The 57,671-nt window shown below is 38.5% G+C and carries 47 protein-coding genes, 2 tRNA genes and 1 riboswitch (2 of these 50 only partly in view); of the genes, 19 read left to right on the top strand and 30 right to left on the bottom strand.

The window, feature by feature from the left end; translation table 11 throughout:
- The 3 genes from gyrA to PALPR_RS15885 all read left to right on the top strand — a co-directional run.
- A protein-coding gene (gene gyrA / locus PALPR_RS04050; RefSeq protein ID WP_013444344.1) for a DNA gyrase subunit A crosses the window boundary here: on the top strand, positions 1-1,256 show its final stretch. Its footprint begins 1,363 nt before the window's first position; 1,256 of the gene's 2,619 nt are visible here — the last part of the coding sequence; its start codon lies off the left edge, out of view; the stop codon is at positions 1,254-1,256.
- Positions 1,257-1,329: 73 nt separating this feature from the next.
- Positions 1,330-2,550, top strand: coding sequence for a tetratricopeptide repeat protein (locus PALPR_RS04045; RefSeq protein ID WP_013444343.1), 1,221 nt, complete (start codon positions 1,330-1,332; stop codon positions 2,548-2,550).
- 355 nt (positions 2,551-2,905) lie between these two features.
- Entirely contained in the window at positions 2,906-3,052 is a 147-nt protein-coding gene (locus tag PALPR_RS15885) for a hypothetical protein (protein WP_013444341.1), read from the top strand.
- Positions 3,053-3,133: 81 nt separating this feature from the next.
- On the opposite strand, the gene PALPR_RS04040 is transcribed toward PALPR_RS15885, so the two are convergent.
- Both PALPR_RS04040 and PALPR_RS04035 read right to left on the bottom strand, forming a co-directional pair.
- Positions 3,134-6,370, bottom strand: a complete 3,237-nt coding sequence (locus PALPR_RS04040; protein WP_013444340.1) for a TonB-dependent receptor — start codon at positions 6,368-6,370, stop codon at positions 3,134-3,136.
- Positions 6,371-6,719: 349 nt separating this feature from the next.
- On the bottom strand, positions 6,720-10,010 hold the full coding sequence (locus PALPR_RS04035) for a TonB-dependent receptor (protein WP_013444339.1): 3,291 nt from the start codon (positions 10,008-10,010) through the stop codon (positions 6,720-6,722).
- A gap of 523 nt (positions 10,011-10,533) precedes the next feature.
- Between PALPR_RS04035 and PALPR_RS04030 the strand changes: the two genes are divergently transcribed.
- The 6 genes from PALPR_RS04030 to PALPR_RS04005 all read left to right on the top strand — a co-directional run bounded on the left by PALPR_RS04030 (position 10,534) and on the right by PALPR_RS04005 (position 16,482).
- A complete protein-coding gene (locus tag PALPR_RS04030) occupies positions 10,534-11,004 on the top strand; it encodes a nucleoside deaminase (protein WP_013444338.1) in 471 nt (156 codons plus the stop codon).
- 169 nt (positions 11,005-11,173) lie between these two features.
- Positions 11,174-14,515: a transcription-repair coupling factor gene (mfd, locus tag PALPR_RS04025; RefSeq protein WP_013444337.1), complete on the top strand. Its 3,342-nt coding sequence runs from the start codon at positions 11,174-11,176 to the stop codon at positions 14,513-14,515.
- Positions 14,516-14,971: 456 nt separating this feature from the next.
- The gene (locus tag PALPR_RS04020; protein WP_013444336.1) at positions 14,972-15,649 is read left to right on the top strand and encodes a tetratricopeptide repeat protein; all 678 of its coding nucleotides are present in this window, start codon (positions 14,972-14,974) and stop codon (positions 15,647-15,649) included.
- A gap of 82 nt (positions 15,650-15,731) precedes the next feature.
- Positions 15,732-16,256, top strand: coding sequence for a 6,7-dimethyl-8-ribityllumazine synthase (gene ribH, locus PALPR_RS04015; RefSeq protein ID WP_013444335.1), 525 nt, complete (start codon positions 15,732-15,734; stop codon positions 16,254-16,256).
- Positions 16,257-16,301: 45 nt separating this feature from the next.
- A tRNA-Tyr gene (locus PALPR_RS04010) sits at positions 16,302-16,384 on the top strand.
- 25 nt (positions 16,385-16,409) lie between these two features.
- Positions 16,410-16,482 (top strand) — tRNA-Gly (locus PALPR_RS04005).
- Between the two features lie 49 nt (positions 16,483-16,531).
- On the opposite strand, the gene corA is transcribed toward PALPR_RS04005, so the two are convergent.
- From corA to PALPR_RS03970, 7 genes are all read right to left on the bottom strand, one after another.
- The gene (corA, locus tag PALPR_RS04000; RefSeq protein ID WP_013444334.1) at positions 16,532-17,479 is read right to left on the bottom strand and encodes a magnesium/cobalt transporter CorA; all 948 of its coding nucleotides are present in this window, start codon (positions 17,477-17,479) and stop codon (positions 16,532-16,534) included.
- Positions 17,480-17,558: 79 nt separating this feature from the next.
- The gene (locus PALPR_RS03995) at positions 17,559-18,821 is read right to left on the bottom strand and encodes an Nramp family divalent metal transporter (RefSeq protein ID WP_013444333.1); all 1,263 of its coding nucleotides are present in this window, start codon (positions 18,819-18,821) and stop codon (positions 17,559-17,561) included.
- Positions 18,812-20,107, bottom strand: a complete 1,296-nt coding sequence (locus tag PALPR_RS03990) for a magnesium transporter MgtE N-terminal domain-containing protein (RefSeq protein ID WP_013444332.1) — start codon at positions 20,105-20,107, stop codon at positions 18,812-18,814. Before PALPR_RS03990 ends, PALPR_RS03995 begins: the two co-directional genes overlap by 10 nt.
- 248 nt (positions 20,108-20,355) lie before the next feature.
- The gene (locus tag PALPR_RS03985) at positions 20,356-20,727 is read right to left on the bottom strand and encodes a thioesterase family protein (protein ID WP_013444331.1); all 372 of its coding nucleotides are present in this window, start codon (positions 20,725-20,727) and stop codon (positions 20,356-20,358) included.
- 60 nt (positions 20,728-20,787) lie between these two features.
- Entirely contained in the window at positions 20,788-22,068 is a 1,281-nt protein-coding gene (locus PALPR_RS03980; RefSeq protein ID WP_013444330.1) for an oligosaccharide flippase family protein, read from the bottom strand.
- On the bottom strand, positions 22,065-23,237 hold the full coding sequence (locus tag PALPR_RS03975) for a glycosyltransferase family 4 protein (protein ID WP_013444329.1): 1,173 nt from the start codon (positions 23,235-23,237) through the stop codon (positions 22,065-22,067). Before PALPR_RS03975 ends, PALPR_RS03980 begins: the two co-directional genes overlap by 4 nt.
- Positions 23,234-24,112: a GNAT family N-acetyltransferase gene (locus PALPR_RS03970; protein ID WP_013444328.1), complete on the bottom strand. Its 879-nt coding sequence runs from the start codon at positions 24,110-24,112 to the stop codon at positions 23,234-23,236. The genes PALPR_RS03975 and PALPR_RS03970 overlap by 4 nt, the downstream gene beginning before the upstream one ends.
- 182 nt (positions 24,113-24,294) lie before the next feature.
- Here PALPR_RS03970 and PALPR_RS03965 point away from each other — a divergent pair, with 182 nt between their 5' ends.
- The 6 genes from PALPR_RS03965 to PALPR_RS03940 all read left to right on the top strand — a co-directional run bounded on the left by PALPR_RS03965 (position 24,295) and on the right by PALPR_RS03940 (position 31,511).
- A complete protein-coding gene (locus tag PALPR_RS03965) occupies positions 24,295-24,681 on the top strand; it encodes a bactofilin family protein (protein WP_245544424.1) in 387 nt (128 codons plus the stop codon).
- 122 nt (positions 24,682-24,803) lie between these two features.
- Positions 24,804-25,799: a YhdH/YhfP family quinone oxidoreductase gene (locus PALPR_RS03960; RefSeq protein WP_013444326.1), complete on the top strand. Its 996-nt coding sequence runs from the start codon at positions 24,804-24,806 to the stop codon at positions 25,797-25,799.
- A 200-nt stretch (positions 25,800-25,999) separates the two neighbouring features.
- A complete protein-coding gene (locus PALPR_RS03955; RefSeq protein WP_013444324.1) occupies positions 26,000-27,226 on the top strand; it encodes an LL-diaminopimelate aminotransferase in 1,227 nt (408 codons plus the stop codon).
- 91 nt (positions 27,227-27,317) lie between these two features.
- On the top strand, positions 27,318-29,159 hold the full coding sequence (gene glmS / locus PALPR_RS03950) for a glutamine--fructose-6-phosphate transaminase (isomerizing) (RefSeq protein ID WP_013444323.1): 1,842 nt from the start codon (positions 27,318-27,320) through the stop codon (positions 29,157-29,159).
- Positions 29,160-29,361: 202 nt separating this feature from the next.
- Complete coding sequence (locus PALPR_RS03945; RefSeq protein ID WP_013444322.1) at positions 29,362-31,161, top strand: amidophosphoribosyltransferase; 1,800 nt, start codon at positions 29,362-29,364, stop codon at positions 31,159-31,161.
- Positions 31,162-31,175: 14 nt separating this feature from the next.
- A complete protein-coding gene (locus PALPR_RS03940) occupies positions 31,176-31,511 on the top strand; it encodes a cupin domain-containing protein (RefSeq protein WP_013444321.1) in 336 nt (111 codons plus the stop codon).
- A gap of 58 nt (positions 31,512-31,569) precedes the next feature.
- Here the strand turns inward: PALPR_RS03940 and cobC are convergent, their stop codons facing one another.
- The 12 genes from cobC to PALPR_RS03875 form a co-directional block, all read right to left on the bottom strand.
- Positions 31,570-32,097, bottom strand: coding sequence for an alpha-ribazole phosphatase (gene cobC, locus PALPR_RS03935; protein WP_013444320.1), 528 nt, complete (start codon positions 32,095-32,097; stop codon positions 31,570-31,572).
- 9 nt (positions 32,098-32,106) lie between these two features.
- Positions 32,107-32,877: an adenosylcobinamide-GDP ribazoletransferase gene (locus PALPR_RS03930; RefSeq protein ID WP_013444319.1), complete on the bottom strand. Its 771-nt coding sequence runs from the start codon at positions 32,875-32,877 to the stop codon at positions 32,107-32,109.
- A gap of 112 nt (positions 32,878-32,989) precedes the next feature.
- Positions 32,990-34,033, bottom strand: coding sequence for a nicotinate-nucleotide--dimethylbenzimidazole phosphoribosyltransferase (gene cobT / locus PALPR_RS03925; protein ID WP_013444318.1), 1,044 nt, complete (start codon positions 34,031-34,033; stop codon positions 32,990-32,992).
- Between the two features lie 176 nt (positions 34,034-34,209).
- The gene (locus PALPR_RS03920) at positions 34,210-34,725 is read right to left on the bottom strand and encodes a bifunctional adenosylcobinamide kinase/adenosylcobinamide-phosphate guanylyltransferase (RefSeq protein ID WP_013444317.1); all 516 of its coding nucleotides are present in this window, start codon (positions 34,723-34,725) and stop codon (positions 34,210-34,212) included.
- A gap of 9 nt (positions 34,726-34,734) precedes the next feature.
- A complete protein-coding gene (locus PALPR_RS03915) occupies positions 34,735-35,874 on the bottom strand; it encodes an ABC transporter substrate-binding protein (protein WP_013444316.1) in 1,140 nt (379 codons plus the stop codon).
- Positions 35,871-36,815 carry an adenosylcobinamide-phosphate synthase CbiB gene (gene cbiB / locus PALPR_RS03910; RefSeq protein WP_013444315.1) on the bottom strand — a complete coding sequence of 315 codons (945 nt, stop codon included), beginning with the start codon at positions 36,813-36,815 and terminating at the stop codon, positions 35,871-35,873. The genes PALPR_RS03915 and cbiB overlap by 4 nt, the downstream gene beginning before the upstream one ends.
- Positions 36,791-37,810: a pyridoxal phosphate-dependent aminotransferase gene (locus PALPR_RS03905; protein ID WP_013444314.1), complete on the bottom strand. Its 1,020-nt coding sequence runs from the start codon at positions 37,808-37,810 to the stop codon at positions 36,791-36,793. Before PALPR_RS03905 ends, cbiB begins: the two co-directional genes overlap by 25 nt.
- Before the next feature lie 13 nt (positions 37,811-37,823).
- Positions 37,824-39,299, bottom strand: coding sequence for a cobyric acid synthase (locus tag PALPR_RS03900; RefSeq protein ID WP_013444313.1), 1,476 nt, complete (start codon positions 39,297-39,299; stop codon positions 37,824-37,826).
- Between the two features lie 99 nt (positions 39,300-39,398).
- On the bottom strand, positions 39,399-39,935 hold the full coding sequence (cobO, locus tag PALPR_RS03895; RefSeq protein WP_272867151.1) for a cob(I)yrinic acid a,c-diamide adenosyltransferase: 537 nt from the start codon (positions 39,933-39,935) through the stop codon (positions 39,399-39,401).
- Between the two features lie 138 nt (positions 39,936-40,073).
- Positions 40,074-41,159: a YncE family protein gene (locus tag PALPR_RS15285; protein WP_013444311.1), complete on the bottom strand. Its 1,086-nt coding sequence runs from the start codon at positions 41,157-41,159 to the stop codon at positions 40,074-40,076.
- Positions 41,160-41,187: 28 nt separating this feature from the next.
- Positions 41,188-43,209 carry a TonB-dependent receptor plug domain-containing protein gene (locus tag PALPR_RS03885; RefSeq protein WP_013444310.1) on the bottom strand — a complete coding sequence of 674 codons (2,022 nt, stop codon included), beginning with the start codon at positions 43,207-43,209 and terminating at the stop codon, positions 41,188-41,190.
- 119 nt (positions 43,210-43,328) lie between these two features.
- Positions 43,329-43,601: riboswitch (cobalamin riboswitch) on the bottom strand.
- 150 nt (positions 43,602-43,751) lie between these two features.
- Positions 43,752-44,420, bottom strand: a complete 669-nt coding sequence (locus PALPR_RS03875; RefSeq protein ID WP_013444309.1) for a Crp/Fnr family transcriptional regulator — start codon at positions 44,418-44,420, stop codon at positions 43,752-43,754.
- Between the two features lie 150 nt (positions 44,421-44,570).
- Between PALPR_RS03875 and PALPR_RS03870 the strand changes: the two genes are divergently transcribed.
- From PALPR_RS03870 to hcp, 3 genes are all read left to right on the top strand, one after another.
- On the top strand, positions 44,571-44,897 hold the full coding sequence (locus PALPR_RS03870) for a cupin domain-containing protein (RefSeq protein ID WP_013444308.1): 327 nt from the start codon (positions 44,571-44,573) through the stop codon (positions 44,895-44,897).
- Between the two features lie 111 nt (positions 44,898-45,008).
- Positions 45,009-45,899, top strand: coding sequence for an ATP-binding protein (locus PALPR_RS03865; protein WP_013444307.1), 891 nt, complete (start codon positions 45,009-45,011; stop codon positions 45,897-45,899).
- Between the two features lie 113 nt (positions 45,900-46,012).
- On the top strand, positions 46,013-47,674 hold the full coding sequence (hcp, locus tag PALPR_RS03860; RefSeq protein WP_013444306.1) for a hydroxylamine reductase: 1,662 nt from the start codon (positions 46,013-46,015) through the stop codon (positions 47,672-47,674).
- A 394-nt stretch (positions 47,675-48,068) separates the two neighbouring features.
- On the opposite strand, the gene PALPR_RS03855 is transcribed toward hcp, so the two are convergent.
- Both PALPR_RS03855 and PALPR_RS03850 read right to left on the bottom strand, forming a co-directional pair.
- A complete protein-coding gene (locus PALPR_RS03855; protein WP_013444305.1) occupies positions 48,069-49,493 on the bottom strand; it encodes a glycoside hydrolase family 125 protein in 1,425 nt (474 codons plus the stop codon).
- Between the two features lie 85 nt (positions 49,494-49,578).
- Positions 49,579-49,977, bottom strand: a complete 399-nt coding sequence (locus PALPR_RS03850; protein WP_013444304.1) for an HU family DNA-binding protein — start codon at positions 49,975-49,977, stop codon at positions 49,579-49,581.
- A gap of 381 nt (positions 49,978-50,358) precedes the next feature.
- Between PALPR_RS03850 and PALPR_RS03845 the strand changes: the two genes are divergently transcribed.
- Complete coding sequence (locus tag PALPR_RS03845; protein ID WP_013444303.1) at positions 50,359-50,793, top strand: peptidylprolyl isomerase; 435 nt, start codon at positions 50,359-50,361, stop codon at positions 50,791-50,793.
- 100 nt (positions 50,794-50,893) lie between these two features.
- On the opposite strand, the gene PALPR_RS03840 is transcribed toward PALPR_RS03845, so the two are convergent.
- From PALPR_RS03840 to PALPR_RS03810, 7 genes are all read right to left on the bottom strand, one after another.
- On the bottom strand, positions 50,894-51,349 hold the full coding sequence (locus PALPR_RS03840) for a cupin domain-containing protein (RefSeq protein ID WP_013444302.1): 456 nt from the start codon (positions 51,347-51,349) through the stop codon (positions 50,894-50,896).
- 18 nt (positions 51,350-51,367) lie between these two features.
- Positions 51,368-52,054: a dihydrodipicolinate reductase C-terminal domain-containing protein gene (locus tag PALPR_RS03835; protein ID WP_013444301.1), complete on the bottom strand. Its 687-nt coding sequence runs from the start codon at positions 52,052-52,054 to the stop codon at positions 51,368-51,370.
- Between the two features lie 102 nt (positions 52,055-52,156).
- A complete protein-coding gene (gene pyrF, locus PALPR_RS03830; protein WP_013444300.1) occupies positions 52,157-52,996 on the bottom strand; it encodes an orotidine-5'-phosphate decarboxylase in 840 nt (279 codons plus the stop codon).
- A gap of 141 nt (positions 52,997-53,137) precedes the next feature.
- On the bottom strand, positions 53,138-54,223 hold the full coding sequence (prfA, locus tag PALPR_RS03825) for a peptide chain release factor 1 (protein ID WP_013444299.1): 1,086 nt from the start codon (positions 54,221-54,223) through the stop codon (positions 53,138-53,140).
- A gap of 78 nt (positions 54,224-54,301) precedes the next feature.
- A complete protein-coding gene (locus PALPR_RS03820) occupies positions 54,302-54,967 on the bottom strand; it encodes a hypothetical protein (RefSeq protein ID WP_013444298.1) in 666 nt (221 codons plus the stop codon).
- Positions 54,968-54,985: 18 nt separating this feature from the next.
- Positions 54,986-55,654: a hypothetical protein gene (locus PALPR_RS03815; RefSeq protein ID WP_013444297.1), complete on the bottom strand. Its 669-nt coding sequence runs from the start codon at positions 55,652-55,654 to the stop codon at positions 54,986-54,988.
- A gap of 252 nt (positions 55,655-55,906) precedes the next feature.
- Positions 55,907-57,671, bottom strand: partial view of a hypothetical protein gene (locus tag PALPR_RS03810; RefSeq protein ID WP_013444296.1) — the 3' portion only. 89 nt of this gene lie beyond the right edge of the window; 1,765 of the gene's 1,854 nt are visible here — the last part of the coding sequence; its start codon lies off the right edge, out of view; it ends in the stop codon at positions 55,907-55,909.

Genomic DNA, 57,671 nt, shown 5'->3' with positions numbered 1-57,671 from the left:
TTCTTGAAAAGATAGAACTTCGTATGCAAATCATTAAAGATGAATTGTTGGAAGTGAAAGCAAAATATGGCGACGCTCGTCGTACACAAATTGTATATTCTTCCGAAGAATTTAATCCTGAAGATTTCTATGCCGATGATGAAATGATTATCACTATCTCTCATCTTGGCTACATCAAACGTACTGCATTGAGCGAATTCAGGGCTCAGGGTCGGGGAGGAGTTGGTTCGAAAGGAAGCGATTCGCGCGACGAGGACTTTATTGAGTACATATATCCAGCTTCGATGCACAACACGATGTTATTCTTTACATCGAAAGGTAAATGCTATTGGTTGAAAGTATACGATATTCCTGAAGGAAGCAAAAATTCAAAAGGACGTGCCATTCAGAATATGCTTAACATTGATAACGATGATAAAGTGAACGCATTTATTCGTGTCAAAGGGCTGAATGACCCTGAATATACCAAATCGCACTATCTGATTTTTGCAACTAAAAACGGTGTAATCAAGAAAACTTCGCTCGAAGCTTATTCTCGTCCACGCCAGAATGGTGTAAATGCAATCACTATCAGAGAAGATGATCAGGTGATACAAGTTCGCCTGACGGATGGAAACTCGGAAGTATTGATGGCTAACCGCAATGGTCGTGCAATCCGTTTCCATGAGTCTAAAGTACGTGAAATGGGTCGTACAGCTACCGGAGTACGTGGTATGACGCTTGACGAAGATGGAGAGGACGAATTGGTAGGCATGATTTGTGTAAACAAAGAAGATAATGAAAACATTATGGTTGTTTCGCAACAAGGCTACGGAAAGCGTACACTGCTTGATGAAGTGGATGACGAAGGTAATCTTATGCTTGACGAAAATGGTGAAACTATTCCGGTATACCGTGTTACCAATCGTGGAGGAAAAGGTGTGAAAACCATGAACATTACCGATAAAACAGGAAAACTGGTTACAATCAAAAACGTTACAGACGAAAACGACCTGATGATTATCAATAAATCAGGTATCACTATTCGACTTAAAGTAGCTGATTTCAGGGTTATGGGACGTGCCACTCAAGGAGTTCGGTTGATAAATCTGGAAAAACGAAACGATGAAATAGCATCAGTATGTAAGGTGCTTTCTGAAAACGAAGAAGAAGTAGTTGAAGAAACTGAAGTATCGGCAGTTCCGGTAACAGATGCTGTAGTAGGTGAAACCGAGACTGATGTTCAGACCGAAACAGAAGAACAAGTGGAAGAATAATAAACAACTTACACCGTTATACAAATTGTGTAACGGTGTAAAATATAATAGCTAATAAAAAACTCAAGTCATCATGAAAAAACTTATTTTATCGTTATTTTTGGTAATAAGCTTTACATTCTCCTATGCCCAAAAAGCAAATGTTTCTAAGGCAAAGAATAAAGCTTTAATGGAAAATCCGGACTTTGCCGGAGCACGTGAGGCCATAAAACTGGCATTGCAGGATTCTACAACAAAAAATCTGGCAGAGACATGGTATGTAGCCGGATTGATTGGCTATTCACAAAGCGATGCTGCTTATAAAAAAGCAATTTTGAGACAGCCTATCGATACAGTGGCTAAAGGAAAAGCAATGTTGGAGTCATACGACTATTTTGTACAGGCAGATAAACTGGATCAACAACCTGATGCTAAAGGTAAAGTTAAGCCTAAATTTACAAAAGATATCAAAGCGAAATTGACAGACTATTACAGAACTCAACAACACCTTATCTCTTACGGAGCTTATCAGTTTGAGAAGAAGGATTTTGCCGGAGCTTATAACACATTCAATGTGTTTTTAGAAATTCCAAAACTTCCTCTTATGAATAATGAGATTAAGATGGATTCAACTTATGACATGATTTCTTATTATGCCGGAATATCGGCTATTAATGCGAAAATGACTGATAAAGCAATCAGCGTATTTGAAAGCTTGAAAACTAAGAAATATGAAACTAAGGCAGTTTATCAATCGCTTTATGAGCAATATATGAATAAAAAAGATTCGACTAGCGCTGTAAATACTTTGAAAGAAGCTGTTAATAAGTTCCCGTCTGATATGTGGTTCATGCAAAATCTGATAAATTACTACATCTACTCTAAAAAGATTAATGATGCATTAGTTTACCTGAATGCAGCTATCGAAAAAGAACCTACCATGGGTCAATATTATTATGTAAAGGGTAACCTGGAAGAAGCCAATAATAACTTTGACGGAGCATTGGCGGCTATAGATAAATCAATACAACTGGATCCAACAATGGCTGATGCTTATGCTGCTAAAGGACGTTTGTATTACAATAAAGCCGTGAGAATGGCTGAAGAAGCTAATAAAATTAAAGACGTAAAGGCTTATAATGCTGAAATGAAAAAGGTTGATGGTGTGTTTAAAGAATCAGTTCCTTTCTTCAAAAAAGCTTCAGAAATGAATCCGAAAGAAGTTGATTACAAAAAGACACTTAAGACTTTGTACTATCGTCTGAAAATGGATGCAGAATTCGAAGCCATTAATAAAGAAATTAATGCAATGTAATTTCTCATTTTCTCTTATTTTAAAAGGCTGTTCGGGAAACCGGATAGCCTTTTTTGTTGCTTTGAAAACGTATTTGATAATTGTTGACTTTGGATCAAATAAGTCTGATAGTTGCGAAAACACTGTTATTCTTGGATGATTGACTGTTTTAGATGTTGATAACCAAGCTTTATTGTAGTAGGAGAAATTGTAATGAGAATTTGATTATAAGTTCTAAATAGTCTTATATCTCCAATAGAATTGTTTCATGTCAACAGTATTTAAATTGAACCTAATGAACTGGCTGCTTATATGAAAATAAGATAGTGATATGAATCATTGGACTTAAAATAACGGCACTTATAATGATTATGGGATGATTCTCATTACCGACAGGGGAAAAGCGCTTTATCGCGGTGTGGATGCCACGAAAGTGGACGATTATACCATTACTTCCATCCTTCAGCGCATAGGAACTTCTAAAGGAGGAAAAACAAATTCTGCTAAGACTGGGAAAGCATAAGGTCAATTGATATAATAAAAATCCCCTCAAAGCTTTCTTTGAGGGGATTTATTCGTGAGTAGAAAAATTAATTTTCGATTTTTAATTGAATAGATATCTAACACCAATTTGGATTTGGAAACGCGAACCTAAACCAATATCATTTTTAAATGGTTTCGAATAAGGAGTCTTATTTGCGGCATCTAAGTATGGAAATGAGAAAATTGGTGTTTTTCCATCCGTATCCATCTTGACAAATGTTAGTGGAGCTGTGGTCGTTGGTAACTGATTTACACCCCAATTACTATTCAATAAGTTCGTTAAATTGAATATGTCGGCTGTGAGTTTCAACGTGTGCTTATTATTGTTAACTTTGAAATTAATGTCTTGAGTAAAGTTTAAATCTACTCGATTAGTCCATGGCAGCACCATTGCATTTCTTTCTACAATTTCACCTCGGTGCTTAGAAAAATATGGACTATTGTTGATGAAGTTATCTAACTGTGTCCATATTTCAGCAGTAGTTCTCGTATCTCCTCCATTGGCTTGCGTTAATTTGATATCCGAACTATTTTTTGGAACATACATTAAATCGTTGTTGAAACCATCATTGTTTAAATCGCCGCTGTAAATAACTGATGTAGCATAATTTGGAGCAGCTTCATACAATAACCCAACACTAGTTGTAAGCATCTTTGACCATTCTTTTTTGTAGTTTATGTTGGCAATAATTCTATGAGGGATATAATTATTTGAATTACCAATATTAAAATCATTTGAGTTTCCTGAAGTCATTTTTGAACCCCACATGGTTGAAGCTGTTGAACCGCTTACAGCAGCATCCTTAGCAGTCATTCTGGTATATGCGACACTTACATATAAGTCTTTAAATTGTCTTTGAATTTGCAACGTACCATACATAGTATAACCTGCATTAGCATTGGTCATATAAATTGCATTACCAATGCTTGGATTAGAAGCACTTGTAGGTTTTCCTGCGATTGGATAAGCTGATTTGTAAGGAAAACGAACCCTGCCATCGGATAAAGTAATTAAACCTGTAGAAGGCAAAGCAATGTTTTGGAATACAGAAGCGTTGATATTGCTAATGTAGGTACCTTCGACAGTTACCGTCCATCCAAATAATTTTTTATCAACTGCTAAAGTCGATTTCCAAACTTGTGGAAATTTGAAATTCGGATCAGTAACATTAATGCTATAAGATGAGCTTAATGTTCCGGAAGAGGTTGGTCTGTATGCATTTATATCCGGTGAAAATTTATATCCTGTTCCATTCGATATTGATCCAAATAATGCCATTCCACTGTTTGATGCTTGATTTGAAATCCATACAAAAGGTGGTGGTCCTTGAAATAAACCGGTTCCTCCACGAACTTGTAAAGTTCTATCTTTTAAAACATCCCAGTTAAATCCTAAACGGGGTGAAACTTGAATTGCTGCATAAGGAGCTAAACCAGTATTTGCATGAATTCCATTGTAAAAATTAGACAGAGTATCAACTACCGGATTATATAAGAATGTATCATAGAATTTTGTGTAATCAAAACGAACTCCATACGTCAATGTGAAGTTGTCTTTGATTTTCCATTTATCTTGAGCAAAAGCACTTAATTCTAAGTCCTTTGGACCAACTAATGGAAAATCACCACCACCTAACGTATAAGATAAATCATATCTTGCAGCTGCTTTTGTTCCATTGGTAGAGGCATAAAAGTCTGCCAAACTATTAAAACGATAGACACCTTCGTACGACGGTGAAAATCCATTTGAATAAACTTTATATGAATTCTGAGTTCCTAAAGTAATTTCGTGTGAACCGACATAAATATTTAAAACATCGTTAAATTGAATAACATCAGTGTTTAATTTATTTCCATAAGTATATTGTTCATATCCAAATGATGTAAAAGGTTGTCCGTTACCGTCTAATATATCAACTAAAGGAAAATCTTGCGATGATAAAGATTTACGGAAATCTCTTAACTTAGTATATCCAACCTGAACTTTATTATTTATTGTATTTGAAAATCTTGAATTTAACTCTGCGATAAAAATATCAGCATTGTTGTTGATTTGGTAGCCAGCCCCGTAAAACGGCATGGCATATTGTCCGGGAGTTCTACCATAACTAGTATTGGATGAACCACTATCGGAAGGTTTTATTTGATTTGATGACCTTAATAAATTGTATTTAAATGAAAAAGTATTTTTTTCATTGATATTCCAATCTATTTTTACTGTTAATCTCTTTGATTCAGCAGTATAAGAGTATCCTTGATAATTACCCGGATCATAGCCATATTTGGATTTCAAAAAGTTGGCTAATGAATCTAATTTATTTGCATTTGCATTTGAATAATTCACTCCATTTGGAGTATTTGTGGAATTACTTGCTTGCCACGAAGTTCCCGGAGACACTTTTTTCTCGGTTTCTCCGTTTATAAAGAAAAACAATTTGTTTTTAATAATAGCGCCACCTGCAGTAAACCCAAAAAGATTATAGTTGAAATCTTGTTTAGCTAACGAAACATCTCCCACTTTATAACTTTGTAGATCTTTACTTTTTACGTAATCGTAAACAGAGCCAAATACCTGATTTTTACCACTTCTGGTAACAGTATTAATCCCAGCACCATTAAAACCACCATATTTAACATCGTAAGGAGAAACATTCACCTGAATTTGTTCAATAGCATCTAAAGAAATAGGTTGTGCACCGGTTTGACCGCCAATGGCATCTGATAATCCAAATGAATTATTAAAGTTCGCGCCATCAATGGTCAGATTATTTAATTGAGAGCTTATACCACCAAAAGATGAGTTGTTTTGCGCCGGTACTAATTTTATCATGTCTTTCCAGGATCTGGAAATAGTCGGCAACTGTTCAATTGTAGACCTTGAAATAATTTCCTGAGAACCTGTTCTACTTGAATTAAAAACCTTACTTTTAGTTGCTTTTACCGTTACCTCGCTTAATTTTGTGTTGTCTGACTCAACTAATTTAAAGTTTTGCTCGAAAGTTTGGCCTAAATTTAACATGATATCAGATTGTCTATTGGAATTATATCCAACAAAACTTGCTGTTACAGTATAAGGCCCTCCTACTTTTAGGTTCGGTAAATTATAACGACCATCTTTACGTGTTGTCGTAAAATACTTAGTCCCGGTTGGAACATGGATTGCAGTAATGTTTACGCCTGGCAGAGATGAATTAGCATCCAAAACAATTCCCGAAATCTCAGAAGTTGTTTCTTGTGCAATGCTAGCTAATGATAATGATAATAATAACATTATCATTATTCCTTTCATTTTTTTCATACTTTTCTTTTTAAATTTGAATTTTTGAATTTTCTTTTTTTATTTTTTGCAAATGTAAGGTTTTATGATTTTAAAGATGTGACATTGATATGAATATTTATCAGTAATTGTTACAAAAAACCAGCAACTTTCAGCTTAAACAATTTGTACTTAGTGTTACGGTTCCAGAATGAAATAAATTCCTGATGAGGTGGACGATTATACCTTTACTTTCATCCTTAAGCGGATTGGAACTTCCAAAGGTGGAAAAACAAATTCCGCTGAGATGCCGAAGGCATAAGGTAAAATGAAATAAAAAATGGCTATCTCAAACCTGAGATAGCCATTTTTATTGAAATAGTTTTGCTGTTTAATTAAATATATATTTAAGTCCTATTTGTAAACTCCATGTTTGAGAATAAGAATAAACAGTACTAAAAGATTGAGTAGGATATACCATATTACCAGCCGGATCTTTAATTTTTACGACTGAATAAGTTGGTACATTATTAGCATCCTTACTTTCGTATTTTAAGATTTGACCATTGTTAGATGAAGACATGTTCTGGGCTATACCCCATTTGCTATTTAATAAATTGCCAAAATTCAACACATCAAAACTAAGTTGAAGAGTATTTGTATTTTCACCTACTCTAAATTTGAAGTCTTGAGTTAATCTCAAATCTACATTGTTAACCCAGGGTGCTCTGGCGGCATTTGCTTCAGCATATTTACCTTTATGTGAACTTAGGTATTTGTCTTGAGCCATATATGCAAAAAATGCATCTTCATCAGCCGGAGTTAAGAACTTAACGTCGCCTCTTCGCGCCGGGATATATATCAAGTCTGTTTTCCAACCATCTCCATTCATATCAGTTGAATATGTGTAGCTATAACCTCCAGTTGAGTAGCCTGAATAGAACAAATTAAGCGATGTAGCCATGCTATTATTTGCATAAGGCAACTTATACGATAAAGATGCAATAATTTTATTTGGTGTTACATATTGAGAGCGTTGAAGAGTTGGTAACTGAGGTCCATCTACCGAAGAAAGTCCACCATATGCTGATGAGGCATTGCTACCTGGCATACCGGTAATTTCCTTAGATTCGGTGTGAGTGTAGGCTGCCATTAAATTTAAGTTCTTAATCGGAGTAGCATTGATTGTAATATTTCCGATTGCTCCCCAACCCTTATCTGTATTTGTTAATACATATGCATTTGGATTAGTTGTAGAATATTTGTAATTGGCAGGATAAATATATCTATTGTCAGGACCACTAAATCTTGTCCAAGTTGCATCAGGATCTTTCAAATTGTAATTTGTTAGCATTACCGCATTCAATGTTTTGGTGTAAATACCTTCAACAGTAACAGATAATGGGAATGAAGCAGGTATTTGATAATCTAATGCGATTGATGATTTCCAAACCTGAGGCATTTTAAAGTTTGGATCTACACCTGCTATTTCAGAAGGTAGCGCTCCAGTTTCAGGAGTAATGGTTTTAGGGAGTCCTAATTTTTCGATTAATTTATCAACATCGGTAATCATACCTCCTGCTAAAGTTGCTAATGCAGGACTTGTTGTTTTGATTGAACCGTTAGTATTATATGTTGTAGTTGCCTTATAGCTTCCTTGCACCATACCAGCATTTGTAGGCATATTAGTGAAAAATACTAAAGGAAGTCTTCCCGTAAATATACCTGTACCTCCACGCACTTTGAAAGATTTGTCATTAAATACATCCCAAGTAAATCCTAGGCGAGGTGAGAATAAGGTTTTCGCAGAAGGCCATGTACCAGTATCAATTTTTCGACCTCCAAAATCAAGATTGTAAATTGCATTATTTCTAATGATATTGTCAACAAATTTGAGCTCGTCGGCACGAATACCGTAGGTTATTTTTAAATTATCTTTAATGTTCCATTCGTCTTGAATGTATGCACCATATTGATTAAATGATACTTGTGCGTTAGGATTGCTTTCACCGTCGTAACCATATGTAAGAGCAAAATCAATAGGAGCAGCTTTGTTGATAAAATCGCTTAAGCTAGCATATCTGTAGTAAGCAGTTCCATTACGCATATATGCGTTGTTTGCCATTTGGTGCTCATAACTTAAGCCTGCAGTTATTTTGTGTTTATCTAAATAATATGTGAAGTTGTCAGTAAAAGTCAGATTTTTATTGTGAACTCCATTGTTCCAAGTAAATAGTTCGTAACCTGCAGAAATGTATGGCTCAATAATTGGATTCCCGTTTGGAGCACGTCCGGCTAATATATCTACAAAAGGGAATTTATCAGAGTTAGACCCACGAACATCATCTATCTTAGTATAAGTTGTCAAAAATTGATTTGACATCTTTTCATTTAGTCGAGTGTTTAATTCTGCAGATAGCGATTTTACAATATTGTTCATAGAGTATAGAGAATTTGAAAATGCCATACCGTACTGAGAAATACGATCCATGTTTTGGTTTCTCGATCCAGCATCTGTTGAGTTTCCGTTAGTTGGATTCCATGCTATGTTCTTAGTATAGTTATAACGAACATTCAATTTGTTTTTCTCATTGATATTCCAGTCTATTCTGGCCAAGAATTTCTTATTGTTTTCATCACCCGGGTAATCGGTATAAGATCCTGCATCATAGCCATAATTATCAAGTAAAAACTTGTGAACAGCATCCATGTCGGCAATACTTGCACGAGAAAGAGTTTTTCCATCACTGATTCCATTTGCAGACGGTCTCCATGTAACTACTTGTCCAGGTTTCTTTTCTGTTTCAGCATTTACAAAAAAGAATAATTTATTCTTAATAATTGGGCCACCTAACGTTAGACCATATACTTTTTTGGATGAAGCTTTACGTGAACCAAAATCATAATCTCCAATTTTATTACCACGCAAATTCTGATTTGTGAAGAAAGTGTAAGCAGATCCCTTAAAAGTATTTGTTCCTGATTTGGTAATTGCATTTATACCACCACCGATAAAGTTCGTTTGACGAACATCATAAGGGGTTACTACAACTTGAATTTCTTCAATAGCATCTAAAGAAATAGGATTTCCACCGCCTGGTAAACTTGATGAAAGACCAAAGTTATTATTAAAGTTTGCACCATCAACAGTAAAGTTAGTCGACCGTCCATCGCTACCGGCGAAACTCATTCCCGAAGCATATGGAGAAAGACGTGCGATATCAGATACGCTTCTGCTTATAGTTGGCATCGAAGCTATATTTTCTGAAGATATGTTTGTGCTTGCTCCAGTTTTCTCTGTTAAGAATTTTGTTCTTTGTTTTGTGACAACAACTTCACTTAATTCTTTAGAACCTTCTTTTAATTGAATGCTAAGCGGATATATTTCTCCGAGCTGTAATTGAATTCCGGAAATAGTCTCTTTTGAATAACCAATAAAAGAAACTTTTACTGTATATGGACCTCCAACACGCATACCCGTGATATCATAACGTCCATCAATGTTTGTTATTGATCTGTAGGTAGTCCCTGATGGAGTGTGTGTCGCAATTATTGATACTCCAAAAATTGGTTCTCCATTTGATGTTACTTTTCCGCTTATTCCGGAAGTGGTTACTTGTGCGTTCATAGTTGCCGAGAAAAGCAATAATGATAGCACTAAGAATTTTAATTGTTTAATCATAAAGATAGTTTTTTTTGTTATTACTAAATTCCTAATTCAAATATTTATTTTGTCCTTTGTATTATCTTAAACTAATAGTATTGTCGTTGAATTAATTAAACGTAGTTTTAGTTTTTTTAGCGATTTCTGCAAATATAAGACTTTCTGTGTTAATAACTGTTTGATCAATATGAATATTTATCAACAATTTATTACAAAAAATCGGAGAGTTTATGTTTTAGCAATTCGTATTAGTTGAAAAAGTTACAAATTGAAATGAATACCAAATAAAATGGTACGAAGTATGTGCTTATAACGCAATTTTACTTGTTATTTGATATTTGCTAGAAGTGTTGAAATATATAGTTAATCTTTCGTCTGTCTTACTTAAATTCTGAATTTCCGAAATAATGCTAGCTTTATGCAATCATTATTGTGAAAATAATAACAATCAATGGAAATAGCTATTTTATCTGAAAGTTCAGTTTCAATTTAAAAAATACTATCTTTGTAATTCGATTTTTAAAGGTTTTGTTAACGATATATGGATAGTAATAAAAAGTTTATGCGCAAAGCCATAGCTTTGTCTTTGAAAAATATTGAAAATGGAGGAGGCCCATTTGCTGCAGTGATTGTAAAAGAGGGGAAAATAATAGCTACCGGGGCGAACCGGGTTACGGCTAATACAGATCCAACAGCTCACGCGGAAGTAAATGCTATTCGCAAAGCGGCTAAAAAGTTAGGAACATTTGATTTGTCCGGTTGTGAGATATATACATCGTGCGAACCTTGCCCTATGTGTTTAGGGGCGGTATATTGGGCGCATTTGGATAAAATGTACTATGGAAACACCAAAGCAGACGCTAAAAACATAGGTTTTGATGATTCGTTTATTTATGATGAAATTGAATTGAAACCTGAGAACCGACGTTTACAAAGTGTACAGTTGTTGCCCGATGAAGCTATTAAAGCTTTTGAAAGTTGGGTAAATACTACGGATAAGATAGACTATTGAATTGGTTGATTAGTTGATTAGTTGATTGGGGTGTTCGCTTGTTGTATTGTTAAGTCATTCGCTGATTTAGCTGTTAGGGTGAAATTGATCAACATGTAGAATGATTTAGTTCAAACTAACCAATCAACTAATCAACTAATCAACCAATTAACCAATATATAATCAACCATTGACTCTTTCTGATTTTCAACAACTTTATGCTCAACATCCACAGGTAAAAGAACTTGTAAGTTGGGCTTCTTCATCCGAACAGAATATAAAAATTTCTGGTTTGAGCGGATCATCGTGCGCTTTAGTGGCCGCATCGCTTTTCAAAGCTCATAGTAATACACAGATTTTGGTGATGAACGATGCTGACGATGCCGCATATCTTTACAATGATTTGAAGCAAATTCTTTCAACCGAAGAAGTGTTTTTCTTTCCGTCTTCCTATAAGCGAGCAATTAAGCTCTCTCAACTGGATGCAGCAAATGAAATTCTTCGAACTGAAGTTTTGAATCGGCTTGCGAATACCTCCTCACCAATTGTGGTTGTTACCTATCCCGAATCGTTGATGCAAAAGGTGGTATCGGCCGGGAGTATGCAGACCCGTATGTTGCGAATGCACACAGGCGAAGGTCTCAGCCTGAATTTCGTAGTGGAAATGCTGATTGAATACGGATTTGAGCGGGTTGATTTTGTTTATGAACCGGGTCAGTTTTCCGTTCGGGGTAGTATTGTTGATATTTTCTCGTATGCCAACGAATTGCCTTACCGCTGTGATTTCTTCGGAGACGAAATTGAGACCATTCGGGTTTTTGATATAGAAACTCAGCTATCGCAAGAGAAGAAATCAGAGATAATAATAATTCCTGATTTACAAAGTGATACGGAGTCTCCACACGTATCTTTTTTTGAATTTGTTCCTAAACTAACCTGGTTTAGTTTTGCGAATGCGGCCTTTGTTCGGGAAAGGATTAACCTGTTGTATAACGAAGCGTTGGTTAAAGCTAATGAAACAGGGCAAAAAACTTCAAATTTATTGCAGATTCAGATTACCGGCGAACAATTTGTAGAACAGGTTCAGGATTTTAGAATTATAGAGTGGAACGATAAAGCATATTTCCAGCATAAATCAGTAATCGGGTTTAATACTTCACCACAACCTATTTTTCATAAGAACTTTGATTTAGTCTCTGATAATTTAAAACAAAAACTAAACGAAGGGTACAAGCTTTACATTCTTAGCGATAGTGTTAAACAAACTGATCGTATAGCTGCCATTTTTGCGGACAGAGGAGATGTAATACCATTTCAACCGATAAAAAATACCTTGCACGAAGGATTCGTCGATCATGATTTATCCTTATTGTGTTATACAGATCATCAGATTTTTGACCGCTTCCATAAGTTCCAGCTCAAAACGGATAAAACTAGACTTGGAAAAGTTGTTATGACTCTTAAGGAGTTGAATCAGTTTCAAATTGGTGATTACATGGTGCACGTTGACCATGGTGTAGGTACATTCGGAGGATTGATAAAGACTAACGTGAATGGGAAAATGCAGGAAATGGTAAAACTCGTTTACAAGGACGATGATATTATTTTTGTAAGTATCCATGCGCTTCACCGTATCTCGAAATACAAGGGAAAAGAAGGTGAATCGCCACGCATCAATAAACTTGGTTCAGGAGCCTGGGAGCGCCTGAAAGAGCGCACCAAGTCGAAAGTAAAAGATATAGCGCGTGAGCTTATTAAGTTGTATGCCAAACGAAAAGCGGAGCAGGGATTTCAGTTTTCGCCGGACAGTTACTTGCAGCAAGAGCTGGAAGCTTCTTTTATATATGAAGATACGCCAGATCAGATAAAATCTACCGCAGATGTAAAAAAAGACATGGAATCGACATTACCCATGGACAGACTTGTTTGCGGCGATGTGGGCTTTGGCAAAACCGAAGTGGCCATTCGGGCAGCTTTTAAGGCTGTTACAGACAGCAAGCAGGTTGCAGTACTTGTTCCTACCACTGTGCTCGCTTTGCAGCATTACAATACGTTTAAAGATCGTCTGAAAGATTTTCCGTGTTCTATAGAGTATCTCAGTCGGGCCCGTACAGCAAAACAAACCAAGGAAGTGTTGGACAGATTGGAAAAAGGCGACGTTGATATCGTTATTGGTACACATAAGTTGGTAGGCAAAAGTGTAAAATTCAATGATCTGGGTCTTTTGATAATAGATGAGGAACAAAAGTTTGGTGTGTCTGTAAAGGAAAAACTAAAAGAAATGAAAGTAAATGTGGATACACTTACCATGACAGCTACTCCTATTCCCCGTACGCTACAATTTTCATTGATGGGAGCACGCGATTTATCCATTATAAATACTCCTCCTCCTAATCGTTATCCTGTGCAAACAGAAGTACATGTGTTTGACGAGGATGTCATACGTGAAGCTATTCAGTTGGAGATGAACAGGAATGGACAGGTATTTTTTGTCAATAATCGTATTCAGAATATTTATAATATCGAGGCGATGATCCGTAGGCTGGTGCCGGGCTGTCGTGTGGCGGTTGGTCATGGGCAAATGCCTGCCGACAAGCTGGAAGAAATAATTGTTGATTTTATAGATTATGAGTACGATGTGCTGGTTGCAACTACCATTATTGAATCTGGAATTGATATTTCAAATGCCAATACCATTATTATAAACAGTGCACACAACTTCGGGTTGAGCGATCTGCATCAGTTGCGGGGCAGGGTAGGGAGAAGCAACCGAAAAGCTTTCTGCTATCTGTTGGCTCCGGAATTAAGCTTGTTGACTCCGGAAGCAAGACGACGTCTACAGGCTTTGGAAACTTTTGCAGAACTTGGAAGCGGGTTCAATATAGCTATGCAGGATTTAGACATTCGCGGAGCGGGAAATATGCTGGGAGCCGAACAAAGTGGATTTATAGCTGATTTGGGTTATGAGACCTATCAGAAAATTCTGAACGAAGCAGTTCATGAATTGAAAGATGAAGAATTTGCCGATTTGTATGCTGATGAACGTAAGGAGAATGCAAGCTCTACAGCTTTTGTTAATGATTGTCAGATCGATTCCGATTTGGAGGTGATGTTTTCAGGTGAGTATATTGAGAATGTTTCTGAACGTATAAGTTTATACCGGGAGCTGGATAATATCGATAGTGAAGATGAGCTACTTGAGTTTGAAAAGCGTTTGGTTGACCGATTTGGGAAAATACCGACTGAAGGACAGAGTCTTATCCTGGTCGTTCGATTGCGTTGGTTGGCTATGCGCTTAGGGATAGAGAAACTGGTGTTGAAAAATGAACGAATGACTGCTTTCCTTGTCTCAAATCCTCAATCGGTTTATTATCAATCCGAACCATTTGGACGTTTATTGCAGTATATGACATCGCATCCTCGGAAATGTCAGCTCAGAGAGCAGAATCAGAGACGCTCGGTTGTGTTTTCAGAGGTGAAAACGGTAGAAAAGGCATTTGAGGTTTTGTCGGAGATTGTACCTTTCTCTTGATGGTCAGAGATGTTTGAGGAAAGTAGGAGTTGTTCAACGAGGTAGATGAAAAAAGCCGCATTGCCATTAGTTGAGAAAACTCCTATAAATAGGATTTGAGATGTTAGTTTTCGTTGTAATCTGCCGTCCACATGGGATACCCGAAGGCGCAGCCCGCCATTAAAAACCGAACATTACTCGTTAAATTTTTTAACGTTGAGTTTTCCAATCTCAGAACAATGCGGTTGTTTTTTTACCTGATACAAAGATAAGGCATTATTTATTGAATTAATCCATGAGCAAGTGTTTTTATAGTTAAATGTGATTGTTTCCCGTTGTTTTTATCATTAGAAATTGCATTTGTCTCACCCAATAAAAAAACTCAAGCTAAAATTTCGTTATCTAAAAGAAAATATCTACTTTTGCAACTCTGAATAAAAAATTCAATTAACAAAAAGCAATTAATATCATAATCTTATGTCGAAGAAAGAGGAAAAAAAGCACGACGAACTAGTAAATGTTGAACATGCATTAAATTCTACCGAAGCGTTTATTGAAAAATATCAAAAGCAGATTTTGATGGGAGTTGGTGCTATCGTGTTGGTTGTGTTAGTGATTTTGGCGTTCCGCAACTTTTATTTGCAACCTCGTGAAGTTACAGCAGAAAATGAGATGTATAAGTCACAAAACTTTTTTGCTAAAGATTCTTTCCGTTTGGCAGTCGAAGGTAATGGTGTAGAATCGATTGGGTTTAAAGAAATTTCTTCAGAATATAGTATTACAAGCTCAGGTAAACTGGCAGCCGCTTATGCAGGTATTTGCTATTACAGATTGGGACAGTATGAAAAAGCAATTAAATATCTTTCTCAGTTCGACGGAAAAGATGAGTATTTCAGTGCTTCTGTAATTGGTCTGACAGGCGATTGTTATGTTGAATTAGGTGATAAAACCAAAGCTATCGGTTATTTTGAAAAAGCTGCCGATAAGGATAATGCAGTTATAAGTCCGGTATTTTTGAAAAAAGCAGGGTTGGTTTATGAATCGCTTAATCAACCGGAGAAAGCAGAGAAAGCATACACTACAATAAAGGAAAAATATCCAAAAAGTGCTGAAGCAGCTGATATTGATAAATATCTGGCGCGAGTTCAAAAATAAGTTTTTGAAACAACCAATCATAAAGAAAAGCTGCTTCAGTTAGATGAAGTAGCTTTTTTAATTCATAATAAGACTCAATAAGATGGCAACCCAATATCAAAATTTATCAGAATACAATCCCGATTTAATGCCCGATAAAAAGAAAGTATCGGAACAGCAATATGCAATTGCTGTTGCAGATTGGAATCCTCAGATTACTCATACTTTACTCCAAGGCGCAGTTGACTCATTAGTAGAAAATGGGGTTAGACTTTCGCAAATAAAGATTGTGCATGTACCAGGCACATTTGAATTGACTTTTGCTGCAAAGCAATTGCTCGATGATTATTATTGCTTGATAGATGGTATAAAAGTACATAAGTACTCGGCCGTTATTGTGTTGGGTTGCGTAATTCAGGGAGATACTCCACACTTTGATTATGTTTGTCAGGGGGTGACGTATGGCATTTCTAACCTGAATACACGTACCGATGGATGTCCTGTAATCTTTGGTGTACTAACTACCAATACCTTACAACAGGCACTTGACAGGGCAGGTGGTGTACATGGAAATAAAGGCGTGGAAGCCGCAATAACAGCCATAAAAATGGCCAATATTGTTTGGTAGTCTGGATAAATAAAGCTATCTTTGCACTGCTTTTGAAAAAGGCATGGGTAGTTACCAAAGTGGCCAACTGGGGCTGACTGTAACTCAGCTGTCTTTCGACTTCGGAGGTTCGAATCCTTCACTGCCCACAATTTTCAATAGCATTTTAATACCGCGGAAGTAGCTCAGTTGATAGAGCATTAGCCTTCCAAGCTGAGGGTCGCGGGTTTGAGTCCCGTCTTCCGCTCTCAAAAAAAATAGGGTGTCCATTTTTGGACACCCTATTTTCTTTAAGATCACAACCACTTCTTCTTTTTAAAATAGAGCATAACTGCTCCAGAAAATCCCACCATCATTAAAATTGATACAGGATAGCCAAGTTTCCAGTCCAATTCAGGCAAATGCTTAAAGTTCATACCATAAATACTTGCTATAAGGGTAGGGGGCATAAAGATTACAGATACTACAGTAAATATTTTTATTATCTTATTCTGCTGTAAGTTTACTAAACCCAGAAAAGTATCCTGGAGATAATCCAGTCTATCAAATCCAAATCGGGTATATTCAAAAAGAGAGTTTATATCTTTAATAATCATTGTAAGCCTTGGCAATAATTCTTCGGGGAAAAAATTGCATTTCAGCATGTTGGATACAACACGTTGTTTATCCATGATATTCTGACGGATAATCATTACCTTTTCCTGTAAGTCTTTAATTCTAATCAAGATGCCCTGATCCAAATCATCTTCTGTATTCAGAGTCTTACTAAGGCCTGTAATCAGATCTGTGGCATCTTCTATCATGTCGGCATCATACTCTACGCGCGTTTCAAGCAGCGTAACCAGTACGTGATAACCTGTAATAAAGTTACGTGAGTTTGCAAAAATTTTCTTTACAGTTTCGCTGAAAGATTTAAGTTCCGCATGCCTTACAGATACCAGAATTCCATTTTTAATTATAAACGAAACCGGCTCTACAGTATAATTTTCCTGTAAAAAATTGGAGTTGGCAACAATGCTGTCATCAGTTTGCATATAGCGCGAACTCATTTCAATTTCTTCAATCTCTTCATCTTCCTGAATATAGATTTTAAGAAATTCTTCCAGTTTGTCTTCTATATCTTCAGATACATCATTCAGATCAATCCAAACCAATTCTTTCAGGGTAACTTTCTTCAAGATATCAAGGCTTTTTGATATCTTGATCTTGTTATCCTCGTGATAAAATATTCTTAATTCACCCATGGGTCTATTCCTTTCTTTATTTGGTTGAGAATTTTCTTGTTCAATATCTTAACTCACAAAACCTGTTGAGCAAAGATATTTAAAAAAACGAAGAAACAAATAGCGTAATCGTCAATCCTATCAAAATAGTGATAGTTGTCCAACCAATGATGTTTTGCCAGGGTTTGTTTACGTAGTTACCCATAACTTCCCTGTTGTTTACTATCAGCATCATGCAAACTAATACGATAGGCAGTAATAATCCGTTAGCAACCTGAGACCACAGCGTAATAACAATCAGTGGTGCATTGGGAATTAAAATAATAGCAGCCCCGAGAATGATTATAAAGGTAAATAGCCAGTAGAACTGTGGTGCTTCTTTCCATTTTTTGTCGATACCTGCTTCCCAACCAAAAGCTTCGCATACGTAAAAAGCCGTAGCAACGGGAAGGATGGTTGCCGAGAAAATTGATGCGATAAACAATCCAAATGAAAACGTGATTGATGCTAAATCGCCGGCAATAGGTTTTAATGCCATAGCCGCATCTTTAGCCTCTTCTATTTTGATGCCATTCAGATGTAACGTTGACGCGCATGCTATAATAATGAAGAATGCTACTACCACCGTTATTATACTTCCTATGATAACGTCCCAAAGCGTATATTTATAATCGGAGATAGTCAATCCTTTTTCGATAACAGCCGACTGCATATAGAATTGCATCCATGGAGCAATGGTGGTTCCGATGATACCAATAACTATTGCCAGATACTCTTTATTGTATTGAATATCGGGTTTAATCATTGCCCGACCTATATCATGCCAATGGGGTTTTCCAATTATAGCAGAAACGACGTAAACAAGCAAAAACGCACTAAAAATAAGAAAAACCCGTTCACTGAATTTATAGGTACCTTTTACTACCAACCACCATACGAGGGCAGAGGCGATGGGTACACTGATATACTTGCTGATGTCGAAAACCTGCATGCTACCAGCTACTCCGGCAAATTCAGTGGTAGTGTTACCTATATCGGCTATAAGCAGACCAACGAAAATAAAGAACGTAATTTTGACACCTGCATTTTCGCGAATTAAATCGGCTAGCCCTTTACCGGAAACAATTCCCATGCGGGCATTCATTTCTTGTACAACGATAAGCACAATCAATGCGGGAATCATGGTCCAGAGTAAATTGTAACCATACAAAGCGCCAGCTATTGAATAAGTGGTAATCCCTCCGGCATCGTTGTCTACGCTGCCGGTAATAATACCCGGACCAAGAACAGCCAGAAAGACAATTATATTGCGCCAGATATTCTTTCGTCTTTTGGTAAATTCTGTCATTTTTATCATCTCCATGACCGACCTCCTTTCTTCGTTTTACCTTTATACATAAGGTCTTCAACAATATCATCAATTACTACCATACCTACCAAGGTATTTTCTGCATCCGTAACCGGAATGGCTAACAAGTCGTATTTAGAAATAATTTCAGCCAGAGTATCAATTTTGTCCTCATCCGAAACGCAGATAATTTGTTTGTTCATTATTTCGCCCAATGTCATCGTTGGTAACGAAATTACCAAATCTCTTAATGAAACGGTGGCGATTAATTTTTCCTGTTCATTGGTGATGAATAATGAATAGATCATGTCAGCCTCAGGTTTTTGCTCACGCAACTCGTTGAGAGTCTGGTCAACTGTCATTGTTTCACGGAAGGAAAGATAATCGGTAGTCATGAGACTGCCCACTTCTTTGTCTTCGTATTCCAGTAATTCTCTGACTTCTTCCGATGATTCTCTCTCCATTTCGTTCAGCAACAACTCCACGGTGTCATCTTCAAGTTCATCGAGCAAATCGGCAACCTCATCTGCGGGCATTTTTTCAAGTAAGTCCGCAGCTTTACCTATCGATAAACTTTCGATAATTTGAGCCTGAGCATAAGGTTCCATTTCTTCAAGTACATCAGCCGCCCGTTCTTCATCAAGTGATTCGAAAATCTTAGTTCTCGATTGAGCACCCATTTCTTCAATGATATCAGCCAAATCAGAAGGATGTAATCGTTGAAGCTTACTGGATGTTTGAGATAGTTTAATGTTGAAGTTGGTGTTGTCCAGTGCACCAACATCGTCCCACAAGATAAAACGTGTAGGAAGTGTAGTGTTGAAAACACGTAGGGATTTGTTTACGATACCGGCTACTCCAAGTCTGCGAAGCAGACCTTCAGTGCCTATATCAACGGCTATTGCGTAAGTTCCTGATGCAATAGAAACCAACCGAATATCATTTACGCGTACCAGTTTGCGTCCGTTTATATCTACGATTTGTCTGTCGAGAATATTTTTTACCAACGGCAAACTGTTTTCTAAAGCATTCTCAGCAAGGTTTTCTGCTTGTTGGCAGATGAATGAAAAACGCTTATTCTTGTTTACAATTTTGATATGTTCAAAATTGAGATATCGAACTGTACCACTTGTTTTAGTTTTAAGTCCGATAATTACAGGTCTGAACGCATCTTCTACAGATGCATCCGATTGAGCTGTATTTACCATTATATCCATAACGCTTCCTAAACGGGTTCCGTTTACGTCATAGATCTTGCAGCCAATAATTTGGCTAACATAGAAAGTTACTTGTGATGTCATTGCCACCTCCATTTTTTGTTGACTCAAAAAGGCGGCTGAGAGGAAGATGCAAACAGACGAACCTTATTGAATCAGGGTGATTCTTACTAATTTTTGTATCGCAGGGTCGTCGTCCATATTGGATAAATTTTTAATTACGGCGCAAAGGTAGTCTTATTTTTTTATTCATATTATCGTGTACAGTACTTTAACTCTTTTTTGAATTTTGAAAGAAAGTTAGTCTAATCATTTTCAGGTTCTATTGATTTTTATGACAACACTTTACTCATAAATTTATCGATGTTCACGATTACTCGTTCATGCATAGCTTCACCAATAAGGTCTCCGGATGCATCAATAGCTTTAATGGCAAAGCTGTATTTCCTGCCTTCTATGGCTGTTATTGTAGCAGTGCATTCTACAGTTGCTCCTACAGGACTCGCTTTCAGATGTTGCATATTCATTGATATACCCACGCTTGTACTTTCGGTCGGTAAATCAGACAACATCTTCATTGCCGTATTTTCCATAAATGCGACTAAAGCCGGTGTGCCAAAAACTTCAAGAGTTCCTGATCCAAGATAAGCGGCTGTTTGATGGTCTGAAACCTTAGTTGATTGGGTAAAAGTTGAATGAATCATAATGTTGGAAATAATTTGATTGAATAGTAAGTTTTTAATTCTATTTGTTTTGAAGTTGTATTAATTGAAGACCTCATTTCGGGCTTTTTTGTAAAAGTAAGCAGAGCACAATGCAAAAGCCACACCATTCAGAATCGAAGCATAGGCTGCCCCTTTTAAACCCCAACAGAGGAGGGCTAATGTAATTGATATGACGCTAAAAATCAATGTAAAAAGACTTATATAAGCATTGTAATGTATTTTCCCCAAACCGAATATCGCAGCACTCTGAAGTTGGACAAGTTGACGCAAGCTCCATCCTATTGCCAAAAAGGGAAAGTATATGATTGATTGTTCGTATTTCCCGTTAAATATCCATTGTATGCAAAATGGAACTCCGATAAGTGATATTCCAAGAGACGCAATAACCACCAGATAAAGTAATCTGTTGTATTTTCTTAAAATTAAAGAGAAATCTTCCTGTTGTTGCGACAATGATGAAAAATAAGGTGAAGCCATTTGTTGAACTGTTCCGGGGAATAGTCTAAAAATAACTGTTATTGTCAAAGCAAAACTATAATAACCAACTTGATGCATGTCTTTTACGAAAAAGCCTATTAATAAAATATCAATGTAAGCAGACATTTCAGAAAATAGGTTGGCTAAAATAGACGGTTTTGCATATTTCCAAACAGTAGGGAAGCCGGAAAAGTTTCTTGTTTGAAAAATTCTAAGATTCTGAGATCGGTGGTATATTTTGAAACAGACAATCAGCATGAGCAAGAAGCTTACATTGTACGCCATATAAAATCCTTTAATTCCGAACCAATAGGTAAGCATTATTATCCCGATTATGGATATTAATTTATTGGATACGGTGAGTTTAGAGATCAATTTCATGTCTTTTATTGCCTGAAAGTAAGCAATGAAAACCATAAAAAACGAGTTACTGATCATAGGGAATAAACCTATAGGAATGAGATATTTGATAAGATTATCGCTACTGAAAATACCAAATAGGTTTAAAAAAATGATGATGAAATAGAGGCTCACACTACTTATGAGAGTAAAAAGTAATGAAGATTCCAGCAAGTGTTTTTTAGTTTCGGCTGTAGAGTTTTCAGAGCACAGTTTTAAAACTGAAGTATTGAATCCCATTCCGGCGATTATTGAAAAGACCGATAGGTAAGTTTGGATAATTTTAATACGACCGATATCGTCAGGTAATAAAATGCCTGCAACAAAAAGCTGAGATGCAAATGCCACAATTTGTATCAGTACGTTAGCCGATAAAAGATGAAAGAATCCTTTCTGGTAAAATTGCTTGAAGATATTAAGCTTGTTGATTGGGGAAGCATTCATTTTCTCAAAATAGATTTTTCGTAGATGGTTGACAGCTGTTTTCCTATGTGAGCATAACTGAATTTATTTTTTGCATCTGCTTTAATTAAATTTGCATCGTAACTTTGAAAATTATCAAGGAGATAGTTCATTTTCTCTACAAGTTCACTCTCTGTATTAGTTGAAAGCAATATACCGTTACTTTCGTCGATACATTCTGGTGCAATACCTACGCAGGTACTTATTACAGGTTTTCCACAAGCAAGACTCTCTGCAATTACAACTCCAGCTGTTTCAAAATTAGAAAATAAAATCAAAAAGTCACTATTCTGCATCCAATTTGCTACTTCTTTTGGAGTTTTTTCTCCTAAAAAATGAATAACATCTTTTTGAAAATCAAGAGTATCAGCATATTTTTTTACGATTTCAAAATCGATGCCTGTTCCAATCAACATTAGTTCAAAATCTTCACGTTGTCTTGACAATTCAAAAGTTGCGCTAATAATTCCTTTTATGTTTTTTGCTTCTTCATCAAAGCATGAGACATGAATGATTCGCTTTTTTGAACGATGAATGACTGTACTTTCAGTAAAGAATGAATTATCTACAACGTTGTTTACTACAATGTAATTGTTATTAAGTAATTTATGAGATTGCATGGCCTGTTTTAGATTTTCAGAAACCGGCAAAATAGCATCGGCATTGCTGACAACAATACGAGTGACTAATTTACGTAACGTGCCGTTAAATGAATCTCGTGCAGGGAGGTATCTTGACCAATGCTCGGTAATTACGTAGGGAATTCCTTTTAGCAGTTTAAAAATATAAGCTACACATGCAGTTCGGGTGAGAATGTTAGCATGAATAATATCAGGTTTGAAATCGTCGGAATAAATAATTTTATAGCCTTTCCAATATGCTCTGTAATAATTAATTGTATTGAGAATTTTAGATAATAAGTTTTGTTTTTTGGCAGGATAATAAACAATAATTTCACTCAGGTTATTTTGTTCTTTGATTTCTGTTTCAAAATCAGTAATGCTTGCATCCGATTGTACGTAAAGCACCTTTATCTGGCAAAATAAACTTGCTGCTTCAGCATGTTTTTGAACAAACAAACCAAACATCTGATCATTTCGATGTGGATACCACTGCGATAGAAATAGAACTTTAGTGAGAGTTGGTTTCATTTGCGGATAAGAAACGACGGCCTGAACCGTTTCAGTATATAATAGGGATGGTACTTGGCTCCAAAGCCTCTGTATAAACGTGATATGCCTTCAATTTTTGAACCCTCAAAGTCCAGAACATAATCCTTTCCGGCATATTTCTTAATAATATAGTCTATCAAAAAGAACATAGCCGATAGTTTTTTCCCTTCACTATTGGATGATGACAGAAGGTATGTTAAGCGATTATTACTTTCCAACAGACAAAGCCCGGCAACCAACTTGTTATCAACTGAATAGACACCATACAGTTTCAATGAATTTTCAGATATTCCTTTATCAATCAGTTCTTTCAAAACAGGCTGTTTTGGAGATAAATAGTGTTTCTCAGTTGAAAAATAGAAAGACAGAAAGCTTTCTTTCGTAATGTTGTGTTGGATTCTTAAATTGTTTGCAACGGATTTGCTGACATTACGTTTGCAATTCTTTGAGTATGTGGAAGATATGTCGTTGTACGGTTTGTTTATATCAAGTATAAAATTTGGGTAGATTAGCGCTTTTTCATAGAAATTATGTTCGTTCAGATTCAGTTCGTAGCTAAAATACGGAATTTCCTTCATAAATTTCTCTACCACATTTTGAGTGATTTCATGTTTGGAGAAAATTCCAAGTTGTTGTGTAAGTGGTGGTTGTACAAGGTATGGAAAGCCATATCTGCTTTTAACAGGCAGTGGCATGACATATTCATAATCTTTACTCACCAAGGCTTCCCACTCGGGGCTTACTACGTTCAGATACCACGAAAATGCATAAGTCAGATGGTTTTTTGACTGTGCAATGCAGTTGTCCCATTGTTTTGTGTCAATGGATTTATTTCGCAGATGTATTAACTTCATGTAAACGGGCTTAACAGATGCTAAACAAAAGTAATTGTTTTTTTGATATTGCTTATTAAATTACCGTTAATTTAAACGATTGAAATTACATTCTAGTCTTCATTCAAAAAGGTTTTGTCATTTTTTAATGAATTATTTTTTTTATATAGAAAGAAAAATTGTAATTTTGAGCATTCAAACTAATGTTAAGAAACAATATGGCTAAAGAAGTAGTGGCAAATACCGGTGCGATGTATAATGCGCTAACCAACGGAAGTAAGATTGTAGGTAAAATCTTTGCTGATAGTGATTTCAGAATAGATGGCGACGTAGAAGGCACTATTACCTGTAACGGGAAAGTGGTTATTGGGCAAAAAGGATTTCTAAAAGGCTCAATTTCATGTGTAAACGCTGAGATTGTAGGAACAGTAGAAGGTGATATTGTAGTTACGGAGACTCTTTCTCTACGAAGCACAGCTGTGATTAAAGGTGAAGTAAAAACCAAGGTTTTGATGGTTGAACCTAATGCGGTATTTAACGGTACTTGTTCTATGAAAGAAGATGAATTAAGTTTATCTGCTTCGGAATAGAGAAAGACAAACGAATAAAGATGAATAATTAAATATTCAGGTTATATATATTAGGGCGTTGAAGTAAATTTACTTCAACGTTTTTGTTTAAATGGGTGGAATATAATATAAAAACTTTTAAGATGGAAAATATACAATACAAAGCATTCGTGGTAGAAGAAATTGATGGAAAATTTATACAGACCGTAAAAACTCTGAATGTAGCTGACTTACCTGCGGGCGATGTTTTAGTGCGGGTTCATTATTCTTCTATAAATTATAAAGATGCACTTTCGGCTACCGGTAATAAAGGTGTGACAAAACAATATCCGCACACGCCAGGAATAGATGTTTCCGGTATGGTTGAAAGCTCTGAAAGTGAGAAATTTAAAAAGGGTGATAAGGTTATTGTAACAGGATATGATCTGGGTATGAACACGGCTGGTGGTTTTGGTCAATATATTCGGATTCCTGCCGAATGGGTGGTCAAACTCCCCGAGGGTTTGAGCATGAAAGAATCTATGATAATAGGTACGGCCGGTTTTACAGCCGGAATTTCAGTGTTAAGGTTGAGCGAATTAGTTAAACCTGAAAATGGTAAAGTTGTTGTTTCGGGCGCAACGGGAGGTGTTGGATCGGTAGCGCTATCTTTACTTTCAAAACTTGGTTATCAGACAATAGCTATTTCAGGGAAACAAGAGGAATCAGATTTTTTACACGCATTAGGAGCTACAGAAATTATTCCTAGAAATGATTTTCAGGTGGTGGATAAGCGCCCCATGCTTTCATCGCAATATGCCGGAGCAATAGATACGGTTGGTGGTGCAATTTTGGAGAATATACTTAAAGGTCTTAAGCCTCTAGGAGCTGTTACAACTTGCGGAAGTGTCTCATCTACTCAGTTGAATATGACAGTGTTTCCGTTCATTTTAAGGGGTATAAGCTTAATAGGAGTATCTGCACAGAATTACCCAACACATCTCAGGGAACCACTATGGCAGAAGTTGGCAAATGAATGGAAACCAAACAACTTACTCGATTTGTATTCTGAAATAAACATAGAGGAGATTAAAAGCCGTATTGATTTAATTTTAGAAGGAAAACTCAAAGGGCGAACTATCGTGAAAATGATTGATTAATAGTATGTTATTTGAGTATTCAATTTGATTTTCGGAATTAATAATTTCTATAAAAATGAGTTTGGTTTCTGTAAATTCGACGACATTAATCAATGTTCAAATCTTTTTAATCAAAACTCTTTTATTAATGAAAAAAAAAGCGCAATTTTGCACTTTATTTCTAACAGTATTTCAACCACATTTTTATAACCCTTCTCTGAATGGCATTAGCGAACGAGAACTATTTAAAAACTCCCGAAATCTATTGTTTTGACGAAATTGAGAAACGCGTTAACGCTTTTAAAGTTCTACATCCTAATGCAAAAGTGATTCGTTTAGGAGTAGGAGATGTGTCCCGCCCGTTGCCTAATGAAGTTGTTCAGGCTATGCATAAAGCAGTAGATGAGATGTCTGTACTGGATAGCTTTCGGGGTTATAGTCCTCCACAGGGTTATGATTTTCTTATTGAAAAAATATTAAAAGAATATCGCTCAATAGGTGTTTTCTTAGACAAAGACAGCATTTTTGTAAATGATGGAGCAAAGTCGGATATTGGAAATATCGGACATGTTTTGGGTCGTGACAATATTATTGCCATTTCAGATCCGGTTTACCCTGTATATGAAAATGCCACAATAATGAGTGGTAGAGCGGGAGTATTGACCGATGATCAGAAGTGGAGTAATGTTGTTTATTTACGTTGCACTGAAGATACGGGTTTTGTTCCGGAACTACCTACCGAAAAAGTTGATGTGATTTACTTGTGTAACCCCAATAATCCGACAGGAACTGTAATGAAAAAGCCTGAGTTGAAGAAGTGGGTGGATTATGCTATTGAACATCAAAGTATTATTGTGTATGATGGTGCTTATCAGGCTTATATAAATGAGCCCGATGTGCCACGCAGTATATATGAAATAAAAGGAGCTAAAAAAGTAGCTATAGAAATAAGAAGTTATTCTAAAACTGCCGGTTTCACCGGTTTACGATGTGGTTACTCCGTTTTTCCTCAAGAATTGTTGGTGTACACGAAATACGGTGAAGAAGTGCCGCTTATTAAACTTTGGAGTAGACGAAATGCCAATTATACAAATGGTGTTTCGTATATAGTTCAGCGTGGAGCTGAGGCTGTTTACTCTCGTAAAGGTAAAGCTGAGGTGCATGAATTGGTAGATTATTATCTTACCAATGCATCGTTGCTCAGAAACGAACTGCTTTCAATTGGTTTTGAAGTATACGGAGGAACCAATTCTCCGTATGTCTGGTTTAAAACCGCTTATAATCAATCGTCCTGGAAATTTTTTCAACAGCTGCTTTATGAGAACCATATTGTTGGTACCCCCGGAGTAGTTTTTGGCTCGTTGGGCGAAGGGTATATGCGTTTTACAGGTTTTAGCAGCAGAGAAGATACGCTTTTAGCTATTGAACGACTAAGGAGAGGAGTTTAAAAAAGCGATTAATGTGAGTTTAAGATATTATAATCTAAATTGTCAAATCACTTCTAAGGAATTTTTTTAGAAGATAAATAAACGAAGAATTATGTGTGGAATCGTAGGTTACATCGGTAATAAGCAAGCTTATCCTATTCTTATAAAAGGTCTTCAACGACTAGAATACAGAGGATACGACAGTGCCGGAATTGCGTTGATACATGGCGACAAACTAAGTGTTTATAAAGCAAAAGGTAAAGTGTCTGATTTAGTGCAGTTTGCCGAGCAGAAAGATATTGAAGGAACAATTGGAATTGCTCATACCCGTTGGGCAACACATGGCGAGCCGAATCAGGTAAATGCGCACCCTCATTACTCTCAGTCAGAAGAGTTGGCATTGATTCATAATGGAATAATTGAAAATTATGCCGTTCTTAAAGAAGGCTTGACGAAACATGGTTATACTTTTTCAAGTCAAACGGATACTGAAGTATTGGTACAATTGATCGAATATATCAAGAAATCGAATGAAGTAAATCTTACTACAGCTGTTCAACTGGCATTAAATCAGGTTGTTGGTGCTTATGCTATAGCAGTTATTGAAAAAGGCCACCCTGATGTAATTGTTGCTGCGCGTAAAGGTAGCCCTTTAGTGGTTGGTATAGGTGATGATGAATTCTTTTTAGCTTCTGACGCTACTCCCATTGTTGAATTTACCGATCAGGTGGTATATGTTGGAGATGAAGAAGTTGTAACTCTACAGCGAGGCAAACAGCTTAAAATTAAAACAATAGGAAACGTTGAAAAAACTCCTGAAATTAAAAAACTTGAAATGACCCTGAGCCAGTTGGAGAAAGGTGGCTATCCTCATTTCATGATTAAGGAAATTTTTGAGCAACCAAAGACGCTGGCCGACAGTATGCGTGGTCGTGTAAATGTGGACGAAAACAATATCACTCTGGCAGGATTTATTGACAATAAAGAAAAATTCCTGAATGCAAAACGCATTATTATTACAGCTTGTGGAACTTCTTGGCACTCGGCTTTAATCGGTAAATATGCTATCGAGGAATTTGCACGTATACCGGTAGAAGTGGAGTATTCGTCAGAATTTCGCTATCGTAAGCCTGTAATTCATGAAGATGATATTGTGATTGCTATTTCTCAATCGGGTGAAACCGCTGATACGCTGGCTGCTGTAGAGCTCGCCAAATCAAAAGGAGCCTTTATTTTTGGAATTTGTAATGTGGTAGGTTCTTCTATTCCGCGTAATACGCATTCAGGCTGCTATACTCATGCTGGCCCTGAAATCGGAGTTGCTTCTACTAAAGCTTTCACAGCTCAGGTTACAGTCCTTACCATGCTGGCAATGATGATTGGAAAAGAAAAAGGAACGTTGAGTCAGGAAGATTACCTGAAAATTGTGTATGAACTGGCACGTATTCCTGAGAAAATAGGAGTGATTTTGAAGCAAGACTCCACAATTGCTGAATTTGCTAAAACATTTACGTATGCTCAGAATTTTATCTATCTGGGACGTGGTTATAATTTCCCTGTGGCGCTGGAAGGTGCTTTAAAACTGAAAGAAATCTCCTATATCCATGCGGAAGGTTACCCGGCTGCTGAAATGAAACACGGACCTATAGCCCTGATTAGTCAGGAAATGCCGGTGGTAGTAATTGCTACCAGTGCCGGAATGTACGAAAAAGTGGTTAGCAATATTCAGGAAATAAAAGCCCGTAAAGGTCGAATTATATCTATTGTCACTGACGGCGATGAGGTTGTTAGTAATTTATCTGACCACATTATCAGTATCCCTGATACGGAGGAATGTCTGGTGCCCTTATTAGCGGCTATACCGTTGCAGCTTCTGGCATATCATATAGCTGTAGTCAAGGGTTGCGATGTGGATCAACCGCGTAACCTTGCAAAATCTGTGACTGTAGAATAATGTGAAAAATAACCCCTGCGCTAAACGTTGGGGTTTTTCATTTGATAAAAAAGATACCGTTTTTTACAAAAGTAAGCTTTGCGTTCAATTCATAAAACATATTGACGTTAAGCATTATTTATTATTTATCGAACAACTTGTTCACTCGTTTACTTGTTTACTGTCTGGTAACTTGTAACTCAAAACTTGTAACTTATATATTATGTGCGGAATAGCAATGGTTAGGCTCTTGAAGCCGTTGGATTATTATCAGGAAAAGTACGGAACATGGCAATACGGCTTGCAAAAGATGTATTTGCTTATGGAAAAACAGCACAATCGGGGACAGGAGGGAGCCGGACTGGCCACTGTTAAGCTCGATATGCCTGCCGGTGAAGAATATATCTGGCGTGAACGAGTGGAAGGGAAAAATGCCATTCAGGAGATTTTTGCAACGATTAATAAAAAAATGTCTAATGCTACAGCTGATGTTTATAGAAATGTAGCGAAATCCAAAGAAGAATTGCCTTTTGCCGGGGAGTTGTATTTGGGACACTTACGATACAGTACCACCGGAAGAAGCGGATTATCGTATGTTCATCCCTTCCTTCGTCGTCATAACTGGAAAAACAGAACGTTGGTGCTGGCCGGTAATTTTAATCTGACAAATGTAGATGAACTCTTTGATCATTTGACTCTTAAGGGACAACACCCAAGAGACAAAGGCGATACATTCCTGATGCTTGAATCGCTGGGATTTCAACTGGATCAGGAAGTGCAGAAAGAGTATGATATAATTAAAAAACGTTATTCCAACGATTTAGTTATTACCCAAAAAATCGAGGAAAATCTTGATATAGCATCTTTTATTCGAAAATCTGAAAAGATGTGGGATGGTGGATATGTAATTTGCGGAATGTTAGGTCATGGCGATTCTTTTGTTTTCCGCGATCCTAAAGGAATACGTCCCGCATTCTATTATATTAGTGATGAAATTGTGGTTACAGCTTCTGAACGTCCTGTTATTCAGACGGCAATGAACGTAAAAGAAGAGGATATCAAGGAATTGCAACCGGGTGAGGCCATGATTATTAAAAAGGATGGTACTGTCAAATTTGAAACTATTCGGTCTGCTGCCCCTGAATTAGCTAAATGTTCGTTTGAGCGCATTTACTTTTCGCGTGGTAGTGACATTGATATTTATCGCGAAAGGAAACAATTAGGAGAATCGTTGGCTCAGCCAATTTTAAAAGCAATCGATAACGACATTGAAAACACTGTATTTTCATTCATCCCCAATACAGCAGAAGTTGCATTTTATGGGATGAAAGATGGTATAAAAGCTTCGACTAAAGTACCTATAAGGGTTGAAAAAGTACTTATTAAAGACATAAAGCTAAGAACGTTTATCTCTAGCAATAACGAGCGGGATGACTTGGCAACCCACGTTTACGACGTGACTTACGGCTCTATCAGACGAGGAAAAGTTGATAATCTGGTGTGTATCGATGATTCGATTGTACGTGGTACAACGTTGAAACAAAGTATTCTGAAGATTTTGAATCGACTTGAACCCAAGAAAATAGTTATTGTCTCATCGTCGCCTCAGGTGCGATTCCCCGATTATTATGGAATAGATATGGCGCGTATGAACGAGTTTTGTGCTTTCAGAGCTGCTATTGAACTGCTGAAGGAATCAGGGAGACAAAGTTTGATTGACGCGGTATATCATAAATCCAAAGCACAGGAAAATCTTCCAAAAGAGCAGGTAGTGAATTATGTAACTGAGATCTACGAACCATTTACTCAGGATGAAATATCAAAGAAGATAGCAGAGATGCTTACTCCCGGCGATGTAAATTGTCCGGTAGAACTGGTTTATCAAACTATTGATGGTCTTCATAAGGCCTGCCCAAATCATACAGGCGATTGGTATTTCTCGGGAAATTACCCAACACCCGGAGGCAACCGGTTAGTAAATAAAGCTTTCATTAATTATTACGAAGGCAGGGATAATAATTGAGTAGTAAAATTCAGATGAATAGTAAAGATTATCTTTTTGAGGCTGAAACCGTGTGGGAAGATTTGGGTAACGGTATCCGTAGACAGATAATGGGATATGATGATCAGCTTATGACAGTGAAAGTGGAGTTCGAGGCAGGAGCTGTCGGAAGCCTTCATGCGCATCCTCACTCACAAACTACTTATGTTGCCAGTGGTACTTACAGGTTTGAAATTGGTTCGGAGAAAAAAATTGTAAAAGGTGGTGATGGACTTTATATTGCTCCAAACGTTGTTCATGGAGTTATTTGTCTCAAAAGAGGCATTCTGATCGATTCTTTTAGTCCTGTTCGGGAAGATTTTCTGAAATAAGCCGTTACCAAGATAAATAAAAAACAGCCTCATCTTGACTGATGAGGCTGTTTTTTATTTATATAATAATCTTGATACAATCTCCATAATTTACCTTATAATTAAAGGCTTCGGCAGCGCTAAACTGTTTGTTGATAATACAAGCAGCGCGAATAACACCGGCGTGCGTGAAGATTGCCACTTTTTGATAAGAATGTCTTTCAATTTCCGATATAAACTTATCGACCCGTCGTATCATATCATTAAACGATTCTCCACGTGTAGGCTTTTCTGCGAGCCAGTCATCAAACCAACGCTGCAATTGCGGATCCTTTATATCTGACCATCGTTTCATTTCCCATGCGCCGAAGTCAATTTCCATGAGTCTTTTATCAATTACAGGGTTGGAATAGCCGCAATAGTCAGCCAACTTAAGACAGCGGGATAAAGGGCTACTGTATATGCAGTCAAAAGTCTGTTCGCGTAATTTTGAACGAACGGCATTGGCTTCTTTTTCAAATTCGACGGAGACACCTACATCGCTCTGACCGTAGCAAATGCCAGGTTCTACATCAACCGAAGTATGTCGAATAAGCGTTATTTCCATCTGTTGTGTTTAAATAATTGCAAAATGACGGACCATTATATAGGCTCCCAGATAGAAGCCTAATTCGCACAAAAGGGCTGTTGCTCCACATACATCTCCCGTGTAACCGCCGATTTTTTTCTTTGCCAGGAAATATAGCACGATTACTAAAGCTATTGGAATAACGATAGACAGCCATAAGCTATAGTCTGATAACAATAGCAACGGAAGAAGTCCGAAAACACAGGCAAATACTAACCTTGTTGGGGTTAATTTGTCGTAGAGTGTTTTACTTTTACTTTCCATTTCGGTACGCGCATAAGGCAGGAAATTCATCATGCCCGCTGTGAGTAGTTTGGATAAAGGATCGGCAACCAAAATAACCTGAAATACCATTTTGTGCGGAATAGCAATAAGCGTATTGACCAGTAAAAGAAAATATATTATCATACCGATTAATGCATAGCTACCCACATGCGAATCTTTCATTATACGCAGAATATCTTCTTTTGTTTTTCCTCCGCCAAATCCATCAAAAAAATCGCCCAGCCCATCTTCGTGGAACCCACCGGTAAGCAATATCCTGACCGTAAAGGCCAGCATAATGGCAATGGTGGGAGTGAAGATCAAAGAAAACCCATACCACGCACAAGCCGTAATACCACCCGTGATCCAGCCTGTAAGAGGCCAGAATCCAATGATTTTCCTGAAACTTTCTCCAGGAATATCAATTATGCGCCAAAGCGGTATTCTGGTAAAGAATGTAATTGCTGCCGCCAGTTGATAAAATACTTTTTTCATATAACCCCTAACCCCTAAAGGGAAATTTAGTTCCTAATTATAATAAGTTATTTCCGGTAGGCTTCGACTGAGCTCAGGCCGAAGCATACCGGACTATTTCCAACTACTAATTTTAGAAATACTTGGTAACACTCGCTTTCTTAAATGTGCTCATTTCGTTGATCATGCGAACAGCCGAATCAATTAAAGGATAGGCGCACAGTGCTCCGGTTCCTTCGCCTAAGCGCATACCGAAGTTCAGAAGCGGTTTGGCTTCCAGATAATCGAGCACAAGTTTATGTCCGGCTTCGTCGCCCTGATGTCCGTAGATGGCATACTCTGATATCGCCGGATATAATTTTGCGGCAGCCAGCATACAATTGGTCATGATAAAACCATCAACCAAAATAACCATGTTCAGTTCTGCTGCCTGAAGCATACCTCCAACTGCCATAAGCATTTCATAACCACCAAAATGGCAAAGAATATCAACCACCGAACCGTCACCTTTGTAGTTCTCCAAAGCTTGTTTCAGAATACTGTACTTTCGCTTCACACCTTCACTGTCGAAGCCGCTACCCGCACCAACACATTTGTCAAGCGATATTCCAGTCAGGCAATTCATCCAAAGCGATGACGATGAAGTATTGCCGATACCCATTTCGCCAAAGCTGATAACATTGCATCCTTCTTTATGACAATCGGCTACAATCTGTGCACCGCGTTCGATACAAAGATTAAATTCGTCATGGGTTATGGCCGGTTCATGCATATAATTACGGCTTCCCTTACGCACTTTGAGGTCGATTAATCTATCCAGACCTTCGAAGTCATAATTGATCCCGGCATCTACAACTTTCATTTTGATGTTGTGCTGACGAGCCAGAAAATTAATCCCAGCTCCACCTTCCATAAAATTGAAAACCATTTGTGGAGTGACTTCTGGCGGTGAGTAGCTAACTCCTTCGGCTGTAATACCATGATCGCCACCAAATATGATGTGGTATGGGTTGTTAAGGGTAGGAGTAAGGGTTTGCTGGATAGTTCCGATTTGTATAGCCAGTTCTTCCAATCGGCCTAATGATCCTTTTGGTTTAGTAAGGTTATCAATTTTCTCGATAAGATGAGGAACAATTTCCTTTTCGGGTGATTTGATGTTGAATGCTTTGTGTGACATAATTATAAATTATACCCAGCCCTTAAAAGGAGCAGGGAAGTTAGTATTTGTTTGAGAATTAACCCCTAGCCCCGTTCGACTGAGCTCACGCCGAAGCCTAAAGGGGAACAAGAGATTATTAATATTATTTTTTATAAAGAAACTGCGTCATAAAGCCCCTTCAGGTTTTTGGGTTCTTATTTGATATATACCGGTATGCCTGAAACCATAAGCACCATCTCGTCTGAGGCGGCAGCAATGTGTTGATTAACCCAACCCAACAAGTCATTAAACCTGCGTTGCAAGTCATTCGTCGATGTTCCGCCAAGTCCCAACTCGTTGGTTACAAAAATAAAGGTGGCATTCTGCTGTGTAAATGCTTCAAAACGTTCGGTTACGGCAGCTAAAGAGACATCTACGTCTCCGTCGGTTTCGCTGAAGAAGTTTGTTGACCAGAGTGTTACGCAGTCAATGACCACTACACGTCCTGTTACATCGATATTTTGCAGATCTTTCTGTTCTTCAATATTAGTCCATTCCGGTCCGCGGTCACGCTTGTGACGTTCTATTCGTTGACGATGTTCTTCGTCCCAAACTGCCGAAGTAGCCAGGTATACAGGATTATCCGTTAGTGATAAGGCCAGTTTTTGCGCATAACTGCTTTTCCCGGATCTTTGCCCTCCTGTTATTAAAATGATTCTTTTAGTGCCCATAGTTTGTTTCTATTTGTTGTTATCCAGGTTGAAATAATATTTGGGTTTGTATCCGGGTAATAATTCCGGATGAAAAATATGAACCAGATCGGCCAAAACACAGTCGGGTTCCATGGGACCGGATTCATAAAAAGGTGTTTTAGCCGTGTTGATGGCAAAAATTTGTTTCTGTTTAAAGGCGTTGAAATTGCCATACAGATTATACTCGTTTTTTAACGATTCGTAGGTTAAATAGGACTGAGTATCATTGTATTTCAATAACCAAAAATCGGCTTTGATGGCTTTTGCATAGACATTCTCAAAAGTAAAGGGTGCTGAGCCTGAAAAATTCAAATCTTTCCACAAATAATCAGCTCCGGCATCTTTCATAAACGTACCTAAATAGCTTTTGCCACCGGCAATATACCATATATCGCCGAATTTTTTCTCGGTGAATACAGTTGGTCTGTTAGTTGTACCCGAGACTTTTTTACAAAGTTCCAAATAGTTTCGCTCAATTTTACTGAAAATCTCATCTGCCAGTTTGCCTTCATTTGTATATGCAGCTTCAAACTTAATCCACTCGGCCCGACCCAAAGGTGATTCTTCCATGTATGATGCATCTTTTACCACCACTATGTTTACTTTCTCAAATTCAGTACGTTTCGTGTTTTCAAAAGGCGAAATAACCAGTATATCGGGCGAAGCGGCAATGAGTTTTTCAATGTTTATCGAAGTAGCCATCCCCAGATCAGTAATTTTACCGCTTTTAAGACCTTCTTTGATTACCGGAATACTAAAATACTCCGGCTCGCAGACACCAACGGTTAGATGTGCTTTTTTCAGTTGATTCCAGATGCCTGCATGAACCGATGAAGCAAAAGCCACGCGTTCTACAGGTGTTCTTACCAGATTTCCTTCGGGCAATTGTGCCGGAAGCTTTTTATTTCTGTCTACGAGTATGTAGGTGTCCAGCACTTTGGTCGAATCCCAAGGATTTCGTACTACGATTTGTGTGTAGTCTTTAAATCTGTTGATGCTAAAGCCTTTGGCATAGTGTACCTCTTTGTTCTGTTTAGTATGTTGGATAGAAATGTCTTGCTTCTTGCGCTGATTTGTACAAGCAAGAAGGCATAGTGTGGTAAGCAGAATCAGGTTTCTTGTTTTCATGAGAATAAAGCCGGAATAAATAAAGTTATAGACACCAGTATGAGCATAGCCAGCTCACACCGTTTATTGACTATCAGCGACATTTCCAAATCATCGTCATTTAGTCGTTTCTCAGTGGTTCCGATATAGGGTTTCAATACCTCTTTGCCAAAATAGTAGTTTGGACCACCAAATCGACAGCCCAGTATGCCTGCCAGTGCGGCTTCAGGATAACCTGAGTTAGGGCTGGCATGCTTATTTCCATTGTCCAGCACAAATTTTAATTTAGCGGGCTGTCCGCTGACCATTAGCATGAGCAAAGCTGTAAGACGAGCCGGAATATAATTAGTTACATCATCAAGTCTGGCAGCAAATTTACCAAAAAGGCTGTAACGTTCATTTTTATATCCTATCATAGAATCGAGCGTATTAATCATTTTATAGCTCAACATGCCGGGAGCACCCAACAGGGCAAACCAAAACAATGGGGCAATGACCCCATCGCTCAGATTTTCAGCGAGCGTTTCCAAAGCAGCTGTTTTAATCTGAGTTGTGGTTAGATTTTTTGTATCACGTCCCACTATGCGTGCTACCTGTTTACGCCCCTTGTAAAGTGACTGGTGCAATGCTTCAAATACCATGGCCACCTCTTTTCTGAGAGTTAAAGCCGAAAGGCAGAAGAATACGATAACCGAGTTTAAACAGAAGCTGATAAAGGGAGAAATCTGTTCGGATAAAAGGATGCAGTAGTGCGTGATAGCAAATGTAGCAGCTACTAATACCACCGTACTCAGAGTGCCTTTGATGAACCGGTGCGAACCTTTGTTCAACCGTTTTTCCAACCATCCGATTAAGTTGCCAAATCCAACTATCGGGTGAGGTATACCGGCAGGGTCGCCCAATATGCTATCGAGCAGAAAACCCACTACCAAAGCGGCTAACGTGATAAGCTCTGTTTCCATGCGTTCATGCGTTCAATTAAAAGATTATTCTGATTTATTGAAAGGGTATTTAGCCTGATCATTTGCACTTTGTTATTATAAAATCCCGATGCATCGCGAATTAAAATGCCTTCTTTCAACAAAAAGGCTTTCAGATCAGCTGCTCTTCCTTTACGCAATTTTACAAGAAAGAATGGAGTATGACTTGACAATGCCTCAAAAATATCAATGCGGTTTATTTCTTTTTGAAAACGAATGCTTTCCGTTAACCATGTTTTTAAATCGAAAGAGCTGTCTTTTTGGCTAATAACATATTTTCCGGCTTCTATGGCCAGCGTGTTTACCGACCAGGGTATTTTAAAACAATCCAGTTTGTAAATAATTGTTTTAGGAGCAATTACATATCCAATCCGTAATCCGGGGATGCTGTATCGTTTAGTTAGTGAATAAATAAGTATCAGGTTGGTGAATTCAAGAACAGAGTTTGCAGTCAAGGTCTCCTGCATCGTAAAATCCAGAAAAGATTGATCAATAATGAAAGTAACCAGTGGATAAGTGTATAAAATAGCTTGTAATTCCTTTCGGTCAAAGCATGTTCCGTCCGGGTTATTTGGGTTGCAAAGCCATACCATATCCGGTTGAAACTTATCAATTTCAACCATTATATCTTCCCTGCTACAAAGCTTTATAGTATGTTCATTGATCTCACACGCCCTGGAATATTCCGAAAAGGTAGGAGAAACAATGATTGATTTTTTCCCCCGATAAGATTGTGCAATCCGGTAGATAATATCTATTGAACCATTACCAATGCTGATGTGTGACGATTCAATGCGATATATCTCAGCCAATGTCATTTTCAAGGATTCAGCTTCGGTTTCAGGGTAACGACGGGTTTTTGCGAATAAATTGCAAAGGTGATTGTACATATCAGTATTGTCGGCTTCATGCCATACATTTGAACTGAAATTGGCTCTCAACTCTCCCTGATAATCATCTCCGTGTAGACTTGCCATAATTATTTACGGTCTATTTAGTTATCATTGAATAAACTAAGTCCATATTCACATATTTGCGGACGTGCGCTGCCAGTTTATCGTACTGCTCTTCCTTAAATTTGAAGTAGTCAAAGCTCGTCTCACTTGACTTTTCTTTCAAAAAAGGTTGAATCAGATAATCCACAAACTCTGCATTATCCAGTATTCCATGGATGTATGTTCCAATGCAGTTAGCTTTTATACAACCATCAGTCGAGCCGTTTTCGAGAGTGTTCAAGGTTTGTACGTCTGTTGATAAGATTTCAGTACGTCCATTGTGTATTTCATACCCTTCGCATAGGGTTTCTCCGCCTAGAAATGAAAATCTTACCTGCTTGGTTATCTTTTCGCCTTCCAGAGTGGTTTTCAGAGGGAGTAAGTTCAATCCGGGAAGTTGTCTGATGTCGCTTTCTACACCTGCAGGATCGGATAATTCAGTGCCCAGCATCTGGTAGCCACCGCAGATACCCACCACAGTTTTTCCATTTTTATTGGCCTGAATAATAGCCTGTGCCATTCCATCCTTGCGTAGAATTTGCAAATCATGCAGGGTGCTTTTCGTTCCGGGAATAATTACAATATCTGCATTCTCAATATCTTTTGGTTGATTTGTGTAGAACAGATGAATGCGGTCATCTCTTTCGAGTGGATTAAAATCCGTAAAATTAGACATGTGTTGTAGGAGTACCACAGCTACATTGACTTTCCCTTCCTTGGCAAAACGATTTTTTGTATGCAGCATCACCGAGTCTTCTTCTTCAATGTAGATATCATGAAAATAAGGAACAACTCCTACAACCGGAATTTTGCATAAGTCTTCAATCATTTTTATGCCTGACTCGAACAAGCGAATATCACCTCTGAACTTATTGATTAGTATTCCTTTAACCAGTTTTCGTTCTTCTTCGGTAAGAAGCATAACAGAGCCGTAAACAGACGCAAATACACCTCCGCGGTCGATGTCTGCTACCAATATAACCGATGCCTTGGCGTGTGCGGCCATCGACATATTTACCAGATCGAATTCACGCAGATTGATTTCTGAAATACTTCCGGCTCCTTCAATCACTATGGGATTGAATCGACTTTCCAACCTGTCGAAAGCTGCACAAACTTCCTTACGCAGGTTGGCTTTATTGTTTGTCTTGAAATAATCAAAAGCATGTTTGTTCCCAATTGATTTTCCATTCAATACTACCTGACAAACGGTATCGGTGGTTGGTTTAAGCAGCAGAGGATTCATGTCGGTATGACAGGGAACACATGCAGCTTCGGCCTGAACAGCTTGTGCCCGACCGATTTCCAACCCTTCGGGTGTTGCAAATGAGTTCAAAGCCATATTTTGTGCTTTGAAAGGGGCAGGAGAGTAACCATCCTGTTTGAATATGCGACAGAATGCTGCTGCGATAATGGTTTTACCTACATCGCTGCCTGTTCCGGCAAACATGAGGGGAGAGAGCTGAGTCATATTTTAGTTACGAGTTATAAGTTACGAGTTACAAGTTACACGTTACATGAGTATAAAGAGCAGCCTCGTAACTTGTAACTATCACCTCGTAACTACATCCTATTTTTCAATACCAACACGAGCTTGTACGCCTTGTTGATAATAGTGTTTTACTTCTTTCATTTCAGTCACTAAATCCGCATAATCAATGATTTCCTGACATGCATATCGACCTGTAATTACAATTTCAGTTCGCTCATTTCTTCGGTTTAATGCCTCTATCAGGTTGGCTGCACTAAAAAGACTGTAATGAATAGCGATATTAGCTTCATCCAGAATAATCAAATCATATTTATCGGATTCGATAGCAGCAATAGCATCTTTCAGTCCTTGCTGAGCCGCCTGAATATCTTCTTCCTTAGGTTTATCAAAAATGAAGCACCCCATGCCGTACTGCTTGAGGGTGATATCGGTCAGTAACTTATCAATTGTGACTAATTCGGAATAATGTTTGCTTTTGGCAAATTGTCCGATATATACTTTCTTTCCGGCTCCCAATGCTCTAACCGCCAATCCGAGCGATGCAGTAGTTTTTCCTTTGCCGTTTCCGGTGTAAACATGTACGTATCCCTTCATATTACTCTTGTGTTTAAGCAAACTTTTTCAAAGTGCTAGACTATGGAAAAGCTGTAATTATTTATAAAAGGAATAACCGAACATAAGATATGGCAGCATCTTAGTTTCAGTTATTCCAAACCATGCATCGTTTGCTTAGAATGAATGCTTGTTTTTCTCTTATTTCGCGACTTTATCGGTTAAAGTTACCATTGGAATTGTTTTAATAGAAATTCCTGTAACTGCATTAATAACCTCAATGATGCTTGATTTATATACGGCAATATAGATTTTAGAACCATATCTGATCATATCTTGTCCGGTATCTCCTAATGCACGATTATTTTTTGCAAGAAAATAATTATCTGTGCTTGTTTTAGTTGTAAGGTCGAAGAAACTTAAGCCTGCATTGTTAGCTTCATATTTTCCTTCGTTTAATACAATGAGACTTTTGTTATCTTTAGAAAATATTGTTTTAGATGGATTTATACCAGTCGTAAATTCAAAATTATAAGTTCCATCTTCTTTGAAGCTGTACATCTTACCATTGTTTGTATAATCAGTAACTCCTAAATAGATATCTTTGGTTACCGGATTAACGTCGATACAATAAGGAGTTTTTGCTATTTCGGTAGAAATTATATTGGCACTAACTAGCTTTTCATTCTTGACATCGTATATTGCAATAGTTTTGTTTGCTGCAGCCCAATTTGCATCATATTCGAAGTTCGAAATATAAGCATTATCGCCTACTATATCAAAATTTTTGGCTTTGACATTGATATCTGTAACTTTATCTGTACCTGCTTCTATACGTTGGAATTTTCCGGGGATGTTTTTATAATCACCATTTGAAACAACGTATACGTCACCATAGCTGTCTGCTTTGATACCTGCCGGGTTAAGGTTGACTTTAATTTTCTTAGTTTCTTTAAAAGTAGAAAGATCAATAACCGAAATTGTACTATCCATTACTGCAGCCATTCCACCGGTGTTTGCAACATATAATTTGTTGCCTGCGATAACGCTGGCGTCAGGATTGGCTCCCACAGTGATTGTTTGCCCTAATGATAAGTTTGTCGTATCTAATTGTGTTACATGACCATCAAATTGTACTATATATACTTTACCGTTTGCTGCCGTTAATGATCTTGGCGAGCTGGGAGAACTAACTTTTTCAACTTCATCCTTTGAGCTACAAGAAGTAAATGTTGGAGTACAAAGAACTGCTAATAATAAAGCTGTAATAATTTTTGTTGTTTTCATAAATAATTTTGTTGTTTTGATTTATCTGTTATTTGCCTAAATTCATTGCTACTGTGATCCTGAAATTTCGGCGTGGCATGGGGTAAAATTTCACGACTTCATATTGAGTGTTGAATAAGTCAATGATTTCAGCGTTTATCCTCCATTGTTTGTAATTTTTTGATACAAATATTGAGTGTATGGTATAGCCATCCATTTTGTTTGTTTTGTCTGTTGTTTGTCCTATCCATCTTATACCCGAAAATATCATGTTGTATCCAACTTCCCATTTTTTATGTTCGTAAGATAGGGAGCCCGAGCCTGAATGTAAGGGGGTGTAAGGAATTTGTTCTCCAAAGTTATCACTCCCCTGAGTAGCATCTTTAGCATTTTGGTATGAATAGTTGCTTTTCAGTTTCAGGAGATCGGAGTTTTTTACTTTGACACTTGCTTTTAGGCTAATATCAATACCTTTAATATTTACTTTGTCTCTATTTGTCATACTCCAATGAAACATATCTCGCGGAATAGCAATGATTTTATCTGTTACCCGGTTATAATATCCGTCGGCCATGATAGCAAATTCCGACAAAAAAGGTATTTCTGTGTCCAGATAGGTGAATCCGATATTATATTGATTTGAATTTTCAGGACGCAGATTTGAATTTCCCATATCCTGATAATATAAATCGTTGAATGACGGAAGACGGTAAATATTTTTGTAAAAAGCTCTTATCCTTAGTTCTTTGTTTTCAAGTAATTTGAATGACAAATTTGCTGTTGGTGATAGCTTGTCTCTATTTGGTGAGGCATTTCCAGTTTGTACCTGTTCACGCGTAAGAGTGTAAAGCAGGTTCGCTCCCAAAGTTAGTCTTTCCGTTACATATTTGGTTGCAAGGTTAGCCATACCCGTATGGCGCGTCGGATATTGAAAGTTTTTGAAGTTGACATTTGAATTGATATCAAGAGTATTATAAAACCAATCTGTTGCTAACGATAAGAACATTGGTTCAAATAACTTATATTGAAATGAGGATGATAGATAATATTCCTTTTGCAAATAATGATCTTTGAGAATTCCATTGGTGATACTATATTTAGGATCTCTGTCAGAGTAATGATTGTCTGATATGTTGAACTTTGCGAAATATTGATGTTGAAATCTGTCCGAAATCAGGTTTTCATAGTGGATTTGTGAAAAGAATGTTCTGTCTTTTAAGCGCTGCTGAGAGTCATAGGTATTGTAAAATGTAACGCTACCGGGCAATCCACGTTCTGAGCCGAAGAAATTAGTTTTAAATGTAATACTCTCTTTTTCTTTGATCCGATACAACCAGTTCATTTCAGTGCGCAATGATTTTACATCACTATTTGTTCGGGTTAGTTTTTCCGAAAGGTTATCGGTAGAACCATAATATTGTAAGAAACTATATTGACCATTGGCCGTAAGTGCATCTGCAGATAGATTAAATGCCCATTTTTCATTAATGTTCTTTGTCAGAAATAAACTAGGATTTAGTAATCCGAATGAACCGGCTTTAATTACTACTTTTCCTGCAATTGATTGGTCTTTATTATAATCCAGCAATTTTGTTCTGAGGCTAAGAATACCGCCCGACGAAAACAAACGTGCCGATTGGAATATGTCATTAGGCTGACCGTTAGTCAATGATACTTCTGAGATATTATCGAGAGAGAAACGACCCAGATCAATTTGTCCTGATTGAATGTCACTCATCATTACGCCATCGTAGCTGACGCCTGTGTATTGAGTTCCCATACCACGAAGTGAAACAGTTTTCATTCCGCCTATGCCACCGTAATCTTTAATGGTAACGCCTGAAAAATATTTGGCAATATCTGAAACGTTATTGGCATTAAGCAATGCCATTTCTTTATTGGTAATAATTTGAATGGGCATGGAGGCTCTTGCATTTTTAATAGCCTGACCGTTTACCGTAACTTCTTTTAGATCTTGGACGTGAATAGAGTCAGCTCCCGAAACCTTTGAAAAAGCCGAAGTAGTTACTGATAAAAATATAACGAATGTAAATAAAAAGTTTTTAAACACAGTTGTAACTATTTGACGATGAATAAACCGATCAAATAGCTCCCGAAAATGACCTCACAAAGGCAAAATTATTGTTGTTTTTTGCTGATGTTTCGTCGCTTTTTCCTCGAAAGCTTCTGAAAATTGATTGTTGTCTGGCAGGTCTTCTGACTTACTCCCGTTTTGAACGCCTTCCCGATTTCAGTTATCAGTTATCAGTTATCAGTTATCAGTCTATATGGGACTGTTTACTGTTCACTGTTCACTGCTTACTGAGAATTTCAGTGGCAAAAGTGTTGTTCAAAACGTTTAAAGAGCTTACAGCAGCGGGACTGTACAGGAATTACACCTGTTTCCCTTTTAATTCAGCTCACGAGAAATCGTGAACTAAAACCAAAGCGAGAGCAAAAGTAGTACATTTTTCTGAAATGAGAAAGTGTTTTGCGGGTTTTAATGTATGTAAAAGTTCGTCGGATCTTGTAATTGAGAAGTGTATCTGGCTGAAAAATAGTCTTGTGAGCGTGTGAGTTTTTTTGAAAAAAAATTTGAAGAGGAGATATTGTTCACACCAGCAATTCGCGTAACGCTTTCGAATGGAGTATGGTATATTTTTTCTTGTTGACTTCGATGATACCTTCCTGCACCATTTCAGAAATACTTCTGGCCAACGATGGTCTGGCTACTCCGAAGAAATCGGCTAACTCAGTCTGATTACGGTTGATTTCAAACGGTTTTCCTTCACCCGGAGAGTTTTCGAGTAAAAAATGGGCAATTTTTCCTTTTATGGTTTTTATAGAAAGCAGTTGCAGACGATTGGTCAGAAATTGCGTGCGATTAGCATTATGAGTCATAAAGCTCGACATGAAATCCAAATTGGTAGTCATTAGTCGCAAGATTTCCGCTTTTGGTATCTTCATGATCTCTACTTCTTCCAGCGACGTTACATCGACCGGAAAATGGTTGTTATCAGAGAAAAGAAAAGCCGGAGCCAACGGGCGTGGAGCTTTGATTATTTCAATGCCAAGTACATTTCCATTATCGGTAATCATTTCTGTTTTTACGGAGCCTACCATAAGCATGTACAAGGCATCGCATACATCTCCTTGCCTGATAATCAATTCATTTTTAGGATGTGCTTTAATGCTGTATTTTAAGTCTTCCAGAAAAGCCTCTTCATTCTCAATTTTAATCTTACTACACACCGGGCAGGCTGATAGATCTATTTTGCTCATGTTTGATAGTTATTTATGCACAAAAATACAAACAAATTTTGTGAGTGTAACAGATGTTACACATTTATTGTTTTTCGGGCTATACTTTTGCCGCATAATTAATACAACCAATGGTTGAAACAGACAGATAACAAATAAAAACTCAAGATAATGGAAAATAAAGCATTCCCTACAGCTGAAAAATTCAGCATGACAGATAAAGTGGCTTATGCCGAAGGTTCGGTGGTAAGCAAAATCATAATAAGAAACGAACGTGGAAACGTGACTCTGTTTGCCTTTGACAAAGGCGAATTTCTGAGTGAACATACCGCACCATTCGACGCCATTGTACAGGTTCTGGATGGTAAAGGCGAGGTAGTTATTGATGGAAAAACATTCGAGCTAGCCGTGGGCGAAAGTATTATTATGCCAGCCAACGTTCGGCATGCAGTGGTAGCTGTTGAGCAGTTTAAGATGTTGCTGACCATGATAAAATAATGAACCCCAAACCCCTAAAGGGGCTTTAAGACGCAGTTTCTACATAAAGAATAAACTATTACAGAAATAAAACAATACTAACTTAATTCCCCTTTAGGGGTTAGGGGTCAAATGAAACGAACAATTATAAAAATAGACGAAGATCTTTGCAATGGATGCGAAGCTTGTGTAAGTGGTTGCCATGAAGGTGCACTTCAGATGATAGATGGTAAAGCCCGTATGGTTAGCGAATTGTTTTGCGACGGCTTGGGGGCTTGTATCGGTGATTGTCCGGTAGGAGCTATCACGCTTGAAGAACGTGAAGCCGAAGCTTATGACGAAATTGCTACCATTGAGCGCATGATTCCGAAGGGCGAGAAAACCATCATTGCTCACCTGAAACATCTGAAAGATCACGGCGAAATAGAATATTTAAAACAAGGCGTGAGCTACCTGAGAGCCAATAGTGTTCAAATTGATTTTGCACAGGTGCATAACCATAGTGGAGCTGGTTGTGCTTCGAAACCTGCATCGGCAGTGCAACACAGTCATGGTGGTGGCTGCCCGGGAAGTCGTGAGATGTCATTTGCTCCGGCTGCTCCACAGGCTTTTAAGATGGCTTCAGCTGATGTACAGTCGCCGTCTCAACTACGCCAATGGCCGGTACAACTTCATTTGCTGAACCCGGAAGCAGGATACTTTAGAGGCGCAGACGTAGTGTTGGCGGCAGATTGCGTGGCCTATAGCTTTGCCGATTTTCATAATCGCTTTCTGACGGGTAAAATACTAGCCATTGCTTGTCCCAAACTCGACTCAAATCAGGAGATGTACGTCGAGAAACTGAAAAACATGATTGTCTATTCCACAATCAATACGTTGACAGTTGTAATTATGGAAGTTCCCTGCTGTGGAGGACTGTTCCGACTGGCACAAAAAGCCGTTGCCGAATCGGGTTGCAAGATTCCTGTCAAATTGGTTGTTATAGGAACCAGAGGCGATGTGCTGAAAGAAGAGTGGGTGTGAAATAATGGTGAATGATTAATGCTAAATTATAAATGCCTTTTATTCACCATCCCGATTCTGCTCTTATCACAAAAAATTAATCATTTATCATTCACAATTAATCATTATACATTATGAACATGTTTTGCTTTCAATGCCAGGAAGCATCCAAAGGTACCGGATGCGAGATTAAGGGAGTTTGTGGAAAAACACCCGAAGTAGCTGCTTTGCAGGATTTACTGATTTATCAACTAAAAGGATTGTCTCATTATACTCAGGCTCTGCGTACGTTGAACATAGAGAACGAGGAAGCCAATCTTTTTATCACCGACAGTCTGTTTATGACTATCACCAATGCTAATTTCGATTACGAACGTTTTGTGAATCGCATTCGCGATGGGTTTAAACTCCGTGCTCAACTGAAATCTACTCTACAGGAGAATAAGGTAGAGCTCGAAAAAACCGACTTGCTTACCTGGACGGCTGTTACGTCTGCCGAAATGGAGCTTATAGCCAAAGAAGTAGGAGTGTTGGCTACCGAAAATGAAGATGTTCGCTCACTTCGCGAACTGGTTATCTATGGTTTGAAAGGGATGGCGGCTTATGTTGAGCATGCTAACAACCTGGGGTACAATGATGCCGAAGTACATCCGTTTATTCAGCGTGCGCTTGTGGCTACTACCAACGATGCTTTCTTGGCTGATGAGCTAACTGCTTTGGTACTCGAAACGGGTAAATATGGCGTGAGCGTCATGGCGTTGCTTGATAAAGCCAATACCACTTCGTTTGGTAATCCGGAAATCACGAAGGTAAACCTTGGGGTTCGTAACAATCCGGGTATTCTTATCAGTGGTCACGACCTGAAAGATATGGAAGAGTTGTTGAAACAAACCGAAGGAACGGGTGTTGACGTATACACTCACAGCGAAATGCTTCCGGCTAATTATTATCCGGCATTCAAAAAGTATAGCCACTTTGTAGGTAACTACGGCGGTGCATGGTGGAGTCAGGTAACTGATTTTGAAACTTTCAACGGTGTGATTCTCTTTACCACCAACTGCATTGTTCCACCAAGAAGCACAGCTACCTATACCGACAGGGTGTATACTACAGGTTCGTCAGGCTTTCCCGGCTTCAAGCATATTGAAGAAGGACAAAATGGTCAACCTAAAGACTTTTCAGCACTGATTGCCCATGCTAAAGAGTGTGGAGCTCCGACAGAAATAGAAACAGGCGAAATAGTTGGTGGATTTGCTCATGCGCAGGTATTTGCCCTGGCCGATAAAGTGGTTGATGCCGTAAAATCGGGAGCGATTCGTAAATTCTTTGTTATGGCAGGTTGTGATGGTCGGATGAAAGGTCGTAGTTATTATACCGAATTTGCCGAACAATTGCCGAAAGACACCGTGATTCTAACCGCAGGTTGTGCTAAGTATCGTTACAACAAATTGCCGTTGGGTGATATAGGTGGCATTCCACGGGTACTCGATGCCGGACAGTGCAACGATAGTTACTCGTTGGTAATGATTGCTTTGAAGCTCAAAGAAGTTTTTGAACTTAATGATATCAACGAGCTGCCAATAGCTTATAATATTGCCTGGTACGAGCAAAAGGCAGTAATTGTATTACTCGCTTTACTTTATCTGGGAGTGAAGAACATTCACCTCGGTCCAACATTACCGGCTTTCCTGTCGCCTAATGTAGCTAAAGTACTTGTTGAAAACTTTGGAATCGCACCGATCGGAAGCGTGGACGAAGACATGAAGTTGTTCTTGCCCGAAGTAGAAGTGGCATAATCTTTTTTCTCATTATACGCAATAAACCCTTCAGAATAAATCATTCTGAAGGGTTTATTTTATTATTAGATATTATATAAGTCCCTACTATAAGAGTCAATTGAAAGACTATTTATTGCCACGGAGTGGCTAAATGTAAATAGCCCCCGGTAAGTGAAGCGCAACCGGGGGATGAAAAGCGAGATATAACTTCAGCCCCGAAGTGGGCTGAATATCACAATAAAATAATGTTATTGAACCCTTTCAGGGTTCTGTCGTAGTTGTATGTTTTAGCCACGGGTTGCACCCGTGGTTATTTACATTGATTCCCTTCGGGAATCTAAGATTATGTTTTATTTGAAGTGAACCATTGAATTTGCGAATTCAATTTAGTGAGAATATAACTTATTAAAAATCAATATTCTCTCTTTAAAATCTCAGGATGTTCTTTCTCTGTTTTGATAAGCAATTCGCCAAACAAAGTATTGGCCCAGGCAAACCACGAGCGGGTAAAATTGGCGGGATCGTTTTTGTGGAATGTCTCGTGCATGAAACCGGTACCGGCATGAGTCTGCTTCAGCGTTTTAAGGCAGGCAGCTATTTCTTCAGGATTGTTTGAAGTTAGCGCTTTCATAATGATAGACATAGGCCAGATCATATCCACCCCGACGTGTGGTCCACCTATGCCTTCTCCTGCTTTGCCTTTATAGAAATAAGGGTTATCGTTGCTCCATACAAACTTACGGGTGTTTTTGTAAACAGGATCATTGATGGACGTATAACCCAGATAAGGCAGCGATAGTAAAGAAGGCACATTGGCATCGTCCATCATCAGGTAGTTGCCGTAACCATCCACTTCGAAAGCATATATTTTTCCGTATTTCGGGTGATTTACAATGGCGTATTTCTTTATAGCTGCATCTACTTCGGCAGCCAGAGCAGTGCATTCATTGGCAAAAGCTTTATCTTGTTTGATGCTTTTCACCATTTCCGATAGCTGGCGGAGCGATACTACGGCGAAACAGTTGGACGGAACCAAGTAGCCGTAGATGGTAGCATCGTCGGACGGACGAAAGGCGGAGCAAATCATTCCCGTAGGGCGAACGGGATTGCCGAATCCGTTGCCAAACTGCGTATCAATAGCCCTTTCAGTCCGACGCATAAAGCTGTATGGACCCTGATTGGTTTTGCGTTGCTGTTCTTTAAACGTTTTTACAATCAGCTTCATAGCATCCAGCCAGCGGCTGTCAAAGCTGGAAGTATCACCGGTCAGTTTCCAGTAACGGTACCCCAACCGGATAACATAACACAGACCGTCTACTTCCCATTTGCGCTCATGCAGTTCGGGGCGCATTTGGGTATTATCGCTCATCCACATGCCGCCTTCTTTGTTCATATTAAACGCATTGGCATAGGGGTCAATCAATACTGATTCAGCCTGACGATTAATCACTCCGGCAATAAGTTGTTGCAGTGAAGGATCTTCTTTCATGTAAGGCATATAAGGCCAAACCTGTGCCGAACAGTCGCGGAGCCACATGGCATAAATATCGCCGGTGATAACAAAGGTATTCGGCTTACCGTTTTTTTGCGTAAAAGTCACTGTGCGGTCGAGTGTATTGGGAAAGCAATTGCCAAACATCCACGCCAGCTCCGGATCTTTAATGACCGATTGTATCTGTGTAATTTTCCGTTCGATAGCCGGACTCACAAAATTACGCTTGTCGGCATCCACTCTTACTTTCGGGAAATTCTGAGCTGTGACTAATGAAGCGAAAGGGGATATCACGGTTAATGCGAACAATATGCTTACGAGCAGGCGGTTTATTCTGTGGTTCATGATAGTATAAATTTAGTAATGGAAGTGGCTCAATTTTTCAGACAAATATATAAGATTTTCCCAAAACAACTTGATCTGCTTACAATTATTTGAGGTTTTTATACTTTACAAAGGTGGCTGCTTTCATTTTTTGAAGCAAGATAGGCGAATGTTTAAATGAAATTTTCTTGACGAAAATGGATTCAGCCCTGAGTTCGTCGGGAGTTTCCACATCCCGGCTTTCTGCTTTCAACGAAAATGTTCCAAAGCCTTCCAGGCAAACATTGTTGCTGTCCAGCAATTCGTCTTGTATAGCTTCTAAGGCAACCTTTATAGCCATTTCTATTTCAAAGTTGCTCAAATTGCAGCGTCGTGCCGCTTTTTCGGCAAGTCCCTTTATATCCACTGTTTGCTTACGCACTACAACAGGATAGTAGCCTTTTTTCTTTAATTCTTTGGGGTTCATATTATCATTTTTCCCCATCATTTTGTATTGTATGCTCATTACTGATAACGAATTATGTAATTGGACAATATGTTTTATGAAAGCGGTAAGGTAGTATTAGCAAAACGATCAGTATAATTTATAATTGAGCTGTACAGTTCAACTAAATGAACTGTACAGCATAAACATTTATACTGTACAGTATAAATGTTTATGCTGTAGTTTACAAATATAATAGATAATCTTGGTTTGATTAATATATATGGAAGAAATATTTAGTTGGTACGGGGTGTTTTATTAGATCCTGCTGATTGTTTAATGCTCTGTTTGTGTGGATGTAACTCTTTAAATAAAACGAATAAGATCCCCGATGTTTGGAAATGCCGAAAAACATCACGAACTTTGCACCCCCAACTAAAAAACAATTATAAATAGATAAAAATGAAAACAGCGAAAATTATTACTGAAAAAGGTGACATGCATGTTGAGTTTTATGAGCAGGATGCTCCCGGAACAGTGGCAAACTTTATTAAACTGGTTACCAGTGGATTCTACGATGGATTGACTTTCCACCGTGTGATACCTGATTTTGTTATTCAGGGTGGCTGCCCTAAAGGAACCGGTGCAGGTGGTCCCGGCTACACTATTCCATGTGAACTGGATGGTGGAAATCAATACCACGACAGAGGTGTATTATCGATGGCACATGCCGGACGCAATACAGGTGGTTCTCAGTTTTTTATCTGCCATTCGCGCAATAACACCTCTCACTTGGATCGTAATCATACATGTTTCGGCAAGGTGGTTGAAGGTTTGGAAGTGATCGATGCTATTCGTCAGGGTGATAAGATTTTGAAAATAGAAGTGTCGGAATAATCGATTTGACAGTCTTCGTCAGCACTAAAAAAGGTCGGAAAGAATTGCTCTTTCAGACCTTTTTCGCGTTATAATCATTTGTTCAGAGTCGTGCGTCTGATTATCTCCATTTTGGTTCAACCGGAACTCTTTCACCATCGGCGGTAGTATGCTCTTCCAGCGAGTTTTCTTTCGATTGGATTACCATGTAAATCATACTTTCGTCAGATTCATTACGGATGCCTCGTTTGCCTTGCGGCGAAACTCTGATAACACTTCCTTCTTTAATCGAAAAACAATCATCGTCTACCTGAAAGAAACCATAACCTTTTAGAATGATGTAGGTTTCCTCGTTCTTGCGGTGAATATGAAAATAAGGCTGCTCAGAGCGGGGTGGGAGAGCGTTAAATGAAATTTCGGTTCCTGTAGCTTTAGTAGCGTCTTTTAAAAACACTTTACCTTCGATTACTTGCTTATTAACGGGATGAATCAAAGCATAATTCTTCAAATCGTTCAAATCGCCTAATTCAACCGCAGTGTAGTAAGCATTTTCTGATAGTTTTTCAAGTTTCTTCATAACCAAATAGTTTATTGTTTATAACAGTTGTTTGTCAATCAATTCTAAAACGGAGTATTTCCGGTTTTCCAACGGCTGTTTTGATACGGCCTCGATAATCGCCTTAACTCCCTTGGCATAGGAGTCGTGACCCAGCACTCTGGTTTCAATCACAACCTCGTCGTTCCCGTCTTTTATTTCTATTCTGTGGTAAGCATGCTTGTCCAGATACGCCGGAGGAATTCCAATTTTATGCTCTTGAATGTTCGTATCTCTTGTCGAAACAACCTTATCCCGCGACAATTTCAATGAGTCGGCAAAGCTATAGGCTGTACCGGGTTCGGTCTTTTTTGCAGCCTGATGGGATTCGGTGATAGAAATGTCAAAGCCTTCAAAATGATGGCCGTTAGCTTTGAGTACGCTCATCATTTTTAATACCAGCAAAGATGTATTCGGGCACAGGATTAAAGGAAAATCGGGTTGCATAATCTCCGTTTCCAATCCGGTAGATAGCTCTATCAGCGTGGATTTAGTTCTGCTGCAAAACTCGAAACATTCATTCAGTTGACGACCTGAACCGGCATGTATCAGTAGAACTTTTTCGGGCAGAGAAAGGTATTCCGAGTCCCATTTAAGAACTTCTCCGGATGGATAGGTTGTGCTGAGTGACAGTACTGCGCTAGCCAGTTTACCGGAACCAACCACAAATATCTTTCTTTTTTCCATGCTCAGGTCTTGTCTCTCAGTTTTTTGATTTTATTGATGTCCGGGTTTCATTTCTGAAACTTGCATCTATTATGTGACTACGATTCTCGCTGTGGATTTCCGTTATTGAATCAGTTCGGCAGCAAAGAGAATTTGTTCCATTTCCAGTTGTACTTTCTCTGCTTCCAGTCGGGCAGCTTTGGCATAATCGGCATCCTGGGAAGCATAGATAATCTGACGCGATGAGTTGACCAACAAACCGCATGTGCTGTTTAACCCGTATTTAGCCACTTCTGCCAGACTTCCACCTTGCGCTCCTACGCCGGGAACCAATAAGAAATGTTCCGGTATGATAGCACGTATATCAGTCAACATTTCAGCTTTGGTAGCACCTACCACGTACATCATGTTTTCGTCGGTACCCCAGTTAAGCGATGTTTTGAGCACTTTTTCGAACAATCGTTCCCCTGTTTCGGCATCTTTCATAAATTGGAAGTCGAAAGCACCTTTGTTTGAAGTTAGCGCAAGCAGAGTCACCCATTTATCTTCGTAAGTCAGGAACGGTGTTACCGAATCTTCGCCCATATAAGGTGCTACGGTTACCGAGTCGAAATCCATATTACCAAAGAAAGTACGTGCATACATAGCCGATGTATTGCCGATATCACCGCGTTTAGCATCGGCAATAATAAACTGATCGGGGTAGTAGGTACGAATATATTCTACGGTTCGCTCCAGTATTTCCCAGCCTTCCAGCCCAAGACTCTCGTAAAAAGCCAGATTCGGTTTGTAGGCCACGCAAAGATCGGCAGTAGCGTCGATAATGGCTTTGTTGAATGCAAAAATCGGATCGTCCGATTCGTCAAACAAATGCTCGGGTATTTTATTTACGTCAGTGTCCAATCCCACGCAAAGAAATGATTTCTTGCGTTGTATGTTTTCAAATAATTCTTGTTTAGTCATAATAATTTGTCTAAAGTCTATGGTCTATTGACAATAGTTTTTGATTTATGTTTTTGTTCAAATAATATCGCGACCGCAGGGAGCTAATATCAATTAATAACGCCGAAGTCTAATAACGCGACCGCAGGGAGCAAATATCGTTTATAATTCGCTTTCTTTCAATCGTTCCGCGTTTTCTGCTACGATTAGCTGATCGATAACTCCTTGTATATCCCCACCCATAAAGGCCGAAAGGTTGTATATGGTGAAATTGATACGGTGATCGGTGATACGCCCTTGCGGATAGTTATACGTACGAATTTTAGCAGAACGGTCGCCTGTCGAAACCATGGTTTTGCGCTTTGATCCAATCTCGTCAAGGTACTTTTGATGTTCGATGGCATATAAACGAGAACGTAACTCATTCATAGCTTTTGCTTTATTCTTATGTTGCGATTTTTCGTCCTGACATTGTACAGTGGTTCCTGTAGGGATGTGTACCAATCGGATAGCCGAGTAGGTGGTGTTTACCGATTGTCCTCCTGCACCCGACGAACAGAATGTATCCACACGAACATCCGACTCCTTCAGTTCATAATCAAATTCTTCCATTTCGGGTAGAACAGCCACAGTAGCTGCCGATGTGTGAACACGTCCCTGCGTTTCGGTTTGTGGTACGCGTTGTACGCGGTGCACACCCGATTCGTATTTCAATGTGCCATACACGTTTTCGCCCGTAACGGTAAAGATAATTTCCTTGTATCCACCTGCTGTACCTTCGCTGATGTTGGTTATTTCCAATCGCCAGCCTTTTGTTTCGCAGTATTTGGTGTACATTTTAAATAAGTCTCCGGCAAAGATAGCCGCTTCATCACCACCGGTTCCCCCTCTGATTTCGACAATTGCATTCTTGTTATCCTCCGGATCGGCAGGAATCAATAGCAGTTTTATGTTTTCCTCCATTTCAGGAATTATAGGCTCTATACTATCAACTTCTGCTTTGGCCATTTCGCGCATTTCAGGGTCAGATTCGGTGTCGAGCAATTCCTTTGCTTCGGCTAAATGAGCCAATGCCATTTCGTATTCATTCTTGGCATTAAGAATCATTTCAAGATCGTGATATTCTTTGTTCAGTTTTACAAAGCGCTTTTGATCGGTTATTACTGACGGGTCGGTGATTAAGGTCGAAATCTCTTCGAACTTGTGTTGTAATCCTTCTAATTTCTCTAATAATGTCTTTTCGGCCATATTGTATGTTCAATCGTATATTTTTTATTACTGTGTAATTGTTTAAAATGTCACTAATAACTGATAACTGCTCACTGTTCACTGTCTCAATGCTTTTTCTCTTTTCTCAGACTCTTCTTTCAGGTTCTTTATCAACTGTTTTATGCGCCACTCCATTATTTTCTTGTAGCGGTTTTGGGTTATAAATATATTGAAAAACCAACCAAACTTAACATGAGTTTCCAATGTGTAATAGCCCGATTTATTCTTATACGGAACGTATGAAAAAATACCATTCAGGTTTTTCAGCAAAGCATTGGGCGAAGCTAAATCCAGATGTACATCCTTTCGTCCGTTGGAATGCGTTCTTTCACTGAGTTTGGTGTATACAAAGATATTCGGAATCTTGGTTATGCCCGTCACCTTTACATCGCCTCCGCCTTTCAGTATATTTGTTTTCGGATTAAAAACCGTTGTTTTGAAATCGAATACCAGCAGTTCGTCCTTTTCGTTGTCCAAGTGCATTCCTTTTAAGCCCCATTTATACAGCTCATCCAGGTCGTAGCACATTTGATTGACAAACTTATTAATCACCACATTGGAAATGCTGTCCGAAGCATAAACCCGAATCTGACTGTACGTAATAAACACTCCATCCTTGTATACTGTCGAGATGGAATCATTCGGCGAAGCCTTTGCAGGCGTAAATAATGAAAGTAAGAACAAAAGAAAAACATTGCGTTTTCTCTGGAAGTAACTCAGCATGTTTAAGTTATTATTTCATTAGTTATTCTTGCCGGAGGCTGCATTCATTGATTTTTGTCTTTTCTCGCATTCCGCTTTCAGATTCTCGCTGAATTTCTTTATTCGCCACTCAACAATACTTTTGTAACGTTTTTTAGTGATGAAAATATTGAAAAACCACCCGAACTTAATGCTCACATCGGCGATAAGAAGCTGTTCGTTATTTTTCTGCGGGATGATTGTTGCGCTTCCCTGCGCATGTTTCAGTAGCAAGCTCGAATAGATAATTTCAGCAGTAGCTTTAGTCTCGCCGTTTCTCAGTTGCCTTTTTGAAACAATTGCATCAACTTTTACGTCTTTAAAAGTTTTGATATGCGGAACGATAATATCGAAATTCCCATGCGTTATCCCCGTTTTTTTATCAAAGACAGAAGGCTTTATAACAAAAATAAGTTCATTATCAGTTTTTTCCTGCAATCCTAAATCCTTTAAAGCCCATTTGGAAAGATTTTCAGGAGAATTATGAAACTCATTGACCAGATCATTGACCACAGATGCCGCTATGTCGGATGTGGTTCTGATTAATAGCTGGTAGCGCGACACAAACTCCCCATCTTTATACACTGTTACCATCGAATCGGCAGAGTAAGCATAAACCGGCGTTATAAACAGTAAAATCAGAATTATGTAGCTACAAGTTTTTTTCATTTGCGAGCATAAACTATGCTAAATATCAATTTGCTTTTGCCTGTTTCTACCTCTCTTTTGACAAAACACTGCAAAATTACCACTTATTTAGCTTATTTGAAAATTATGTTGATAAATAGGTCAAATAATAACCATTATTCTTTGACAGAAAGTAAATCCCCCAAAAATATGAAGACAAGAGAAACGATTGTTTATTCATTTCTCTTGTCTTAGAATGTGGGCGGAACACTCAGGTAGTCCCGTCATCTTTACCTACCGGATATTGCTTATAGAGTTTTTAGCAGTATCGTGTTTAGTTTTCAGTACATTACCTTTCAGGTTGAATCCGATTCTGACTTGAGTTTTCAGCGTGTCTTTTAATCCGGATGTAGCTTTTTCCACCACTTTGAAGCTTATTTCATAATCGCCATCCGGTAGTTGAACCAATCCGTCGCAGTCATTGTCCGGCAGTTCGGCTACAGTTTTTGTGTTCGTAGGAGCGGCTGCTCTGCCTGTGGCGGCATAGGATGCTGAAGCAGCTCCACCGCCCGAACCGGCAAGGGTTGAGACTGACGATACGGCTGCTGAAACTATTGACCCTCCGGGTATATTTGCTCCCAATAAAGCACTGGGGTTACTTTCAATAAGCGTTTGTCTGGCTTTTAGTTTATCTTTAAGCGCGGTAGCTTCGTTTTCATTCAGCTCGGTTAATGTTTGTTTTCGGGTATTTACTAGTATAGTTGAATTATCAGGCATGAATACCACACAGCCTTCATCAGTCAGACTGATGTGTATAGAACCTGATACCGGTACCCGCTCTCCAAAAGTTGCACCCTGAGTTTGTTTGGCTACGGTTACATTCATCGAAATGCGATTTGGCATGCTACCGTTAGTTGTATTCAGTTTGGCACTGATAACAGCTCCTCCGGGAAGCGCTCCACCAACCAGTGATGCACCCTGACCCAATGCACTTCCGGCAGCATGAAGTCCCTGATTTACTTTTTCGCCAAAAGTAGCTCCTTGCGTTTGTTTCTTTTCTGCATTGGAAGCTTCTTGTTGCTTGTTGAAATAAACGGCATCATCCGGGCAGGCGAAGGTAATTTCGTCTACAGTGCCTTCAGGCCTGATAGTTTTTTGTGTAACCGGTCCGCACGATGGATTATTTGCGTTAAGTCCATTGTATATTGGATTCTGTCCACTTTGAGATTGTCCGTTGTATAACGGGTTATTACCTGATCTTTGTGATGGAGTCTGGCTGTTTCCGTTGTTTTGATTATTCAAGGCCAAACCATCGCAGTCATCGTCCTGACCCATATAGGGTTTTCCTTTTTTCTTTTTGTTTAAAGATACGGATACACCTGCATATACTCCAAAAGCTCCATAATTGTTTTTTCGGATAGTTTCTTTGACCGTGCCGGTAAGCAATTGTTCCGACTTGTAAATTCCATCTGCACCGGCTCTTCCCGCAGGGATCAGCTGAAGTGTACGGCTCACCATCCCGGGTCCAGCTATGTAGTCGCCTTCTACCCATAGCCCTATGATGCCGGGCGTATAACTTACTCTAAACTTCGGACTAAGCATAAATCCACTGTTGGTTGTTTCGGGTCGGTTCAGTATTCTAATGTAGGTAGGATAGGTGCCGTTAGGTATGCTTTGCTCCACGGTATACGCTTTCTGAACTGTTTTCAGATAACCCAATCCTACAATGGGTGCAAACTCGAAGTCACCCAACAGAAAACTAAGTTGAGGCGCAATTTCCAGGTTATAGCCTGTTTTTTTGCTGGTGTCGTCATGCCTTACAAATAGTTTGGAAGATGGACTCTCGGCAATATTGAAGGCGGTGAAATCGCTGGAAGTTGCTTTTTGCTCCGAAATGAGGCCTCCACTGATGTTCACTCCTAAAACCATGTTCATATTCCGACCAGCAATGCGTGTACCCCATTCTTTAGTAGCCAGTGGAAAGAATACAGAAGCCTTAAGTATATTCTGTGGTTTGAAACTGAGTGAGTCGGCCGATTGGCTTACTGGAGTAATTATA

The sequence above is a fragment of the Paludibacter propionicigenes WB4 genome (assembly GCF_000183135.1).
GTDB lineage: Bacteria > Bacteroidota > Bacteroidia > Bacteroidales > Paludibacteraceae > Paludibacter > Paludibacter propionicigenes.
This window is presented reverse-complemented; position numbering and strand designations above follow the sequence as displayed.

What these genes read in the sequence shown, in the direction of transcription:
- PALPR_RS03965 (WP_245544424.1), top strand. Translation starts at nt 24,295, where the DNA reads ATGTTAAGAAACAATATGGCTAAAGAAGTAGTGGCAAATACCGGTGCG.
- cbiB (WP_013444315.1), bottom strand. Translation starts at nt 36,815, where the DNA reads ATGGAAACAGAGCTTATCACGTTAGCCGCTTTGGTAGTGGGTTTTCTG.
- PALPR_RS03840 (WP_013444302.1), bottom strand. Translation starts at nt 51,349, where the DNA reads ATGAAGAAACTTGAAAAACTATCAGAAAATGCTTACTACACTGCGGTT.
- PALPR_RS03995 (WP_013444333.1), bottom strand. Translation starts at nt 18,821, where the DNA reads ATGGAGATGATAAAAATGACAGAATTTACCAAAAGACGAAAGAATATC.
- PALPR_RS15285 (WP_013444311.1), bottom strand. Translation starts at nt 41,159, where the DNA reads ATGAAAACAACAAAAATTATTACAGCTTTATTATTAGCAGTTCTTTGT.
- PALPR_RS15885 (WP_013444341.1), top strand. Translation starts at nt 2,906, where the DNA reads ATGATTCTCATTACCGACAGGGGAAAAGCGCTTTATCGCGGTGTGGAT.
- PALPR_RS03975 (WP_013444329.1), bottom strand. Translation starts at nt 23,237, where the DNA reads ATGAAACCAACTCTCACTAAAGTTCTATTTCTATCGCAGTGGTATCCA.
- PALPR_RS03980 (WP_013444330.1), bottom strand. Translation starts at nt 22,068, where the DNA reads ATGAATGCTTCCCCAATCAACAAGCTTAATATCTTCAAGCAATTTTAC.
- PALPR_RS03820 (WP_013444298.1), bottom strand. Translation starts at nt 54,967, where the DNA reads ATGCTGAGTTACTTCCAGAGAAAACGCAATGTTTTTCTTTTGTTCTTA.
- PALPR_RS03855 (WP_013444305.1), bottom strand. Translation starts at nt 49,493, where the DNA reads ATGAACCACAGAATAAACCGCCTGCTCGTAAGCATATTGTTCGCATTA.
- pyrF (WP_013444300.1), bottom strand. Translation starts at nt 52,996, where the DNA reads ATGACTAAACAAGAATTATTTGAAAACATACAACGCAAGAAATCATTT.
- PALPR_RS03900 (WP_013444313.1), bottom strand. Translation starts at nt 39,299, where the DNA reads ATGACTCAGCTCTCTCCCCTCATGTTTGCCGGAACAGGCAGCGATGTA.
- PALPR_RS03850 (WP_013444304.1), bottom strand. Translation starts at nt 49,977, where the DNA reads ATGAGCATACAATACAAAATGATGGGGAAAAATGATAATATGAACCCC.
- PALPR_RS03915 (WP_013444316.1), bottom strand. Translation starts at nt 35,874, where the DNA reads ATGAAAACAAGAAACCTGATTCTGCTTACCACACTATGCCTTCTTGCT.
- PALPR_RS04020 (WP_013444336.1), top strand. Translation starts at nt 14,972, where the DNA reads ATGTCGAAGAAAGAGGAAAAAAAGCACGACGAACTAGTAAATGTTGAA.
- cobC (WP_013444320.1), bottom strand. Translation starts at nt 32,097, where the DNA reads ATGGAAATAACGCTTATTCGACATACTTCGGTTGATGTAGAACCTGGC.
- PALPR_RS03815 (WP_013444297.1), bottom strand. Translation starts at nt 55,654, where the DNA reads ATGAAAAAAACTTGTAGCTACATAATTCTGATTTTACTGTTTATAACG.
- hcp (WP_013444306.1), top strand. Translation starts at nt 46,013, where the DNA reads ATGAACATGTTTTGCTTTCAATGCCAGGAAGCATCCAAAGGTACCGGA.
- PALPR_RS03985 (WP_013444331.1), bottom strand. Translation starts at nt 20,727, where the DNA reads ATGATTCATTCAACTTTTACCCAATCAACTAAGGTTTCAGACCATCAA.
- corA (WP_013444334.1), bottom strand. Translation starts at nt 17,479, where the DNA reads ATGGGTGAATTAAGAATATTTTATCACGAGGATAACAAGATCAAGATA.
- PALPR_RS03835 (WP_013444301.1), bottom strand. Translation starts at nt 52,054, where the DNA reads ATGGAAAAAAGAAAGATATTTGTGGTTGGTTCCGGTAAACTGGCTAGC.
- PALPR_RS03970 (WP_013444328.1), bottom strand. Translation starts at nt 24,112, where the DNA reads ATGAAGTTAATACATCTGCGAAATAAATCCATTGACACAAAACAATGG.
- glmS (WP_013444323.1), top strand. Translation starts at nt 27,318, where the DNA reads ATGTGTGGAATCGTAGGTTACATCGGTAATAAGCAAGCTTATCCTATT.
- PALPR_RS03905 (WP_013444314.1), bottom strand. Translation starts at nt 37,810, where the DNA reads ATGGCAAGTCTACACGGAGATGATTATCAGGGAGAGTTGAGAGCCAAT.
- PALPR_RS03960 (WP_013444326.1), top strand. Translation starts at nt 24,804, where the DNA reads ATGGAAAATATACAATACAAAGCATTCGTGGTAGAAGAAATTGATGGA.
- PALPR_RS04040 (WP_013444340.1), bottom strand. Translation starts at nt 6,370, where the DNA reads ATGAAAAAAATGAAAGGAATAATGATAATGTTATTATTATCATTATCA.
- PALPR_RS03990 (WP_013444332.1), bottom strand. Translation starts at nt 20,107, where the DNA reads ATGACATCACAAGTAACTTTCTATGTTAGCCAAATTATTGGCTGCAAG.
- PALPR_RS03845 (WP_013444303.1), top strand. Translation starts at nt 50,359, where the DNA reads ATGAAAACAGCGAAAATTATTACTGAAAAAGGTGACATGCATGTTGAG.
- PALPR_RS04045 (WP_013444343.1), top strand. Translation starts at nt 1,330, where the DNA reads ATGAAAAAACTTATTTTATCGTTATTTTTGGTAATAAGCTTTACATTC.
- PALPR_RS04030 (WP_013444338.1), top strand. Translation starts at nt 10,534, where the DNA reads ATGGATAGTAATAAAAAGTTTATGCGCAAAGCCATAGCTTTGTCTTTG.
- PALPR_RS03920 (WP_013444317.1), bottom strand. Translation starts at nt 34,725, where the DNA reads ATGGGCACTAAAAGAATCATTTTAATAACAGGAGGGCAAAGATCCGGG.
- PALPR_RS03930 (WP_013444319.1), bottom strand. Translation starts at nt 32,877, where the DNA reads ATGAAAAAAGTATTTTATCAACTGGCGGCAGCAATTACATTCTTTACC.
- ribH (WP_013444335.1), top strand. Translation starts at nt 15,732, where the DNA reads ATGGCAACCCAATATCAAAATTTATCAGAATACAATCCCGATTTAATG.
- PALPR_RS03955 (WP_013444324.1), top strand. Translation starts at nt 26,000, where the DNA reads ATGGCATTAGCGAACGAGAACTATTTAAAAACTCCCGAAATCTATTGT.
- PALPR_RS03875 (WP_013444309.1), bottom strand. Translation starts at nt 44,420, where the DNA reads ATGAGCAAAATAGATCTATCAGCCTGCCCGGTGTGTAGTAAGATTAAA.
- PALPR_RS03940 (WP_013444321.1), top strand. Translation starts at nt 31,176, where the DNA reads ATGAATAGTAAAGATTATCTTTTTGAGGCTGAAACCGTGTGGGAAGAT.
- PALPR_RS03870 (WP_013444308.1), top strand. Translation starts at nt 44,571, where the DNA reads ATGGAAAATAAAGCATTCCCTACAGCTGAAAAATTCAGCATGACAGAT.
- PALPR_RS03865 (WP_013444307.1), top strand. Translation starts at nt 45,009, where the DNA reads ATGAAACGAACAATTATAAAAATAGACGAAGATCTTTGCAATGGATGC.
- cobT (WP_013444318.1), bottom strand. Translation starts at nt 34,033, where the DNA reads ATGTCACACAAAGCATTCAACATCAAATCACCCGAAAAGGAAATTGTT.
- prfA (WP_013444299.1), bottom strand. Translation starts at nt 54,223, where the DNA reads ATGGCCGAAAAGACATTATTAGAGAAATTAGAAGGATTACAACACAAG.
- PALPR_RS03945 (WP_013444322.1), top strand. Translation starts at nt 29,362, where the DNA reads ATGTGCGGAATAGCAATGGTTAGGCTCTTGAAGCCGTTGGATTATTAT.
- PALPR_RS04035 (WP_013444339.1), bottom strand. Translation starts at nt 10,010, where the DNA reads ATGATTAAACAATTAAAATTCTTAGTGCTATCATTATTGCTTTTCTCG.